General features: G+C 66.3%; 47 protein-coding genes (2 of these 47 running past the window's edge). 38 read left to right on the plus strand and 9 right to left on the minus strand.

Annotated elements, in window-relative coordinates:
- The 5 genes from LN450_RS21350 to LN450_RS21370 form a co-directional block, all read left to right on the plus strand.
- Positions 1 to 1,048 carry the 3' portion of a maltotransferase domain-containing protein gene (locus tag LN450_RS21350; RefSeq protein WP_011345881.1) on the plus strand. 2,069 nt of this gene lie to the left of the window's left edge, so 1,048 of the gene's 3,117 nt are visible here — the last part of the coding sequence; its start codon lies off the left edge, out of view; the stop codon is at positions 1,046 to 1,048.
- Positions 1,045 to 4,395, plus strand: a complete 3,351-nt coding sequence (gene treS / locus LN450_RS21355) for a maltose alpha-D-glucosyltransferase (RefSeq protein ID WP_011345882.1) — start codon at positions 1,045 to 1,047, stop codon at positions 4,393 to 4,395. The genes LN450_RS21350 and treS overlap by 4 nt, the downstream gene beginning before the upstream one ends.
- Before the next feature lie 11 nt (positions 4,396 to 4,406).
- Positions 4,407 to 6,590, plus strand: a complete 2,184-nt coding sequence (gene glgB / locus LN450_RS21360; RefSeq protein ID WP_046934882.1) for a 1,4-alpha-glucan branching protein GlgB — start codon at positions 4,407 to 4,409, stop codon at positions 6,588 to 6,590.
- Positions 6,591 to 6,782: 192 nt separating this feature from the next.
- Positions 6,783 to 7,277 (plus strand): metallophosphoesterase family protein, encoded by a 495-nt coding sequence (locus LN450_RS21365; RefSeq protein WP_011345884.1) that lies wholly within the window; start codon positions 6,783 to 6,785, stop codon positions 7,275 to 7,277.
- Between the two features lie 68 nt (positions 7,278 to 7,345).
- Complete coding sequence (locus LN450_RS21370; RefSeq protein ID WP_011345885.1) at positions 7,346 to 8,494, plus strand: aldo/keto reductase; 1,149 nt, start codon at positions 7,346 to 7,348, stop codon at positions 8,492 to 8,494.
- 45 nt (positions 8,495 to 8,539) lie between these two features.
- On the opposite strand, the gene LN450_RS21375 is transcribed toward LN450_RS21370, so the two are convergent.
- Positions 8,540 to 10,162, minus strand: a complete 1,623-nt coding sequence (locus LN450_RS21375) for a carboxylesterase/lipase family protein (protein WP_039417751.1) — start codon at positions 10,160 to 10,162, stop codon at positions 8,540 to 8,542.
- Positions 10,159 to 11,235 carry an alpha/beta hydrolase gene (locus LN450_RS21380; RefSeq protein ID WP_011345887.1) on the minus strand — a complete coding sequence of 359 codons (1,077 nt, stop codon included), beginning with the start codon at positions 11,233 to 11,235 and terminating at the stop codon, positions 10,159 to 10,161. The genes LN450_RS21375 and LN450_RS21380 overlap by 4 nt, the downstream gene beginning before the upstream one ends.
- 138 nt (positions 11,236 to 11,373) lie before the next feature.
- Between LN450_RS21380 and LN450_RS21385 the strand changes: the two genes are divergently transcribed.
- From LN450_RS21385 to LN450_RS21430, 10 genes are all read left to right on the plus strand, one after another.
- Positions 11,374 to 12,195 carry a 2-keto-4-pentenoate hydratase gene (locus LN450_RS21385; protein WP_008574478.1) on the plus strand — a complete coding sequence of 274 codons (822 nt, stop codon included), beginning with the start codon at positions 11,374 to 11,376 and terminating at the stop codon, positions 12,193 to 12,195.
- Between the two features lie 37 nt (positions 12,196 to 12,232).
- A complete protein-coding gene (locus LN450_RS21390) occupies positions 12,233 to 13,231 on the plus strand; it encodes a TRAP transporter substrate-binding protein (protein ID WP_008574481.1) in 999 nt (332 codons plus the stop codon).
- A 10-nt stretch (positions 13,232 to 13,241) separates the two neighbouring features.
- Complete coding sequence (locus tag LN450_RS21395) at positions 13,242 to 13,763, plus strand: TRAP transporter small permease (RefSeq protein ID WP_008574483.1); 522 nt, start codon at positions 13,242 to 13,244, stop codon at positions 13,761 to 13,763.
- The gene (locus LN450_RS21400; RefSeq protein WP_011345888.1) at positions 13,763 to 15,046 is read left to right on the plus strand and encodes a TRAP transporter large permease; all 1,284 of its coding nucleotides are present in this window, start codon (positions 13,763 to 13,765) and stop codon (positions 15,044 to 15,046) included. The genes LN450_RS21395 and LN450_RS21400 overlap by 1 nt, the downstream gene beginning before the upstream one ends.
- A gap of 193 nt (positions 15,047 to 15,239) precedes the next feature.
- Positions 15,240 to 16,823 (plus strand): family 43 glycosylhydrolase, encoded by a 1,584-nt coding sequence (locus LN450_RS21405; RefSeq protein WP_011345889.1) that lies wholly within the window; start codon positions 15,240 to 15,242, stop codon positions 16,821 to 16,823.
- 141 nt (positions 16,824 to 16,964) lie between these two features.
- The gene (locus LN450_RS21410; RefSeq protein WP_011345890.1) at positions 16,965 to 18,023 is read left to right on the plus strand and encodes a LacI family DNA-binding transcriptional regulator; all 1,059 of its coding nucleotides are present in this window, start codon (positions 16,965 to 16,967) and stop codon (positions 18,021 to 18,023) included.
- 421 nt (positions 18,024 to 18,444) lie between these two features.
- A complete protein-coding gene (gene kduI / locus LN450_RS21415) occupies positions 18,445 to 19,299 on the plus strand; it encodes a 5-dehydro-4-deoxy-D-glucuronate isomerase (RefSeq protein WP_011345891.1) in 855 nt (284 codons plus the stop codon).
- 182 nt (positions 19,300 to 19,481) lie between these two features.
- Entirely contained in the window at positions 19,482 to 20,237 is a 756-nt protein-coding gene (kduD, locus tag LN450_RS21420; protein WP_008575030.1) for a 2-dehydro-3-deoxy-D-gluconate 5-dehydrogenase KduD, read from the plus strand.
- Between the two features lie 233 nt (positions 20,238 to 20,470).
- Positions 20,471 to 21,133 (plus strand): RpiB/LacA/LacB family sugar-phosphate isomerase, encoded by a 663-nt coding sequence (locus LN450_RS21425; protein WP_008575029.1) that lies wholly within the window; start codon positions 20,471 to 20,473, stop codon positions 21,131 to 21,133.
- A gap of 222 nt (positions 21,134 to 21,355) precedes the next feature.
- Positions 21,356 to 22,468, plus strand: coding sequence for a GDSL-type esterase/lipase family protein (locus LN450_RS21430; RefSeq protein ID WP_011345892.1), 1,113 nt, complete (start codon positions 21,356 to 21,358; stop codon positions 22,466 to 22,468).
- A gap of 226 nt (positions 22,469 to 22,694) precedes the next feature.
- Here LN450_RS21430 and LN450_RS21435 read toward each other — a convergent pair whose 3' ends face one another.
- The gene (locus tag LN450_RS21435) at positions 22,695 to 23,339 is read right to left on the minus strand and encodes a DMP19 family protein (protein WP_008575027.1); all 645 of its coding nucleotides are present in this window, start codon (positions 23,337 to 23,339) and stop codon (positions 22,695 to 22,697) included.
- Between the two features lie 137 nt (positions 23,340 to 23,476).
- Positions 23,477 to 24,367, minus strand: a complete 891-nt coding sequence (phhA, locus tag LN450_RS21440; RefSeq protein WP_011345893.1) for a phenylalanine 4-monooxygenase — start codon at positions 24,365 to 24,367, stop codon at positions 23,477 to 23,479.
- Positions 24,368 to 24,495: 128 nt separating this feature from the next.
- On the opposite strand from phhA, the gene LN450_RS21445 reads away from it, so the two are divergent.
- Both LN450_RS21445 and LN450_RS21450 read left to right on the plus strand, forming a co-directional pair.
- Positions 24,496 to 24,978: an Lrp/AsnC family transcriptional regulator gene (locus tag LN450_RS21445; RefSeq protein ID WP_003490476.1), complete on the plus strand. Its 483-nt coding sequence runs from the start codon at positions 24,496 to 24,498 to the stop codon at positions 24,976 to 24,978.
- A gap of 293 nt (positions 24,979 to 25,271) precedes the next feature.
- On the plus strand, positions 25,272 to 27,470 hold the full coding sequence (locus tag LN450_RS21450; RefSeq protein ID WP_011345894.1) for a TonB-dependent siderophore receptor: 2,199 nt from the start codon (positions 25,272 to 25,274) through the stop codon (positions 27,468 to 27,470).
- A 545-nt stretch (positions 27,471 to 28,015) separates the two neighbouring features.
- On the opposite strand, the gene LN450_RS21455 is transcribed toward LN450_RS21450, so the two are convergent.
- Positions 28,016 to 29,059: a patatin-like phospholipase family protein gene (locus LN450_RS21455; protein ID WP_011345895.1), complete on the minus strand. Its 1,044-nt coding sequence runs from the start codon at positions 29,057 to 29,059 to the stop codon at positions 28,016 to 28,018.
- A 174-nt stretch (positions 29,060 to 29,233) separates the two neighbouring features.
- Here LN450_RS21455 and LN450_RS21460 point away from each other — a divergent pair, with 174 nt between their 5' ends.
- Positions 29,234 to 30,607, plus strand: a complete 1,374-nt coding sequence (locus tag LN450_RS21460; protein ID WP_011345896.1) for an amidohydrolase — start codon at positions 29,234 to 29,236, stop codon at positions 30,605 to 30,607.
- A gap of 28 nt (positions 30,608 to 30,635) precedes the next feature.
- Here the strand turns inward: LN450_RS21460 and LN450_RS21465 are convergent, their stop codons facing one another.
- Both LN450_RS21465 and LN450_RS21470 read right to left on the minus strand, forming a co-directional pair.
- Positions 30,636 to 31,643 (minus strand): TIGR00266 family protein, encoded by a 1,008-nt coding sequence (locus LN450_RS21465; RefSeq protein ID WP_008575022.1) that lies wholly within the window; start codon positions 31,641 to 31,643, stop codon positions 30,636 to 30,638.
- A 197-nt stretch (positions 31,644 to 31,840) separates the two neighbouring features.
- Complete coding sequence (locus tag LN450_RS21470; RefSeq protein WP_011345897.1) at positions 31,841 to 32,686, minus strand: ABC transporter ATP-binding protein; 846 nt, start codon at positions 32,684 to 32,686, stop codon at positions 31,841 to 31,843.
- A 147-nt stretch (positions 32,687 to 32,833) separates the two neighbouring features.
- On the opposite strand from LN450_RS21470, the gene LN450_RS21475 reads away from it, so the two are divergent.
- Genes LN450_RS21475 through LN450_RS21490 form a run of 4 tightly spaced genes read left to right on the plus strand, consistent with a single transcriptional unit; the run spans position 32,834 to position 36,679 of the window.
- On the plus strand, positions 32,834 to 34,039 hold the full coding sequence (locus LN450_RS21475; protein WP_011345898.1) for a DesA family fatty acid desaturase: 1,206 nt from the start codon (positions 32,834 to 32,836) through the stop codon (positions 34,037 to 34,039).
- Positions 34,029 to 34,424, plus strand: a complete 396-nt coding sequence (locus tag LN450_RS21480; protein ID WP_011345899.1) for an EF-hand domain-containing protein — start codon at positions 34,029 to 34,031, stop codon at positions 34,422 to 34,424. The genes LN450_RS21475 and LN450_RS21480 overlap by 11 nt, the downstream gene beginning before the upstream one ends.
- A 48-nt stretch (positions 34,425 to 34,472) precedes the next feature.
- Complete coding sequence (locus LN450_RS21485) at positions 34,473 to 35,210, plus strand: ATP-binding cassette domain-containing protein (protein WP_011345900.1); 738 nt, start codon at positions 34,473 to 34,475, stop codon at positions 35,208 to 35,210.
- Entirely contained in the window at positions 35,207 to 36,679 is a 1,473-nt protein-coding gene (locus LN450_RS21490; RefSeq protein ID WP_011345901.1) for an ABC transporter permease/substrate-binding protein, read from the plus strand. Before LN450_RS21485 ends, LN450_RS21490 begins: the two co-directional genes overlap by 4 nt.
- Positions 36,680 to 36,869: 190 nt before the next feature.
- Here the strand turns inward: LN450_RS21490 and LN450_RS21495 are convergent, their stop codons facing one another.
- A complete protein-coding gene (locus LN450_RS21495; RefSeq protein WP_011345902.1) occupies positions 36,870 to 38,051 on the minus strand; it encodes an aminotransferase class V-fold PLP-dependent enzyme in 1,182 nt (393 codons plus the stop codon).
- A 71-nt stretch (positions 38,052 to 38,122) separates the two neighbouring features.
- On the opposite strand from LN450_RS21495, the gene egtB reads away from it, so the two are divergent.
- From egtB to LN450_RS21510, 3 genes are read left to right on the plus strand one after another with little or no spacing between them, the layout of a single operon-like run.
- Complete coding sequence (gene egtB, locus LN450_RS21500; protein ID WP_039417759.1) at positions 38,123 to 39,406, plus strand: ergothioneine biosynthesis protein EgtB; 1,284 nt, start codon at positions 38,123 to 38,125, stop codon at positions 39,404 to 39,406.
- The gene (gene egtD / locus LN450_RS21505) at positions 39,403 to 40,389 is read left to right on the plus strand and encodes an L-histidine N(alpha)-methyltransferase (RefSeq protein ID WP_039417761.1); all 987 of its coding nucleotides are present in this window, start codon (positions 39,403 to 39,405) and stop codon (positions 40,387 to 40,389) included. Before egtB ends, egtD begins: the two co-directional genes overlap by 4 nt.
- A gap of 15 nt (positions 40,390 to 40,404) precedes the next feature.
- Positions 40,405 to 40,674, plus strand: a complete 270-nt coding sequence (locus LN450_RS21510) for a DUF3253 domain-containing protein (RefSeq protein ID WP_039417763.1) — start codon at positions 40,405 to 40,407, stop codon at positions 40,672 to 40,674.
- A 110-nt stretch (positions 40,675 to 40,784) separates the two neighbouring features.
- Here the strand turns inward: LN450_RS21510 and LN450_RS21515 are convergent, their stop codons facing one another.
- Positions 40,785 to 44,528, minus strand: a complete 3,744-nt coding sequence (locus LN450_RS21515; RefSeq protein ID WP_170808593.1) for an indolepyruvate ferredoxin oxidoreductase family protein — start codon at positions 44,526 to 44,528, stop codon at positions 40,785 to 40,787.
- 159 nt (positions 44,529 to 44,687) lie between these two features.
- Between LN450_RS21515 and LN450_RS21520 the strand changes: the two genes are divergently transcribed.
- From LN450_RS21520 to LN450_RS21580, 13 genes are all read left to right on the plus strand, one after another.
- Positions 44,688 to 45,323 carry a hypothetical protein gene (locus tag LN450_RS21520; protein ID WP_008571529.1) on the plus strand — a complete coding sequence of 212 codons (636 nt, stop codon included), beginning with the start codon at positions 44,688 to 44,690 and terminating at the stop codon, positions 45,321 to 45,323.
- Positions 45,324 to 46,157: 834 nt separating this feature from the next.
- Positions 46,158 to 47,075, plus strand: coding sequence for an AEC family transporter (locus LN450_RS21525; RefSeq protein WP_011345908.1), 918 nt, complete (start codon positions 46,158 to 46,160; stop codon positions 47,073 to 47,075).
- Between the two features lie 323 nt (positions 47,076 to 47,398).
- Entirely contained in the window at positions 47,399 to 48,031 is a 633-nt protein-coding gene (locus tag LN450_RS21530) for a ParA family protein (protein ID WP_011345909.1), read from the plus strand.
- A 15-nt stretch (positions 48,032 to 48,046) separates the two neighbouring features.
- The gene (locus LN450_RS21535) at positions 48,047 to 48,523 is read left to right on the plus strand and encodes a SixA phosphatase family protein (protein WP_003488452.1); all 477 of its coding nucleotides are present in this window, start codon (positions 48,047 to 48,049) and stop codon (positions 48,521 to 48,523) included.
- A gap of 3 nt (positions 48,524 to 48,526) precedes the next feature.
- Complete coding sequence (locus LN450_RS21540; protein WP_008571534.1) at positions 48,527 to 49,099, plus strand: YceI family protein; 573 nt, start codon at positions 48,527 to 48,529, stop codon at positions 49,097 to 49,099.
- On the plus strand, positions 49,096 to 51,114 hold the full coding sequence (locus LN450_RS21545; RefSeq protein WP_011345911.1) for a phospholipase D family protein: 2,019 nt from the start codon (positions 49,096 to 49,098) through the stop codon (positions 51,112 to 51,114). The genes LN450_RS21540 and LN450_RS21545 overlap by 4 nt, the downstream gene beginning before the upstream one ends.
- Positions 51,115 to 51,410: 296 nt before the next feature.
- Entirely contained in the window at positions 51,411 to 51,839 is a 429-nt protein-coding gene (locus LN450_RS21550; RefSeq protein ID WP_011345912.1) for a hotdog fold thioesterase, read from the plus strand.
- A 21-nt stretch (positions 51,840 to 51,860) separates the two neighbouring features.
- On the plus strand, positions 51,861 to 52,760 hold the full coding sequence (locus tag LN450_RS21555) for a lysophospholipid acyltransferase family protein (RefSeq protein ID WP_011345913.1): 900 nt from the start codon (positions 51,861 to 51,863) through the stop codon (positions 52,758 to 52,760).
- Positions 52,761 to 52,819: 59 nt separating this feature from the next.
- Positions 52,820 to 53,809, plus strand: a complete 990-nt coding sequence (locus tag LN450_RS21560) for a YheT family hydrolase (protein WP_011345914.1) — start codon at positions 52,820 to 52,822, stop codon at positions 53,807 to 53,809.
- Positions 53,810 to 53,829: 20 nt separating this feature from the next.
- Positions 53,830 to 54,063: a hypothetical protein gene (locus LN450_RS21565; protein ID WP_039417469.1), complete on the plus strand. Its 234-nt coding sequence runs from the start codon at positions 53,830 to 53,832 to the stop codon at positions 54,061 to 54,063.
- A gap of 149 nt (positions 54,064 to 54,212) precedes the next feature.
- On the plus strand, positions 54,213 to 56,285 hold the full coding sequence (locus tag LN450_RS21570) for a tetratricopeptide repeat protein (RefSeq protein ID WP_011345916.1): 2,073 nt from the start codon (positions 54,213 to 54,215) through the stop codon (positions 56,283 to 56,285).
- A 190-nt stretch (positions 56,286 to 56,475) separates the two neighbouring features.
- Entirely contained in the window at positions 56,476 to 57,087 is a 612-nt protein-coding gene (locus tag LN450_RS21575; RefSeq protein ID WP_011345917.1) for a YbhB/YbcL family Raf kinase inhibitor-like protein, read from the plus strand.
- A 79-nt stretch (positions 57,088 to 57,166) separates the two neighbouring features.
- Positions 57,167 to 57,671: the 5' end (the start) of a zinc-dependent alcohol dehydrogenase family protein gene (locus LN450_RS21580; RefSeq protein ID WP_039417472.1), read on the plus strand. It continues 506 nt past the right edge of the window; 505 of the gene's 1,011 nt are visible here — the first part of the coding sequence; it begins with the start codon at positions 57,167 to 57,169; the stop codon falls past the right edge of the window.

The raw sequence follows: 57,671 nt of genomic DNA on the forward strand, positions 1-57,671 counted from the left end.
CGCGCCGGATCACCCGTGGTTGAAGGAGCACAAGGACTGGTTCACCTGGCGCGCCGATGGCTCGATTCCGTACGCGGAGAACCCGCCCAAGAAATACCAGGACATCGTCAACGTCGATTTCTACGCCAGCGGCGCGGTGCCGGACCTGTGGAATACGCTGCGCGACGCGGTGCTGTTCTGGGTCAACGAAGGCGTCACGCTGTTCCGTGTCGACAACCCGCACACCAAGCCGTTCCCGTTCTGGGAATGGCTGATTGCCGATGTGCGTGGCCGGCGCCCGGATGTGGTGTTTCTCTCCGAAGCCTTCACGCGGCCAAAGATGATGTACCGCCTGGCCAAATGCGGTTTCTCGCAGTCCTACACCTACTTCACCTGGCGCAACCACAAGCACGAGCTGCAGGCCTATGTGGAAGAGTTGAACGAGGGCGTGCCGCGCGAATGCTTCCGCCCGCATTTCTTCGTCAATACGCCGGATATCAATCCGCTGTTCCTGCAGACCAGTGGGCGCAACGGCCATCTGATCCGCGCTGCGCTGGCCACCACGCTCTCAGGCTTATGGGGCATGTACCAAGGCTTCGAACTCTGCGAGGCCACACCGCTGGCGCCGGGCAAGGAAGAGTATCTGGACTCGGAAAAATTCCAGCTGCGCGCCTGGCCCGAACGTGCGCCCGGCGACATCGTCGAGGAGATCACCCGCTTCAACCAGCTGCGCCGCATGCATCCGGAACTGCAGTCGCACCTGGGCACGCGCTTCTATCAGGCGCATAACGACCAGGTGCTGTACTACGGCAAATTCCTGGATGCCGGCTACCTGTCGCGCAGCCGCAGCATGGTGCTGGTGGCGATCAATCTGGATCCGCACGCCGGGCAGGACGCCGATATCGAGATTCCGTTGTGGGAACTGGGCCTGCCCGATCACGCCAGCGTCGCCGTGGACGATCTGTGGGATGGCCATCGTTTCGCGTGGCACGGCAAATACCAACACATCCGTCTAGAGGCAACGCGACCGTTCGCGTTATGGCGCATCCGCGCAGGAGAGGTCGCATGAATGCAGTGGCATCGTTACAAGCCGACGCAGAGCAGTCCGCCGTGGTTGCCGACCAGCGTTGGTACAAGGACGCGATCATCTACCAGGTGCATGTCAAGTCGTTCTTCGACTCCAACGACGACGGCATCGGCGATTTTCCGGGGCTGATTTCCAAGCTGGACTACATCGCCGAACTCGGCGTGGACACCATCTGGCTGCTGCCGTTCTATCCCAGCCCGCGCCGCGACGATGGTTACGATATCGCCGAATACATGGCGGTGCATCCGGACTACGGCAGCATCGAGGATTTCGAGCAGCTGGTGGCGCAGGCGCATGCGCGCGGCATCCGTATCGTCACCGAGCTGGTGATCAACCACACCTCCGACCAGCACCCCTGGTTCCAGCGCGCGCGTAATGCGCCCGCTGGCTCGCCAGAGCGCGACTTCTACGTATGGTCGGACACCGACCAGGAATACGAAGGTACGCGGATCATCTTCTGCGATACCGAGAAATCCAACTGGACCTGGGATCCGGTGGCCGGGCAATACTTCTGGCATCGCTTCTACTCGCACCAGCCGGATCTGAACTTCGACAATCCGGCGGTGCTGGAAGCGGTGCTGGAAGTGATGCGTTTCTGGCTGGATCGCGGCGTGGATGGCCTGCGTCTGGATGCGGTGCCGTACCTGATCGAGCGCCCGGGCACCTCCAACGAAAACCTGCCCGAAACCCACGCGATCCTGCGCAAGATCCGCGCCACCCTGGACGCGGAATACCCGGACCGCATGCTGCTGGCAGAAGCCAACATGTGGCCGGAAGATACCCAGCAGTATTTCGGCCAGAATGCCGACGAATGCCATATGGCGTTCCACTTCCCGCTGATGCCGCGCATGTACATGGCCATCGCGCGCGAAGACCGCTTCCCTATCACCGACATCATGCGCCAGACCCCGGAGATTCCGGAAAGCTGCCAGTGGGCGATCTTCCTGCGCAACCACGATGAGTTGACGCTGGAAATGGTGACCGATTCGGAGCGCGATTATCTGTGGCAGACCTATGCCGCCGACCGCCGCGCCCGCATCAACCTGGGGATTCGCCGCCGCCTGGCGCCACTGCTGGAGCGCGACCGCCGCCGCATCGAATTGATGACCTCGTTGCTGCTGACCATGCCCGGCACGCCGGTGCTGTATTACGGCGACGAGATCGGCATGGGCGACAACATCCACCTGGGCGATCGCGACGGCGTGCGCACGCCGATGCAGTGGTCGATCGACCGCAACGGCGGCTTCTCGCGCGCCGACCCGGCGCAGCTGGTGCTGCCGCCGGTGATGGACCCGCTGTATGGCTTCCAGGCGGTGAATGTGGAAGCGCAGATGCGCGACCAGCATTCGCTGCTGACCTGGACCCGCCGCGTGCTCAGCGTGCGCAAGCGCTACCAGGCCTTCGGCCGCGGCAGCTTGCGCTTCCTGTACCCGGGCAACCGCCGCATGCTGGCGTACCTGCGCTGCTATCAGGATGAAACCGTGTTGTGCGTGGCCAACCTCTCGCATACGTTGCAGGCGGTGGAGCTGGATCTGTCCGAGTTCGAAGGCCGGGTGCCGGTGGACATCATCGGTGGCGGCAGCTTCCCGCCGATCGGCCGGTTGACCTATCTGCTGACGGTGCCGCCGTTCGGCTTCTACGCCTTCCAGCTGGTCAGCGAAGGCACATTGCCCGATTGGCATGTCCCCAGCCCGGTGCCGCTGCCGGATTACCGCACGCTGGTGCTGCGCAGCGATGCCGACGAAAGCGCCGCACTGCTGCCGCATCTGCCCACCCTGGAAGGCGAAATCCTGCCGGCGTGGCTATCGGCGCGACGCTGGTTCTCGGCCAAGGACCAGGCGCTGCGCAGCGTGCGCATCGCGCGCCGCACGCCGTTGCCGGGCGATGAGCCGATGACGCTGCTGGAACTGGAGGTAGAGCTGGAAGACGGCCGCCACGAGCGCTACATGCTGCCGGTGGGCATCGTGTGGGAGCGCGAGCAGCCGAGCACATTGGCCGAGCAGCTGGCGCTGGCGCGCGTGCGCCAGGGCCGCGAGGTGGGCTATCTCACCGATGCGTTTGCGCTCAAGCCCATGGTGCGCGGTGTGATCGATGCGCTGCGCAGCAATGCAGCGCTGGACTTCTGCGACGGCGACGATGCCTCGCAACAGGGGCAGGTCTGTTTCGAAGCCACCCCGGCACTGGCAACGCTGGATATCCCGCAAGATCCGGAGATTCGTTGGTTGTCGGCCGAACAGAGCAACAGCTCGCTGGTGGTCGCCGACAAGGCCGTGTTCAAGCTGCTGCGGCATGTGGCCGTAGGCGCGAACCCGGAGATCGAGATCGGCCGCCGCTTGACCGAGATGGGCTATGCCAATGCCGCGCCGCTGCTGGGCAGCGTCAGCCGCATCGACGCGCAGGGCACCGTCACCACCATCGCGTTGTTGCAGGGCTTCATCCGCAACCAGGGCGATGCCTGGCGCTGGACGCTGGACCATCTGGCGCGCAGCTTCGACGAATACGCCACCGCGCAGACCGACGAGGCGCGCGCCGAAGCGGTCGCCGGCTACGATGCCTTCGCCGCCGTGGTGGGCAAGCGCCTGGCCGAGTTGCACGAAGCGTTGTCGCGCGCCACCGACGATGCCGACTTCGCGCCGCAACGCATCGACCTGCCGACCGCCAACGATGTGGTGGCCGGCGTGGGACGCCAGGTCGAAGAGATGTGGGACACCGTCAACGCACGCCTGGCCGGCAGCGAAGACAGCGCCGAACGCGAGGCGCTGGAGGCGGTGCTCGCCGAGCGCCCGCAGCTGGATGCCTTGCTCGCCCAGGCGCCGAGCGTGCTGGCCGATTCCTTGCTCACGCGCGTGCATGGCGATTTCCACCTGGGCCAGATCCTGGTGGCCTTCGATGATGTGGTGCTGATCGACTTCGAAGGCGAGCCGGCCAAGCCGCTGGCCGAACGCCGCGCCAAGGCCAGCCCGCTGCGCGACGTGGCCGGCTTCCTGCGCTCGCTCGATTACGCCAGCGAAGTGTCGGCACGTGGCGAGGAAGGCACCGCGGCCCGCGCCGGTGTTGGCGTGGACACGCACCTGGACGAATTTCTGGTGCAATTCCGCCGCCGCTCCACACAAGCCTTCCTGGACGCTTACCATGCCGTGCTCGACGCCAGCGCCCATCCGTGGATTGCGCCGGCGGCGTTCAATGCAGCCACCTTGTTGTTCCTGGTGGAGAAGGCTTGCTACGAAGTGCGTTATGAAGCGGCCAATCGCCCTGGCTGGTTGATGGTGCCGATCGAAGGCTTGCGACGCATCCTGCAACGCGCACGCGCCGGTGCAGGAGACACATGATGAGTGGAGTAATGACAGCAGTGAGCAATCGATGGGATCCCGGCGCGGTACGCGCCCTGGCAGAGGCGCGCCATGGCGACGCGTTCGCGGTATTGGGCGCACACCCGTCCGACAACGGGCGCTTTTTGCGCACCTATCTACCCGGCGCCGACCGGGTCAGCGCGGTGCTCGACGATGGGCAGGTGGTGGCGCTGGACGCTGGCCCGGAGCCGGGCCTGTTCGCCGGCGAGTTGCCGGCGCACGGTGGGTATCGCCTGCGCATCGGCTGGCCCGGTGGCGAGCAGGAGACCGCCGACCCGTACGCGTTCGGCCCGCAGCTCAGTGACTTCGACCTGCACCTGATCAGCGAAGGCCACCACTTGCAATTGGCCGACGCGTTGGGCGCCAACGTGGTCGAAGTGGACGGCGTGCGCGGCACGCGCTTTGCCGTCTGGGCACCGAATGCCTCGCGCGTGGCGGTGGTGGGCGACTTCAACAGCTGGGACGCGCGCCGTCATCCGATGCGGCTGCGTCACCAGGCCGGCGTGTGGGAGTTGTTCGTGCCCGACGTCGGCCCCGGCGCACATTACAAGTACCAGCTGCGCGGTCCGCACGGGCACGAACTGCCGGCCAAGGCCGACCCGGTGGCACGCCGCGCGGAGCTTGCGCCGGGCACTGCGTCCATCGTGGCCGATCCCACGCCGCATCAGTGGAGCGACGACGGTTGGATGGCCACGCGTGCGCGCCGCCAGGCCCATGACGCGCCGATGAGCATCTACGAGATCCACGCCGGCTCGTGGTTGCGCGAAGCAGGCCTGGACCTTGATTGGGACGGGCTGGCCGATCGCCTGATTCCGTACGTGGCCGATATGGGCTTTACCCATGTCGAGTTGATGCCGGTGAGCGAGCATCCGTTCGGCGGCTCCTGGGGCTACCAGCCATTGGGTCTGTTCGCGCCGACCGCGCGTTTCGGGACACCCGATGGATTTGCGCGCTTTGTCGACCGCTGCCACCGCGAAGGCATCGGCGTAATCGTCGATTGGGTGCCGGCGCACTTTCCCACTGATGCGCACGGATTGGCGCATTTCGACGGCACCGCGCTGTACGAGCATGCCGACCCGCGCGAAGGCTTCCACCGTGACTGGAATACGCTGATCTACAACCACGGCCGCCGCGAGGTATCCGGGTTCCTGATTGCCAGTGCGATGGAATTCCTGCAGCGCTATCACGTCGATGGCCTGCGCGTGGATGCAGTGGCTTCGATGCTGTATCGCGATTACAGCCGCAACGCCGGCGAGTGGATACCCAACATCCACGGCGGGCGCGAGAACTACGAGACCATCGCGTTCCTGCGCCGGCTCAACGAGGTGGTGCGCGAGCACACGCCGGGCGCGGTGATGATTGCCGAGGAATCCACTGCGTTTCCCGGTGTCACCGCCGACGTGGCGCACGGCGGCCTGGGCTTTCACTACAAGTGGAACATGGGCTGGATGCACGACACCCTGCATTACGCCGGGCTGGATCCGATCTATCGCCGCTACCACCACGGTGAGCTGACTTTCAGCATGGTCTATGCGTATTCGGAGCGCTTCGTGCTGCCGATCTCGCACGACGAAGTGGTGCACGGCAAGGGTTCGTTGCTGGGCCGCATGCCGGGCGACGATTGGCAGCGCTTCGCGAATCTGCGTGCTTACCTGGGTTTCATGTTCACCCACCCGGGGCGCAAGTTGCTGTTCATGGGCTGCGAATTCGGTCAACCGACCGAGTGGAACCACGACGCCGGCCTTCCGTGGCATTTGCTCGACGACCCTCGCCATCGTGGTGTGCAGACGTTGGTGCGCGATTTGAACCGGCTGTATGTGCAATACCCGGCGCTGCATGCGCACGACGACGATCCGTCCGGATTCGCCTGGGTGGTGGGCGACGATGCCGGCAATAGCGTGGTGGCGTTCCTGCGCAAGGGCAAACGTGGCGACGCACCGGTGCTGGTGGTGATCAACTTCACTCCGGTCGTGCAGCACGGCTATCGCATCGGCGTGCCACAAGGCGGCCAGTGGCGCGAGGTGTTCAACAGCGACGCCGGCATCTACGGCGGCAGCAACCTGGGCAATGGCGGCAGCGTGACGGCCGAGCAGCAATCCATGCATGGGCACGCGCAATCGCTGCCGCTGCTGTTGCCACCGCTGGGCGCCATCGTGCTGACGCCGTATGGCTGATGCTTCCTGCGCCTACCACCGGGCACCTGGCCTGGTGGTAGGCGGCAGCTGCGTCATGCATCCAGCTTTCATCGACAGGGTGGGCCATGTGCTGGCATCGCTTGCATTGCTGCGCTCCCACTCGACTGCGATGGCATGGGTCTGTGCAGGCGGACGCTTGCGCAGCAAGTCATCCAGCAGCAGGTCATCCCGATGATCACGCGCAAACACGATGATGGCGAGACGGGCACCGGCACGCGCATCGGCGTGATCTCCGATACGCATGGCCTGCTTCGGCCCGAAGCGCTTGCCGCGCTTAAGGGCTGCTCGCAGATCATCCACGCCGGCGATGTGGGCAAGCCGCAGGTGCTTGAGGCGTTGCGGGCACTGGCACCGCTGCATGCCATCGCAGGCAATATCGACGACAAGCCGTGGGCGAACGGCTTACCGCAGACGCTGGATCTGCACATCGCTGGTGTGCGTATCCACGTGCTGCACGATCTGAAGACGCTGGCACCGCAGGTGCAGGCGGATGTGGTCATCAGCGGCCATTCGCACAAGCCGTCGGTGCGCATGCACGATGGGGTGCTGTACCTCAATCCGGGCAGCGCCGGGCCGCGTCGCTTCAGTCTGCCGATCAGCGTGGCCATGCTCTGGCTGGGCGATGGCGCGCCGCGCGCGCACGTGCAGCCATTGGCCCTTGGCTGAGTCCGCTGACTTGGCATGCACACCGGCGGGGCCATGCTCGTGGGCCACGTTGTTGCAAGGGATTCCCCATGAATACACGTCGCCAATTCCTTTCTGCTGCCGCGGCCGGTACTGCGGCATTGGCCGCTGCACCGTTGATGGCGCAATCATCGGCGCCCGGCAGCGTGATGCCCACGCGCGGGAAAACCGATGCGGGCGCATTGCCGACCAATCCGCGCGTCCAGGGCGAACGCTACCGGCCTCGCAGTCGTCTCGGCTTCGGTGGCGTGGCCATCGGCAATGGCTTTGCGCCTGCCACCGACGCCCAGAGCGAGCAAACGCTGGCAGCGGTATGGGAATCGGGCGTGCGGTATTTCGATACCTCGCCTTGGTACGGGCTGGGCTTGTCGGAGCGACGTACCGGCCATCATCTGCACAACCATCCGGCCGACGATTACGTGGTGTCGACCAAGGTCGGGCGCCTGCTCACCGCGACCGACACGCCGCCCAAGACGATGTGGCAGCAACCTTCGCCGTTCGACTATCGCTATGACTACAGCGCGTCCGGTGTGCGGCGCTCGATCGAAGACAGCCTGCAGCGTCTGGGGGTGTCGCAGATCGACATCGCATATATCCACGATCTCTCGCCGGAGAACGAAAAAGACCTGGGCATGCCATGGGAGCAGCGGTTCGCCGAGGCGGTGAAGGGCGCGATGCCGGAGCTGACCAAGATGCGCAAGGAGGGCTTGATCAAGGCCTGGGGCTTTGGCGTCAATCGTCCTGAGCCGGCCTTGCGCGCAATCGAAGAAGCCGACCCCGACATCTTCCTGCTCGCCTGCCAGTATTCGCTGCTCGACCATGCGCAGGCCTTGCATGACACCTTCCCGAAGATCGCAAAGCATGGCGCCTCGGTGGTGGTCGGTGCGCCATTGTTGGCTGGCTATCTGGCCGGGCGCGAGCGGTATCTCTACGACGGCACCATTCCGCCATGGGCGCCTGCCAAGCGGCAGAAAGCGCTGGCCATCTGCGACCGGCATGGCGTGGATCTACGCACCGTTGCGCTGCAATTTGCTGCAGCTCCGCAGGTGGTGTCGGCGGTGATTCCCGGTGCGCGCACGGCCGAGCAGGCCCGCGCCAATGCAACCTCGATGCAGGTGGCGATTCCGCCGGCACTGTGGGAAGCGCTCAAGCGCGAAGGCGTGATGGAGGCAGACGCGCCGGTGCCCGCGGCGCGTTGAGGGCCGGGCCCGCGCGCAGCGCATGGTGTTTGCGCTGCATGGCAATCAAAACGTCCCGCGTTGAATGAACGGCGCTTGTTGATACAACACGCGCTCGCCACCACGTGGATCCAGTTCCAACCGGCTTGGCGTATCGAACACCAGCGTTTCGCGCCGTTTCAAGGAGTAGGGCCGCCAGTGCGGCGCACCGCGGCGGTTGGGTTCGCCATGCCGGGCAAACGCAATCAGCGCTTCGCTCATTTGCTCGGCCATGCGCTGCGCATCGGCACCATCGCCGGTGCGCGAGCCCGGCTGGCGCACGTTGTCGAACACCAGCGGAATATCCAGGGTATGGAAGGCGCCGAACTTGCCGCCATCCAGCGGCGAACCCCAATCCAGTTGATAGACCCAGGTGGGCGCGCCCTGACGGGCACGCGCTTCGGCTTCTTCGACAGCGCCGCGCCACGAGCGGCCGGCGGTGGTGGCTGCGAAGAACACCTGCGACGGCGTGTACTGCGGATAGAGCCGCCGATATTCGGCAATGACCACCTGCGGCAACAGGTCCACGTATTGCTGCGCCTCCAGCCTGGCCGGCAGCTCGTCCCAGCTCAGCGCGAAATTCTTCGCATCGTTACCGAGAAAGCCGCGTGTTTCATCGCGCGTATTGCCGATCACCATCGGGATGCGGGCCGACTGCACCGGCGCAGTTGGCCAGAACGGATGCACCGGCACGTTGCGCGCGTCCAGCACCGGGCCGAAATACAGCGCGGTGTTTTCCACCCGCGACGGGTCGCGCACGTGCGCGGCGGCCAGCAGCTGGGCCACAGGTAGCGTGCGCATGCGCGCGATCTCGCCTGGCGCAATCTTTAACGCATCCAGCAACAATTGCGCGCGCTGGGTGGCCGCACGCGGCCCGGCCACGGTGACCTGTTGCCCGCTCATGGTCCAGGCGCGATGAAAGAGCCCGCGCGCGGCCGGCATCGCCATCAGCGTGGCGATCTTGGCGCCACCGCCCGATTGCCCAAACACCGTGACATTGTTGGCGTCGCCGCCGAATTCGGCCGCATGCTGGCGCACCCACTGCAGGGCCTGGATCAGGTCCAGCTGCCCGGCATTGCCGGAGTCGGCAAAACCGGCATCGCCCAGCTGCGCCAGCGACAGGTAGCCAAATAGATTGAGCCGGTGATTGACGGTGACCACCACCACATCGCCGCGCTTGCACAGGCGCACGCCGTCGTAGAGCGGGTCGCTGCCGGAGCCGGTGGTGTAGCCGCCGCCGTGGATATAGAACAACACCGGCCGCTTGCCGCCATCGCGCAGGCCAGGTGTCCACACATTGAGGAACAGGCAGTCCTCACTGGTGGGCTCGTTGGCCTTGAGCTGCGGCGCCGCTGCACCGAATCCGCTGGCATCGCGCACGTGGTGCCACGGCGTTTCCGGCAGCGGCGCCTGGAAGCGCCGCGGGGCAGTGTCGCCGCCATACGGAATGCCCTTGAACACGCAGACGCCCTGGTCGCGGTAGCCGCGCAGCGCGCCGCCACGCACGCGTGCCAGCGGCGCGCCATCGTCGCGTGGCGGCGCAAGTACGGCCGCGGCAGCGAAGCCGGGAAGCGTTGCTGCCGCAGTCGCGAGCAGGCCACCACGCAGCAGCGTGCGGCGTCGCGTGTCGGGGGTGGCTTGGGTCGTCATCGCCCCATCTCCTTCGCCGGTGAAGGTGGTGCAGGCTTGGCTACAGGCGGCTGCGGCTTGGTGACATGCGCGATCCAGGCTTGCGCCAGCTGCGGCCATGCGGACACGGTAAGACCGCTGCCGCTGGCAGCTCCGAAACCATGGCCGCCCTGCGGGAATACGTGCAGCTCGCTGGGCACCCCGGAGCGCAGCAGCGCAGCGTGCATCAGCAGGCTGTTGCGCACCGGCACCACGCTGTCGTCCTGCGCATGCAGCAAAAAAGTGGGTGGCGTGTGCGCGTCCACGTGCAGCTGCGGCGAATAGGCCTGCACCTGCGCCTGGCTCGGGGCGCTGCCGATCAGGCGTTCGCGCGAGCCTTTGTGTGCGTTGGCGCTATCCATGTCGATCACCGGGTAGATCAGCAACTGGAAGTCCGGTCGTGCGCTCAGTGCATCGGCTGCGTCGATGGGCGGATACATCTGCGCGGCGTAACGCGTGCCCAGGCTGGCGGCGACATGGCCGCCGGCCGAAAAGCCCATCACGCCCACGCGCTGCGCATCGATGCCATAGCGCGCCGCGTTGGCGCGGATCAGCCGCAAGGCACGTTGCGCATCGGCCAGCGGCACGTCGGCGCCGTTCGGGTGGCCTTCGCCCGGCAGCCGGTAGCGCAGCACGAACAGGGTGATGCCGGCGGTGTCGACGAAACCGGGCACCAGCGCGCTGCCCTCGTTGTCCAGCACGATGCGTTGATAGCCGCCGCCAGGCGTCACCAGCAGGGCGGTGCCATTGGGCTGTTTGGGCCGATAGACCACCAGGTACGGCGTACTGACCTGCTGGATGTAGCGATCCGGCTGCGCCGGGTCGCTGCTGCGCTCGACGATGCGCTGCGGTTGCGGCAGCGCCGTATCCCCCGGTGCCAGCGGCGTTGGCCACAGCGCGATCCGGCTGGCCTGTTCGGCGGCAGTGTCGGCGCTCGGTCGCTCGGCCGCCGGCGCGGGGCGCGCCAGCAGCACGCCCAGCACAACGAGCGCCAGGCCATGCCGCGTGGCGCGCGAAAGCGCGGTCAAAGCCCGCGTTTGGCGTGTCTGTTCCATTCACCCCTCCCAGGGCCACTTCGTCACCGCGACCACAATGCCGCAGTGCACATTGCCAATGACACCGGTTTACCATATACAGCACACCGTGCCGCTGTCGATTGGCAGTGCAACAAGACACCTATCGGGGAGACACCCTTGAGCAACGACGCCGCCACTCCGCCACCGTCCACATCCACGCTGTCCGCCATCGCCCAGCGCTTTGTGGAAGCACGCCGTGCAGGGGCATCGCTGCCTGACTTTCCCGGGCAAATCCCCGACGATCTGGTCACCGCCTACCAGGTGCAGGACATCGCCATCAGCCAATGGCACGACCATGTCGTGGGCTGGAAGGTGGGGTATATCGCCGCCGAGCGCCGCGATGCATCCGGCGACGAGCGCCTGCTTGGCCCGATCTTCTCGCAGAAGGTCTGGAATGCTACCGGTGGAACAACCGAGTTCCCGATCTTTGTCGGCGGCTTCGGCGCGGTGGAAGCCGAATATGTGCTCGTGCTCGGCGCCGATGCCCCGGCCGAGCAGACCCACTTTACCCCGGAGCAGGCCGCGCAGGTGCCGGCCACCTTGTTCATCGGGGTGGAAATCGCCAGCAGCCCGCTGGCCACCATCAACCAGTTGGGCCCGCGGGTGGTGATTTCGGACTTCGGCAACAACAACGGCCTGATTCTGGGCCCGGAAGTGACCGATTGGCTGGCGCGCGACGAGGCTGCGCTCACTGCGCAGACGCTGATCGACGACCAGGTGGTCGGCACCGGCGGCGCCACCACCTTGCCCGGCGGCCTGCGCGCGGCCTACGCATTCGCGCTCAGCCGTTCGGCACAGCGCGGGCGTCCGCTCAAGCGCGGTGATCTGATTGCCACCGGCAATGCCACCGGTATCCACGACATCGAAGTGGGGCAGCGTGCCCTGATTCGCTTCGCCGGCATCGGCGATATTTCCTGTACGGCTGTGTCCGCCAGTTGACGGCGGCCCCCGTGACCAGACGCTTGGGAGGGCGCCAATGATCACACGCAGACATTTTCTTGGTGCCGGGCTCGGCGCCGCGGCTGCCGCCCCCTGGTTGGGTGCCGGCGCCACCACGCCGATTCCCGGCGGGCAGTTGCTCACCGCCACCGATGTGCACGTCGGCGATTACCCCACCGTGGAAGCGGTGCGCTGGTTCGGCAAGCAGCTGGAAGAACGCACCCATGGCCGGCTCAAGCTGCGCCAGTACCACTCCGGCCAACTGGGCCGCGAGTCGGAGGCGATCGACATGGCGCGCTTTGGCGCCATCGACATCACCCGTGTGTATTCGGGCGCGTTGAACAACACCTTCCCGCTCACGCAGGCGCTATGCCTGCCGTATGTGTTCGATTCGGTACCGCATCTGCGCCGGGCCATCGACGGGCATGTCGGCGACAGCGTGCTGCGCAGCTTCGAGCAGCGCGATCTGGTCGGTCTTGCCATCTACGATTCGGGCGCGCGCTGCTTCTACAACACCAAGCATCCGCTGCATCGCCCGGAAGATCTCAAGGGCCTGAAATTGCGGGTGGCGTCGTCGGACATCTTCCTCAAGCTGATGCGCATGCTGGGCGCCAACCCCACGCCGATGTCGCTGGGCGAGACGTTCTCGGCGATGGAAACGCACATGATCGACGGTGCGGAAAACAACATGCGCAGCTTCCAGTCCAGCCGGCATTTCGAAGCCGCGCATTACTGGTCGCAGAGCGAACACTCCTACGCGCCGGACATCCTGGTGATGTCGCGCCAGAGTTTCCAATCGCTGAGCGCGGCCGACCGCGGCCTGGTGGTGGAACTGGCGCGTGCCTCGGTGCCGGTGATGCGCAACTTGTGGGATGCCTCCGAGACGGTGGCGCGCAAGCAGGTCATCGACTACGGCGTGAAGCTCAACCAGGTCGACATGCCGGCGTTCCGCGCCGCCGCTGCCCCGCTGCTGGCCGAATACCGCAAGCAGCCGGAGATCGAAGCGCTGTACCGCCGCATCCGCGATTTCGCATAGAGGTGACCCGATGACCGAACCCGAGACTGTTGCCGTCCCGGTCGCGCCGTTGCAGCGCGCGCTGGACCGCGTTTCCGATATCGCCGTGGGCGTGGCCTCCTTGGCGCTGCTGGGCCTGGTGGTCGTGCAGGGCTGGCAGGTGTTTACCCGCTACGTGCTCAACGACTCGCCCAGCTGGACCGAGCCGGTAACCCTGTTGCTGCTGAGCACCGCCCTGAGCCTGGGCGCGGCGGCCGGCGTGCATACCAACCGCCACTTCGGCTTCTACCTGCTGGGCGAACACGTGCCGCCGCTGGTGCGCAAGATGTTCGAAGTGATCCGCCCGCTGATGATCATGTCCATTGGCGCGGTGCTGGCGTGGTGGAGCGCGGCGCTGCTGTTGGACGGGCTGGATATCAAGATGGCCGGTGCGCAGATGCCGCAGAGCATCAACTACCTGCCGCTGTCGATCGGCGGTGCGCTGATGGTGCTGTTTGCCGTGTTCAAGTTGTGGCGTGTGCTGCGCCCGGTCCATGCTGGAGGAGTGCGCTGATGGGCATCGCCATGTTGTTGGGCACCTTCGTGGTGCTGCTGTTGATCGGCGTGCCGGTGGCCTACGCCCTGGGCGCGGCGGCACTGGCCACGCTGCTGTATCTGGACCTGCCCACGGTAGTGCTGGTGCAGCAGATTTCTGCCGGTAGCGGCTCGGCGTCGTTGATTGCGATCCCGCTGTTTATCTTCGCCGGCGAGTTGATGTTGCGCGGTGGCATTTCCGAACGCCTGATCGCCTTGGCCTCGTCGTTGGTCGGGCGTGTGCGCGGCGGTCTGGGCCAGGTCAGCGTGCTGTCGTCGCTGTTCTTCGGCGGCGTCTCCGGCTCGGCGATTGCCGATGTCTCGGCGGTGGGCGGCACCATGATTCCGCAGATGATCAAACGCGGTTACGACCGCGATTACGCGGTGAACGTGAGCATGACCGCTGCGCTGGTGGCCTTGCTGGTGCCGCCTTCGCATAACCTGATCCTGTTCTCGGCCGCAGCCGGCGGCGGCTTGTCGATTGCCGATCTGTTCGCGGCCGGCATCTTTCCGGCGTTGTTGATGACCGCCGCGATGATGGTGACCGGCTATGCAGTGGCGCGTCATCGCGGCTACGGCACCGAAGCCTTTCCCGGTTGGCGTGCGTTGGCCCTGCGCCTGATCGGTGCGCTGCCCGGCCTGGGGTTGGTCGGATTGATCTTCATCGGGATTCGCGCCGGCATCTTCACCGCGGTGGAAAGCGCCGCCATTGCCGTGGTGTACGCATTGATCGTCACCGCATTGCTGTATCGCCAATTGCGTTGGGCCGAGTTCTTCGCGGCGGTGACGCATGCGGCGCGCACCACCGGCGTGATCCTGTTCGTGATCGCCACCGCTGCGGTGTTCGGCTGGTTGCTGGCCTATTTGCAGGTGCCTGCGGCAGCGGTGAAGTTCCTGCAGGCCATTGCCGACAGCAAGAACATGGTGCTGTTGATGATCGTGGTGATGCTGCTGTTGCTGGGCATGTTCATGGACCTGGCGCCGAAGATCCTGATCTGCACGCCGATCTTCCTGCCGGTGGTGAAGGCCTACGGCATCGACCCGATCCACTTCGGCCTGGTGATGGTGCTGGCCGGCGGTATCGGCCTGATCACGCCGCCGATCGGCTCGGTGTTGTTCATCGGTACTTCCATCGGGCAGATCACCATCGCGCAAAGCATGCGCACCATCTGGCCGTTCTGGCTGGCGGCGTTGTGCGTGCTGTTGATCGTTGCCTTTTTCCCTGAGTTGTCGCTGTGGCTGCCGCGCGCCCTGCGCGCCTGAGCTGGGGCGATTGCGTGATTGCGTAACGGCAAACGGGCGGTCGGTACGGCTTGTTCGCGTGGTAACGAGCGCCTGCCATCCACATGCAGGCGCGTCAGGCGTCGCTGCCGGCGGGAGGCTCTGTCGCATCTGGTTAACCGGTGGCATTGCGCGCCATCGTGGTAAAGCCCGGCATCCGGGACTAGGAGAGAGCATGCGTGTGCGTCCCATTTCATCCCGATGGCGTTGGCCGATGGCCGGCGGCTTGCTGCTGTGCGCCGGCCTGAGCGCTGCGGCGGACTGGAAGCGCGGTATCGAGCACCAGCGCATCGCCGACCAGGGCGATGGCAGCTTTCTCAATCCGGTGCTGGCCGGCGACCATCCCGACCCGTCGGTGCTCAAGGATGGCGATGATTACTACCTCACGCTGTCTTCGTTCGATGCCTACCCGGGCCTGCCGATCTGGCACTCGCGCGATCTGGTCAACTGGCAGCCGCTGGGCCACGCCATCACCCAGAACGTGGGCGCGATCTGGGCACCGGACCTGATCAAGCACGGCAAGCGCTACTACATCTACTTCCCGGCGCGGCGCGGCGACCAGGGCGAGCGCAGCAATTTTGTGGTCTGGGCCGACGACATCAAAGGCCCGTGGAGCGCGCCGATCGACATCGGCCTGGGCAAATACATCGACCCCGGCCATGCAGTGGGCGAGGACGGCAAGCGTTACCTGTTCCTGAGCGGCGGCGATTACGTGCAGCTGTCCGATGACGGCCTGAAGGTGGTCGGCACCCCCAAGCACGTCTACGACGGCTGGAAATATCCGGAAAGCTGGGACGTGGAAGGCTACGCCCAGGAAGGCCCCAAGATCACCCGCCACAACGGCTGGTACTACATGACCACCGCCGTGGGCGGAACCGCCGGCCCGCCGACCGGGCACATGGTGATCACTGCGCGTTCGCGCTCGATCCACGGCCCCTGGCAGAACGCGCCCAACAACCCGATCACCCGCACCAGGAGCGCGCAGGAGCCGTGGTGGTCGCGCGGCCACGCCACCCTGGTGGAGGGCACCGACAAGCGCTGGTGGATGCTCTACCACGGCTACGAAAACGGCTACTGGACGCTAGGCCGGCAGGCGCTGCTGGACCCGATCGAATGGACGCCCGATGGCTGGTTCGTCGCCAAGGGTGGGGACCTGGGCACGCCGCTGAAAAAGCCCAGTGGGCAGGCCCTGCCGCACGGGTTGGCGTTGTCGGACGATTTCCGCGCCAGCACGCTCGGCCCGCAGTGGGCGTTCTTCAATCCGGCCGCCGACGAGGCCAAGCGCCTGCAGGTGGGCAATGGCGTGTTGCGGCTGCAGGGCAAGGGCAGCGCGCCGCGCGACGCTTCGCCGCTGACGGTGATCGCCACCGACCCGGCCTACCAGTTCGAAGTGCAGATGACCGTGTCACCGGGCGGACAGGGCGGGGCGTTGCTGTTCTACAGCGACAAGCTCTATGCCGGCGTCGGCAGCAATGGGCAACAGTTCGTCATGCATCGCTACGGCGAGGAACGCCCGGCCACGCTGGCGCCCAGCACCAACGGCGGCACGCTATGGCTGCGCGTCACCAACAACCGCCACATCGTCACCATTCACAGCAGCACCGATGGCAAGGCCTGGACCAAGTACCCGGTGCAGATGGAAGTGTCCGGTTACCACCACAACGTGGCCGGCAAGTTCCTGGCCCTGAAGCCGGCGCTGTATGCCGCAGGCCCCGGCCAGGTGGAATTCCGCAATTTCCGCTACCGCGCCCTGGACTGACCGTTCTGCATCGGCGGGCATGTCGTGGCGCTGCCTGCTGTGGCGGGCCCGTCACGGCGGACCCGGTGCAGCGGCAGGCTTCGCTCAGGTCTGCCGGCCGTCGGGCCGGTAGAATCCAATCAACTTTACTGGTTGACCGCTATGCCCGCCCGCAAGATGCCTGAAGAGGGAATGCCTGGCCTGCCGAAGGGTCGGGTCGCAACGATCAACGACATCGCGCGGATGTCGGGCGTGTCCAAGAAGACCGTCTCGCGGATCATCAACAATTCGCCGCTGGTGCGGCAGGACACGCGCGAGAAGGTCGAGGCGCTGATGCGCGAGGTCGGCTATGCGCCGGATCCGCTCGCGCGCGGGCTGGCGTTCCGCCGTTCGTTCCTGATCGGCATGGTCTACGACAACCCCACCGCGCAATACATCGTGGACATGCAGTACGGCGCGCTGGACGCGCTGCGCGGTTCCAGCTTCGAACTGGTGGTGCACCCCTGCGACAGCCGCAGTCCCGGCTATATCGAAGGCGTGCGCCGCTTTGCGCAGGCGCAGAAGCTGCACGGCGTGATCCTGGTGCCACGCGCCTCCGAAGACCAGGCGCTGGCCGACATGCTGGCCGAGATCGGTTGCCGCTACACCCGCATCGCCTCGATCGCGCTGGACACCACCTCGCAGACGGTGATCACCCACGACCGCGACGGGGCAGCGGAGGCGGCCGATTACCTGCTTTCGCTGGGCCACCGCGACATCGCCCTGGTCACCGGCCCCAGCGCCTACCGCTCCTCGATCGAGCGCACCTCCGGCTTTGCCGACGCGCTGACCCGGCGCGGCATCGAACTGCCGCCCGAGCGCATCGTCGAAGCCGGTTACACCTTCGAATCGGGCGTGGCGGCGGCCGAAAAGCTGCTGCTGGGCAAGAAGCGCCCCACCGCCATCTTCACCGGTAACGACGAAATGGCCGCCGGTATCTACAAGGTCGCCCTGCGCGCCGGCATCAGTATCCCGCGCCAGCTCTCGGTGATCGGCTACGACGACAGCTCGCTGGCCTCGCGGCTGTGGCCGCCGTTGACCTCGGTGCGCCGCCACACCCGCGACACCGGCCGCACCGCCGCGGCGATGCTGATCCAGCCCGACAACGCGCCGCAGCTGCCCACCGCCAGCGTGCGGCCGCACCTGATCGTGCGCGACTCCTGCCAGCCGCCGGAAGATTGAGCTACTTGGTCCTGGCGGAAGAGGAACAAAGCCCCTCTCCCGCCGGGGCGAGAAGGCACAGCTTGCGCGGCATCGCCGCGCGTGCCTTGGAGCGCCCGCGCCGCTGGCGCGGGCCGGGGCGCGGAGCGGGGGTTGGGGTGAGGGTAAGGCGGCAGGCAGCCAATTTAGAAAGCTCAGGCTTGCGCCGGAAGGCAATAGGCCACCACCCACAAAGCAAGCTGTGCTCTTCAACACAGCGCGCAGCCTCGTACCCTCATCCGCCCCTGCGGGGCACCTTCTCACGATGGGAGAAGGGAGTTGGTAGTCCGTGCGTCCACCGACACCGTCTTTCGTGCACTGCGCAATGACACCGGTTAACCAGAGTCGGTAGACTAGCCCCGTGCAAGCCCACGTTCCCCCTTGCTTGCCTTGGAGAAGTGCCATGTCCCTGTACTGCAAAACGCACTACGCCACCCATCCCGACGCCATCAAGGGCGCCAGCAACGACGCGCTGCGCGAGCTGTATCTGCTTGATGGGCTGTTCGTGGACGACGCGGTGACGCTCAAGTACACCCACTACGAGCGCTTCGTGCTCGGTGGCGCCGCGCCGCTGGGCAAGACGCTGGAACTGCCCAGGCAGACCGAGCCCGCCTCGGCCGCGGGGCATCCGTTCCTGGAGCGTCGCGAGCTGGGCGTTCTCAATGTCGGCGCAGGCACCGGCACGGTGACCGTGGACGGCACCGCCTACACGCTGGGGCCCAAGGACGGCCTGTACGTGGCGATGGGCAGCACCGATGTCAGTTTTGCCTCCGCAGACGCGGCCAACCCGGCCAAGTTCTATCTCGCCTCCACGCCGGCGCATGCGCGCTTTGAGACCAAGCAGCTCTCGATCAAGGATGCGGTGGCACTGGAGCGCGGTGCGCTGGAAACCAGCAACGAGCGCACCATCTACCAGTACATCGTGCCGGCCACCTGCCAGTCCTCGCAGCTGTTGCTCGGCCTGACCGTGCTCAAGCCCGGCAGCGTCTGGAACACCATGCCGCCGCATCTGCACGACCGCCGCAGCGAGGTGTATTTCTATTTCGACCTGGGCGCCAACGACCGCGTCTACCACTTCATGGGCGAACCCGATGCGCAGCGCCACATCGTGATCCAGAACAACGAAGCGGTGGTGTCGCCGCCGTGGTCCATCCACATGGGTGCCGGCACCAGCAATTACGCCTTCATCTGGGCAATGGGCGGCGAAAACCTGGATTACACCGACATGCACGTACTGGACATCTGCCAGCTCAAGTAAGGCCTGCATCGACGCGCCGGCACCCACCAGGCCAGACATGACGCCGCCTTGTGCGAGGCGAGCGCCAACAACGCTGGCGCGACCCAGTTGGGCGCCGGCGTTACAGCAGTTCGTACAACCCGGCCGCGCGCTGCGCGGCTTACTCATCACACCACGGCACATCCAGCAGGAGCGATAAGGTAATGAGCAATCCGTTCAGTCTCGAAGGCAAGGTCGCACTGGTCACCGGTGCCAATACCGGCCTGGGCCAGGGCATCGCATTGGCCTTGGCCGAGGCAGGTGCCGACATCGCTGCCGCCGGCATCCAGGCGCCCACCGAGACCGAAGCCAAGGTCAAGGCGTTGGGCCGCCGCTTCATCGCCATCGAAGCCAACCTGATCAGCATCGAGCCGGTGCAGCGCATCATCGAGGAGACCATCGCCGGCCTCGGCGGGCTGGATATTCTGGTCAACAACGCCGGCCTGATCCGTCGCACCGATGCGGTGGATTTCAGCGAGCAGGACTGGGACGACGTGCTCAACGTCAACCTGAAATCGGCCTTCTTCATGGCGCAGGCCGCAGGCCGTCACTTCATCGCGCAAGGCCGCGGCAAGATCATCAACATCGCCTCGATGCTGTCGTTCCAGGGCGGTATCCGCGTGCCGTCCTACACTGCCAGCAAGTCCGGCATCGCCGGCATCACCCGCCTGCTTGCCAACGAATGGGCCAGCAAGGGCGTGACCACCAATGCCATCGCACCGGGCTATATGGCCACCGACAACACCGCGCAGCTGCGTGCCGACGAAGACCGCAACAAGGCCATCCTGGACCGCATTCCGGCCGCGCGCTGGGGCGTGCCGGCCGACCTGGGCGGCACCGCGGTGTTCCTGGCCAGCAGCGCGTCGGACTACGTCAACGGCGCCATCATTCCGGTCGACGGTGGTTGGCTGGCGCGCTAAGCGCTCGCCTCTGTACGGCTCTCCTTCTCCCATTGGGAGAAGGTGCCCGAAGGGCGGATGAGGGTCGGGGTGCATGCACATGACCAGACGCGTCCCGCAGCTCCGACACGTTCTTCAGAACCTGATCGCTCACCGACAACGCACCTGAAAAGCGAATCAAGACCGCACCCAGGCGCGCACACCAACCGACTCCACAGTCGACACAACTTCCCCAAACCAATCGGAGCATCCCCATGAAAATCGCACTCATGAATGAGTTTAGCCAGGCCGCCAAGAACCCGGTGATCCTGCAGCAGCTCAACGAGGTCGCCAGCGAGCAGGGCCACAGCGTGTTCAACGTCGGCATGGACGGCGACAACGACCACCGCCTGACCTACATCCACCTGGGCATCGTCGCCAGCCTGCTGCTGAACTCCAAGGCGGTGGACTTCGTGGTTGCCGGTTGCGGCACCGGCCAGGGCGCGATGATGTCGCTCAACGCCCATCCGGGCGTGTTTTGCGGCTACTGCATCGAGCCGACCGACGCCTACCTGTTTGCCCAGGTCAACAACGGCAACGCGCTGTCGCTGGCGTTTGCCAAGGGCTACGGCTGGGGTGCGGAAATCAACGTGCGCTACATCTTCGAAAAGGCCTTCAGCGGCGAGCGTGGCATGGGTTACCCGGCCGAGCGTCGCGAATCGCAGCAGGCCAACGCCGGCATCCTGACCCAGCTCAAGCAGGCCACCGCCAAGTCGTACCTGGACGGCCTGCGCGCCATCGACCCGGAACTGATCAAGCAGGCCATCGGCGGCGAGCGCTTCCAGCAGTGCTTCTTCGACAACGCCCAGGATGCTGAAATCCGCAACTTCGTTGCCGGCCTGCTGGGCAAGACCGAAGCTGCTGCAGCAGCTGCGTAATTAGTCGGTGCGTTTTAGCCCCTCTCCCGCCGGGAGAGGGGTTGGGGTGAGGATAAGGCGGAAGACAGCTGGCTTGAACGGGGGAGGCTTGAAGGGCTTGAGAAGACAGGACGGCCGTCCTGCATTTCCTTGCCGCCGCATCCTCATCCGCCCTTCGGGCACCTTCTCCCGATGGGAGAAGGAAACAGCGTCGCGTCCTTAGCATTGTTCCCGGAGCCCATCATGCGTCTGCTGCTGTTCGCATTGCTGCTGCTCTTTGCATGCATCGCCCACGCCGCACCACAGCGCATTTTTATCGCTGGCGATTCCACTGCTGCCCAATACGGCGCCGAGCGCGCGCCGCAAGCCGGTTGGGGCCAGCTGCTGCAGGACTGGTTCGACCCGGCGCAATGGCAGGTGCGCAATCACGCCAAGGGCGGCCGCAGCACGCGCAGTTTCATCGCCGAAGGGCGGCTGGATGCCATCGCAAAAGAATTGCAGCGCGGCGATGTCTTGCTGATCCAGTTCGGCCATAACGATGCCAAACGCGAAGACCCCACGCGCTACACCGATCCCACGACCGACTACGTGCAGTTCCTGCGCCGCTATGTCGCCACTGCGCGCGACAAAGGCGCGACGCCCATCCTGATTACGCCGGCTGCCCGGCTGTTGTACGACTTCGGCGCGTTGCTCGACACCCACGGTCGCTACACCTTGGCGATGCAGCAACTCGCCGCGCAGGAACACGTTGGCCTGATCGATCTCAACGCCAGTTCCAGCGACTGGATCCGCGCACTCGGCGAGCAGGCGGCCAAACCGTATTTCCTGTTCGTGCCCGAACAGGGCAAGGCCGACGGTACCCACTTCAGCCGCGCCGGCGCGACCGCCATCGCCTGCCTGGTGGTGCACGGTTGGGTGCAGCTGCAACCAGCGCTTAAACCGCAACTGCGCCGCGATGCCGATTGCGGCGCAGCGCCCAACACCAGCGCGCAACGCGCCGCGCAGGCGCATCCCTCGCTGGTGGTGCACGAGCGCGATCTCGCCCGCGAACAGCCCGGCCCGCATGGCGGCGCCGGCCCGACCACGGCGTATCCGTTCTTCGCAGATGCACCGGCGCTGAAATTCGTGCTGCGCAAACGCGTGCTGCACAAGGGCGCCGGCATCGGCCTGCATCTGCACGACAAGGATGAGATTTATTACATCGTCAGTGGGCGCGGTTTATATGCGCTGGACGGCAAGCAATACGATGTCGCCGCTGGCGATGCGTTGTTGACGCGGCCGGGCAGCACGCACGCCTTGCAGCAAACCGGCGAAGAACCGCTGGTGCTGTTGCTGGCGTACACCGCATCCAAGTAGCCCTCGCGCCTCAGACAGCGCAGCTGCAACGAAGCGCTGCGTTTTTCAAATGGGCTGAGTTGTCGTCAGGCACGGCCAGCCTGCGAGTCGCCTGCTTCCACGTGCAGATGGCTGCAGTGGATCAGCGGCAGGAGCCAGCGACGGCAGACAGCCGATCACGCCGGCGCACAAACCATGTCAGGGGTGGTCGCGGCCGACATCCAGCGATGCAAGCCTTCCAGCACCGTCAGGCCTTATCCACCCCGTAGTGCGTCAGCCCCAGGCGCGCCAGTTCGGCCGAGCGGCGGTAGTAGACCTCTTCCCACCCATCCACGCGTTGGCGGTCGGTGTCGCTCATGGCATCGAGAATGTCTTCGATGCTGAGCAGATTCGGATCTTCTTCCAGGCGCTCGAACACCGCGCCCAGGCCCTCGATGGCTTGACGCGCTTGCGCCGCGCCCATGGCGGCCAGACCCCGCAAAGCATCGCTGCGGGTCGCCGCATCCCAGCGGTCGAAATAGCGGGCGTAGCCGCTCTCGTTCATGTCCGCATCCAGCCGCGCCAGCGCGATCAGTTCGCGTTCGCCCGGCGACAGCGCATCCATGCGCCCGCGCAACTGGGCGAGCTTGGCCTGGGCGCGGGCAGCGCGGCGGCGCCACAGCAACTCGGGCATGTTGAGCAGGCCCTCCGCGGTGGGAGGCGCCACCGCGGGCCAGTTCACCCCGAAGCCGTCCTCGGTGATCTGCCATTGCGCGCGTTGCGGCGGCGATGCCTTGAGCAGGAGCCGATGCGCCTGGATGGGCTCGTCGATGCGGATGCCGTTGGCCAGGGTGAACAGCAGGCGGGTGTCGTCCAGCTCCAAGCGCCGGATGCGCAGATGCGTCAGGTCCATTGAGCGAAGGCGATGTAGGGAGGTTTGACCTTAGTGCGCGTCGGCGGTGGTGTCGAGTCGATGCAGGTCACATCGCGGCATCGTGACCGCGCCGCACCGCCGCGCAGCGGTTGGTCGGCGTGACCTCGGCAGCGACCTCACACGTCGCCGTCGCGGCTCCAACCCTCACCGCTGCCGCGTTGGATCACCCGATCGCCCGGCAGCACGTCACCCGCCGGCACCTGCGGTTGCTGGGCAAGCTCGGCATAGATCGGGGTGAAGTCCGGCGCGGTGGCCTCCATCAGCTGCGCAAAGCTGTCGATGACGAAATAGGTCTTCTGGAAGCTGTCGATGCGGTAGCGCGTGCGCATGATGCGCTGCAGGTCGAACCCGATGCGGTTGGGTGCCGGCGAGTCCAGCGAATACAGCGATTCGCCCTTGGACGACACGATGCCGGCACCGTAGATGCGCAGGCCCTGTGGCGTGTCGATCAGACCGAATTCCACCGTGTACCAGTACAGCCGGGTGAGGTTCTGCTGCGCGTCCGGGCCGATGCCGTGCGCCTTGACCCCGCCGCGGCCATAGGCCTGCATGAAGTCGGCAAACAGCGGGTTCATCAACAACGGCACGTGGCCGAACAGGTCATGGAACAGATCGGGTTCGGCGATGTAATCGATCTGATCGGGCCGGCGGATCCACCACGTCACCGGAAAGCGTTTGTTGGCCAGATGTTCGAAAAAGTCCAGTTCCGGCAGCAGGCCCTGCACGCCGACCAGGGTCCAGCCGGTGGCCGCCTGCAGCACGCGATTGAGCGCATCGAAGCGCGGGATGTGCGTTTCGCCCATGCCCATCGCGTCCTGCGCCTGCAGGAACTCGTCGCAGGCGCGGCCCACCAGCAGCTCGCGCTGGCGCCGATACAAGGTGCCCCAGGTGGCGTGGTCGTCGGCGCTGTAGCTGTCCCACGGCTGCTCCACCACCGCGGTGGTGTAGACCGGCACATAGCCTTTGTCGGTGAGCTGGTTTTCGACGCGTTGCGGGGCGGTATTCATGCAGCGGCTCTTCCCGGTGATCAGCCGTCACCTTAGGCCGGATGTGCGCGCAACGGGATTGCGAATCTTGCGCGGTGCAAGCGGATTGGCGCAAGATTCGTGCGTCATCGTCTGCTGCTGCGCAACATATGGATCAACCCATCGCCCTGGACCGCACCGATTTGCGTCTGCTCGCCCTGCTGCAGACGCAGGGGCGCAGCAGTAATGCGGAGCTGGCCGTGCAGGTCAATCTGTCGGCGTCGGCGTGCCTGCGCCGCACCCAGCGGCTGGAGGCGGCCGGCATCATCGCCGGCTATGGCGCGCGCCTGGACGCGCGCGCGCTGGGGCTGGGCTTGCAGGCGTTCGTGCGCGTGCAGCTGGAGCAGCACGGGCAGGCCGACATCGAACATTTCGCCGAGGGCGTGCGCGGCTGGGACGAGGTGGTGGCGTGCTGGGCGCTGACCGGCGACATGGATTACCTGCTGCAGGTACAGGTCCGCGACCTGGAACACTTCTCGCGGTTTCTGCTCGATCGCCTGCTCAATGCCACCGGCGTGTCGGATGTGAATTCCAGCTTCGTGCTGCGCACGGTGAAGGCGCCGGAAGGTCTGCCGCTGTCGCATCTGGCCTGAGGTGCAAACCAGCCGCGTGCCGGTAGGGCAGGGCGCCGCCCGCATGCCGCAGCCGGCAAGACGCACCGGCGTCGCGCCGGTTTCCAGGCGGACGCAAGAAACGTGCTGCTTGCCACATAAACGATAACGATTTACATTTACCTCACATCCTGGCCGCGTCCGGCCATGTCGTTCGTGTCGCATCGCCAGCCCACGCAGGGTCAGCCAGCCGGTTCGAGTGGACGCCTGCGTGTGCCTGTGCCTTTCCCTGTTGCGTGACGCGCTGCGTCCGCAGCGATCGACGAGAACGCCCCATGTCTGCTGCCATCGCTCCCCTTGGCTTGTTGCCTGCCGCGCTGCTGTGCGCGCTGTCGACCTTGGCTCCCGCCGCCCATGCCGCCGAATCCGCCGACGCGACCAACGCCACGACGCTCGATCAGGTCAGCGTCAACGGCACGGTGAGCCGCGCGCAGCCGGCCACCACCACACGCCTGCCGCTGACCTTGCAGGAAACGCCGCAATCGGTGAGCGTGATCGGGCTGCAGCGCCTGGAAGAGCAATCGCTGTTCAGCATCGACGATGTGATGCGCAACGTCACCGGCGTCAACGTGTCGTTCTACGACACCCAGCGCCCGTTGTATTTCGCGCGCGGTTTCCAGATCACCGACTTCCAGGTCGATGGCCTGCCCACCTACAGCGGTGCGACCAACCAGGAATACGACACGGTCTTCTACGACCGCATCGAGGTGATCCGCGGTGCCAATGGCCTGCTCACCGGTGCGGGCATTCCCTCGGCCACGGTCAACCTGTTGCGCAAGCGCCCGGGCAAGGACTTCGATGCCGCGTTCGGGGTGAGTGCGGGCACCTGGGATTTCCGCCGCATGCAGGCCGACGTCAACGCGCCGCTGACCGAAGACGGACGCTTTCGCAGCCGCGTGGTGGCCGCCTGGCAGGATCGCGATTACTACTACGACCGCTACCACGACAGCAAGATGTCGGGCATGGCGGTGCTGGAAGGCGATTTGACCGACAGCAGCACGCTTACCGTGGGCTACCAGCGCCAGGACAACACCCCGGTCGGTTCGACCTGGGGCACGGTGCCGTTCTTCGCGGCCGACGGCTCCTTCGCCAACCTGTCGCGCTCGACCAACATGGCGCCGGAATGGACCCGCTGGCAGCGCGAAACCAGCACCGCGTTTGCCAACCTGGAACAACGCTTCGGGCAGGACTGGTTGCTGCGCGTCAACGCCGCCCACACCAAGGGCGCCGTGCAGAGCCTGCGCGTCTACGGCACCGGTTACCCGGCCGCCGATGGCAGCGGCGTGTTTCTGCGCGCCAACGCTGGCGAAACGCAGGACACGCGCGATAGCGTGGACGTGTATCTGTCCGGCGGATTCGCCCTGTTCGGCCGCCAGCACGATGTGGTGATCGGCGGCAGCTGGCAGGACCTGCAATCGACCACCTATACCCTGGCGCAGACCTATCCCGACGACTGGGCCACCTGCGGCAGCGAACGTTGCTATTTCATTCCCAACATCCGCCATTGGAATGGCGACGCTTCGGAAGTGACCTATACGCGCACCGGTGCGCGTCGCCAGGCACGCACCACCCAGCGCGGCGTGTATGCCTCCACGCGCTTGCGGCTGGCCGACCCGCTGTCGTTGATTGCCGGCGCGCGACTGAGTTCGTGGGAGACCCGCACCCAGGCGTTCAATGCCAGCGGCAGCTACACCGGCACCAGCGGCCGTTATGACGTCAGCGACGAAGTCACCCCGTACGTGGGTCTGGTCTACGACATCGTGCCGGATGTGTCGGTGTACGCCAGCTACACCGAAATCTTCAATCCGCAGAACTACCGCGACAAGGACAACAACCTGCTCGCACCGGTGGAAGGCTCCAACCTGGAAGCCGGCATCAAGGCGCAGTTGTTCGATGGTCATGCGATGGCCACTGCTGCCGTCTTCGAGGCCAAGCAGGACAACTACGCGGTGCGCGACATGACCCAGCCGGAAGCCTCGCTGCCGGATGGCAGCTCTGCGTACATCGGCGTGGACGGCACCAAGAGCCGCGGTTGGGAAGTGGACTTCAATGGCGAAGTGCTGCCCGGCTGGACCATCAACGCCGGCTATACCCACGTCAAGGTGACGCGCGCGCCGACCGATGCGATCTACGCCAACCTGCCCGAAGATTATCTGCAGCTCTCCACCCAGTGGCGCCTGCCGGGGACGTGGGACCGCTTGAGCATCGGCGGCGGCGTGAGCTGGCAGAGCGCGGTGCGCGGCTTCAATATCGCGCGCCCCACCGGCGACGGCACTGGCGCCACCACCCCGGTCACCGTGGTGCAGAACCCGTACGCGCTGGTGCATTTCAACGCCAACTACCGCATCAGCGACCAATGGACCGCCACGCTGGCGGTGCGCAATGCGTTCGACAAGACCTATTGGGCGAATCTGGATTATCAGAACTACGGCGAACCGCGCTTTGTCAGCGTGTCGCTGCGTTGGCGGTATTGAGGTCGTGGGCGATGCAGACGCCTGAGCGAGGCATGCGGCCGAGCGACGCGCATTACGCTGCGATGCGTGCGGTGTGGTGACCGGGACGGCATCGCGACCAGGTCGCTCCTACAAGCGCGGTGCAACGAGGCAGGTCGTCGTCGTCGAGCCCTCGGCCACGACGCCATCTCGATGACGTTTTGTCCTCAACTGCCACGACTCGGCCAAGCCCGCCGTCCGCACCAGCCACCACGTCGGGTGCAGGCCCCACATGGGGTGCATTCATTGCGACCAGGCACCCACCAGCACCTCCCTTGGCGCGCACGCATGCCGCAACACCGAGGGCTGCGGCGCAGGCCATTGTAGGAGCGGCCCTGGCCGCGATGCCGTGCCGATGACATCTGGCCCGAGCACCCACGACATCCAGCGGACCGACTGTGCAGGCGCATGCGAATGGCCGGCAGGCGCGCGCGACAGGCATCGCCGGCGGAGTCCTTGCGTGCATGTGCGCCCCGCCCACGGCCGCATACGGCCGCAATCCATTTCTCCAGCGCAGCGCAGCCGGCTCACGGCGCCACGCAGGCCTCATCCGTGCCACGCAATTTTTCCCAACGCGAGCGTTGTTCCAGGCAGCGCTCGTACGCCTGTTGCTTGGCCGCTTTGGCCTGGTCGGCGGCGGTCCGGACTGCGCTGCTGCGCGCGGCCTGCAGTTGCGCAATCTTGGCGCGAATCTGCGGCATCACCGCCATTGCGGCGCGCTCGCCTTCGAGGATCGCCGCACCACGTTGGTTGAAATCGGCCGAGCCGATCTCGTTGACCTTCGGGCGAATGACCACGTCGGCACGTTTGAGTTCGGCCTCGCCCAGGCGCTGGCCCATGATCGAGATCGACTGGTTCACCGTGCCCAGCAGGTCCCCCGGATTCTTGCCGCTGGCCTTGCTGGAGATATCCACCGCCACCACGAATTCGGCACCCAACTGGCGCGCCGCATCCACCGGCACCGGGCTGACCACGCCACCATCGACGAAGTGGTATTTGCCGATGGTCACCGGTTCGAATACACCCGGAATGCTGCTGGACGCGCGTACCGCCTGGCCGGCATTACCGCGCACGAACACGGTACGCTCGCCATCTTCCAGCCGCGTGGCGACCGCCGCGAACGGCTTGCGCAGTTTTTCGATCGGCTTGCCGCCGAGCTGCTCGTTGACGTAGTCCTGCAGCTTCTGGCCCTGCACCAGCCCACCGGAAAACAGCCGCACATCGCGGATGCTGGTCTGGTCGAGCGCGACGGCCTTTTCCTGCATTTGGAACGCATCCATGCCGCTGGCATACAACGCGCCCACCACGCTGCCGGCGCTGGTGCCAGACACCACCACCGGTGCGAAGCCGTTGGCCTCGAGCATCTTGATCACCCCGATATGCGCAAAGCCCTTGGCCGCACCACCACCGAGCGCGACGCCGATCTTGATGGGCTTGGGGGCTGCGGCCGAAGGTGCCTGCACCACCGGCGCCGGTGTCGCCGGGCGTGGCTCGCCCCCGCAGGCGCTGAGCAGCCCGGCCAGTGACAGGGACAGGGACAACAGGAGGCACTTGCTAGGAAAGGCGGTCATGGCGAGCGTGCACAGGGCGCGATGTGGACAGCGGCGCAGCATACACGCCGCAGCCCTGGCCGCCGGTCTGCATTGGCGGCGGGCGGCAGGGCGTCATGCGCAGATATTGCGCGCTGCGCGCACACCTCGCCTGCCCTGATGGTATCGGGCGTCCTTGCGTTGGTACCGTAGGGCATGGACTCGGCCAAACGCACAGTCTGCAGCAGCAGCATCTTCGATCACGCGTCTGCGCGGTGTCCGCTGCGTGGACTGGCACTGTCACTGCTGCTAGCCGCATCGCCCTGTCATGCGCTGGACGCGGTAGCGGTCAAGCGGCAGGTCGATGGCATTCTGGATCGGGACTATCCACGTTGGGAGGCGCTATACCGGACCGTGCACCAGCACCCCGAACTGGGCTTCGAGGAAACCGCGACTGCGCAACGGCTGGCCAAGGAAATGCGCGCGCTGGGGTTTCATGTCAGCGCGGGTATTGGCCGGACTGGGCTGGTGGCGATGTATCACAATGGCCCCGGCCCCACGATCATGGTGCGCACTGAACTAGATGCGTTGCCGATGCGGGAAACCACGGGGCTGGCGTACGCCAGCGACGTCCATCTGCAGTCCAGTGACCGCGATACCTATGTGGCGCATACCTGCGGTCACGACATTCACATGGCGGCCTGGGTCGGCACGGCCGCAACCTTGGTGCAGCTGCGCGCCCAATGGCGCGGCACGCTGATGTTCATCGCCCAACCAGCGGAGGAAAAGGGTCGCGGTGCGCAGGCGATGCTTGACGATGGCCTGTTTGCCCGGTTCGGCAAGCCGGACTACGGCTTTGCCCTGCATGTCGGTCCGGATGCCTACGGCCATGTGTTCTACAAGGCCGGGGCGGTGACCTCCAACTCCGATGCGCTGGAGGTGGTGTTCCAAGGCAAGGGCGGGCATGGGGCGATGCCCGCCGCGACGATCGATCCGATCCTGATCGCGGCGCGCTTCGTTGTCGATGTGCAGAGCGTGATCAGTCGCGAAAAAGACCCGGCTGCGTTTGGCGTGGTCAGCATTGGAGCGTTCAACGCCGGCACGGCTGGCAACGTCATCCCCGACCGCGCGCAGCTGCGCGGCACCATCCGCAGCCACGACCCTCAGGTGCGCGACAAGCTGCTCGACGGCGTGCGACGTACCGCGCTGGCCAGTGCGCAGATGGCCGGCGCGCCGGTACCGCAGATCGCCCTGGGCGAGCGCGGGTCCAGGGCGGTGATCAACGATGCAGCGCTGGCCGAGCGTACCGGGGCGGTTTTTGCGCAGGCGTTCGGGGTCGATGCCGAGCGCCAGCGCGAACCGAGTGCCGCCAGCGAAGACTATTCGGCCTTCGTCGCTGCCGGCGTGCCGTCGTTCTACTTCGGCATCGGTGGACTCGATCCGCAGTGGCTGCAGCAGGCCCGGCAAACGGGCGAGCGGATTCCGGTGAACCATTCGCCGGACTTCGCGCCGGTGCCGCAGCCAAGCATCCGGACCGGCGTGGAAGCGATGACGCTGGCGGTGATGAACGTGATGCCGCCCCCCTCCTGAGATGGGCGCGGCCGCGCCGGGATGTTGGTCAGAAGCGGTTATCGCCATCCAGCAACCGCCCCAGGCCGCCCAGCACCGAGCCTTCGCCGCGCTGTTGGCCGCCGGCTTGCGGGGCGGCCTGCAGCATGCGGCCGGCCATGCGCGAGAACGGCAGCGATTGCAGCCAGACCTTGCCCGGGCCGGTGAGGGTGGCCAGGAACACGCCTTCGCCGCCGAAGAACATGCTCTTCAGGCCCGCAACGCGGCGCACGTCCATGTCCACGCCGGCGTGGTAGGCCACCACGCAGCCGGTGTCCACGTCGATACGCTCGCCCGGGCCCAGCTCGCGTTCGACGACCGTGCCGCCGGCATGTACGAACACCCAGCCGTCGCCTTCGAGCTTCTGCATGATGAAGCCCTCGCCGCCGAACAGGCCGGTGAGGATCTTGCGCTGGAAGGCGATGCCCAGCGACACCCCGCGCGCGCCGGCCAAAAAGCTGTCCTTCTGGCAGATCAGCTGGCCGCCATGCTCGGACAGGCGCAGCGCCAGCACCGTGCCCGGGTAGGGCGCGGCGAAAGCGACCTTGGCCTTGCCGCTGCCGGCGTGGGTGAACACGGTGGTGAACATGCTTTCGCCGGTGACCACGCGTTTGCCGGCCGACAGCAGCTTGCCCATCAGCCCGCCGCCACTTTGACCGGCATGCGAGCCGTCGCCGAACACGGTGTCCATCTGCACCGCCGCGTCCTTGTACATCAGCGCACCGGCCTCGGCGATGGCGCTTTCGCCGGGGTCCAGCTCGACTTCGACGAACTGCATGTCGTTGCCGACGATGCGGTAGTCGATCTCATCTGCGCGCCCGCTCATGCCGGTCAACGGCGGCGGCGCGCTACCGCTGCCCTGCAGCTCGGCCAGCTGGCGGGCCGGCGTCCAGCCATCGAGCCCGTCGCGCCAGGCCAGCGCATCGGGTTGGCGCTGCGCATGCGCGCGGGCGCTGGCATCGTCGAGCGGGCCGAGACGGTCGGCCTGTCCGGGGTTATGGAAATACCACTGGGCCATCGGGACGACTCCTGTCTGTGTGTGCGGCGAGTCTAAGCGCAAGCGCCGCGGCGGCGTCCCGTGTCCAAGGTCATGTCTGCAGAGCGTGGTTGTGACGCGGTTGTGCGCCCGTCCGGAGCGCTTCGCCATCGCAATGCGGAGCATCGCCGGCAGCTCGTGCAAGGACACGGCCTGCGCGAGCTGCGGGTGGGTGGCCCTTACTCGCCCACCGTTGCCCAACAGCGCGCGCCATTGCGCTGCACCCGCACCGGGCCATCGAACACGGCCGACAGGCTGGCATCGGTGAGCAGCGCCTCACGCGTGCCGTCGGCCACCACCTTGCCGGCGCGCAGCAGGATCACCCGTTCGATCTCCGGCACGATTTCTTCGATGTGATGGGTCACCAGCACCAGCGTGATGCCTTGCCGGGCGAGGTGCCGCATCGTCTCGAGCAGGTGCTGGCGTGCCACCAGATCCAGCCCGGTGGACGGCTCGTCCAGCAGCAACGCCTGCGGGCGATTGACCAGCGCACGCGCAATCAGCACACGGCGCGTTTCGCCGGCCGACAATTGCGCAAATTGCCGGTCCACCAACGGCAATGCGCGCGCCAGCGCCAGCGCTTCGCGCGCGCGTGCACGCATGTCGTCGCTGATCTCGCGATGCGGCGGCACCACGTAGCTGGCGAAGAATCCGGAGAGCACCGCGCTTTCCACATCCAGCCCGGGCATGTCGGCCAGATTGACGCTCAGATCGCTGGTGACGATGCCCAATTGCGAGCGCAGGCGATCCACCTGCCAGCGCGTTTGTCCCATCACCTTCACTGCGGGCAGACCGTCGGCGCGCGCCAGCGGGTACAACTCGCGCGTGATCAATTTGATGAAGGACGATTTGCCGCAGCCATTGGGCCCCAGGATCGCGGTGTGCTGCCCCAGCGCGATGCGCAGGCTCAGCGCATGCAGGACCCGGACCTGGCCGCGCATCACGCTGGCCTGGTCGAGTTCGATCAGCTGGGCGGCGTTAGTAACGACAGTGGAATCGGCAGCATGTTCGGTGGCAACAGTCATACGGGTGACAGCAGACGGAAGTGGGGAAGGGGGGTCTGAACCGCTTTAGAAATGTAGGTGCAACCCTACGCATCCGAAGGGTGAAGTTTGCCGCGATCGCCCCCATCATGTCTGCATCAAATGGAGAGCGCTGCTGTGGAGATGCCGATGTTGTCCGATCCGATCATCGACGTTCTGACTTCCGGCGTGGCAGGGCTGGGCGTGTGGGGCATGCTGGCGGTGCTGCTAGTCTTCACCCAGCTCACCATCTTTGCAGTGACCTTGTACCTGCATCGCAGCCAGGCGCATCGCGGTGTAGATTTCCATCCGGCCATCGCGCATTTCTTCCGCTTCTGGACCTGGTTGACCACCTCGATGATCACCCGCGAATGGGTGGCGATCCATCGCAAGCATCACGCCAAGGTCGAGACCGAGGAAGACCCGCACAGCCCGCAGACCAAGGGCATCGGCCAGGTTTTCTGGCGCGGTGTGGAGCTGTATCGGCAGGCGCGTGCCGAGCGTGCCGACATCGAGCAATACGGCAAGGGCGCGCCCAGCGACTGGATCGAACGGCATCTGTACACGCCGCATGCCAACGCCGGCCCGATGGCGTTGCTGGTGATCAACTCGGTGTTGTTCGGATTGCCGGGAATTGCGTTGTGGGCAATCCAGATGGCGTGGATTCCGTTCTGGGCCGCCGGTGTGGTCAACGGCCTGGGCCACTGGTGGGGCTATCGCAATTTCGAATCGGCCGACACCTCCACCAACCTCACGCCCTGGGCGCTGTGGATCGGTGGCGAAGAATTGCATAACAACCATCATGCCTTCCCGAGCTCGGCGCGGTTTTCGATGCGGCGTTGGGAGCTGGATATCGGTTGGGTCGCCATTCGCGGCTTGCAGGCACTGGGCCTTGCCAAGGTGTTGCGGGTGGCGCCGTCGCTGGATATCCGCCCCAATATCGCCGTGCCCGATGCCGACACGCTCAAGGCGCTGCTCTCGCACCGGTTCCAGGCCATGACCGACTACCAGCGCAATGTGCTCAAGCCGGCGTTGCGCGAAGAGGCGGCCGTCACCGGCGCCAAGCTGCGCGAGTTGCTGCCGCGTCGCCTGCGCAAGGGCCTGGTCGACGACGGGCGCTGGCTCAAGCCGGACGCGCGTGCACAGTTGCAGGCATGGGTGGCGCAGCGTCCGCGCATGCGCACGCTGGTCGAGTACCGTGCGCGGCTGACCGCGGTACTGGAAGCGCGCAGCCACGATGCGTCCGAACGGCTCCGGCAATTGCAGCAGTGGTGCCATGAGGCCGAGGCCAGCGGCAATGCCGCGTTGCAGGCGTATGCGGCGCGGCTCAAGGGGTATGCGCTGAGTGGTGCGTAACCCGGGCGGCAGGCGCGCTGTGGTGCGTGTACACCGGGCGCGTGGCGTGATCGTGCGTGCCTTGCTGGTTGTGTGGTGTGCCTGTGTGCCGGCGATTGCCGCGCAGGCCCAGGTCCAGGACAGCCAGCAATATCTGCAGCGCATGGATACCGATGGCGATGGGCGGGTGAGCCTGGACGAATATCTGGCCTGGATGAGCTACGCCTTCGATCAACGCGATACCGATCACGATGGCGTGCTGCAAGGCGATGAACTGCCGGGCCGTCGCGGCAAGCCGATCACCCGTGCGGCGCATCGTGCCACCTTGATCGCGCGCTTCGCGCGGCAGGATGCCGATGGCGACGGCTACCTGAGTGCACGCGAACTGCTGGCGCCGCCCCGCTGATGCGCACCTTCGCGCGTGGCTGACGCTGCCTTCGGCAAGCTCGGCCGCATGTTCACTCTCGACCGGGTCAGCCGCCGCTACGGCCAGGCCATCGCACTCGATGCTGTCTCGCTGACGTTTGCCAGCGGCATCACGACCGCATTGATCGGCCCGAGCGGCGCCGGCAAATCCACCGTGCTGCGCATGCTGGTCGGGCTGGAGTGGCCGGACAGCGGCACGGTCGCTTTCGACGGCACCCCGTTGCAGCGCGCCAACCTGCAGGCGCAACGGCAACGCATCGGCTACGTCATCCAGGAAGGCGGCCTGTTTCCGCATCTGGATGCACGCAGCAACGTGACCTTGCTGGCACAGACGCTGGGCTGGACGCGGGAACGCATCGAGGCGCGTCTGGATGTCTTGTGCGCCCTGTGCCAATTGCCAACGCAGTTGCTGGCGCGCTACCCGGCCGAACTCTCCGGTGGTCAACGCCAGCGCGTGGGGCTGATTCGTGCACTGATGCTGGACCCGCCGGCCTTGTTGCTGGACGAACCACTCGGCGCGCTCGATCCCATCGTGCGCTACGACCTGCAGGCGCAAATGCGCGAACTGTTCGCGCAGCTGGGCAAGACCGTGGTGCTGGTGACGCATGACGTGGCCGAAGCCGCCTATCTGGCCGACAACCTGGTGCTGATGCGCGCCGGCCGCATCGTGCAGCAAGGCCGTGCGCGCGATCTGCTGGAGCAGCCGGCCGATGCGTTCGTGCAGCGCTTTCTCACCGCCCAGCGCAGCATTGGCGATGCCGCATGATGGCGCGTGCGCTCATCGCCGTGGTGTGGCTGATCTGCAGTGTTAGCGCGCAGGCCGCGCAGGTCACCATTGGGTCGAAGAACTTCACCGAAGCGGTGATTCTTGGCGAAATCGCCACCGCCGCCGGCAAACGTGATGGTGTAGACGTGCAGCACCGCGCACAACTCGGTGGCACGCGCATCCTGTGGCGGGCGCTGGAGACCGGGCAGATCGACGCGTATGCCGAATACACCGGCACGCTGGCACAGGAGCTGCTGCAACTGCCCAACGCCAGCCAGGCCGAGCTGCGTGCCGCACTCGACGCACGCGGGCTGGCGATGACCGATTCGCTGGGTTTCCAGAACACCTATGCCTTCGGTATGAAGCGCGAACGTGCGCAGGCATTGGGCATCGCCTCGTTGTCGGATCTTGCACGGCATCCCAGCCTCAAGATCGGTCTGAGCAATGAGTTCATGCAGCGCGCCGATGGCTGGCCGGGCGTGCGCGCGGCGTACGCGCTGCCGCAGGCCGCGACCGGGCTGGATCACGACCTGGCCTATCGCGCGTTGCAGAGCGGCGCCATCGAGGTCACCGATCTGTACAGCACCGATGCGGAAATTCCGTATTACCAGCTGCAGGTGCTACGCGACGACCGCCATTATTTCCCGGACTACCAGGCGATTTTTGTGTATCGCAAGGACCTGGCGCACCGCTCGCCGGCGATGCTGCAGGCCTTGCGGGGGCTGCAAGGACGTATCGATGAAGCGACCATGCAACGGCTCAATGCACAGGTCAAACTGGAGCGGCAGTCCGAAGCGGCGGTTGCCGCGCGTTGGCTGGGCGTCACGCCGGCCTCTGAAACGGACTCGCGGTTGACGCGGCTGCTGCGGCATACGCGCGAGCATCTGGCGTTGGTGGGTATTTCTTTGGGTCTGGCGTTGCTGCTTGCGCTGCCGTTGGGCGTGCTGGCGGCGCGGCGTCCACGTCTGGGGCAGGTGGTGTTGTCGTTGACCGGTGTGCTGCAGACGCTGCCGTCGTTGGCGGTATTCGTCTTCATGATTCCGCTGTTCGGCATCGGCGCCAAGCCGGCGATTGCCGCGCTGTTCTTGTATAGCCTGCTGCCGATCGTGCGCAACACCCATGCCGGGCTGACCTCGATCCCACGCGAACTGCGCCAGACTGCGCACGCCATCGGATTGCCCGCGTGGACACGCCTGTGGCGGGTGGAACTGCCGCTGGCCCGCCGCACGATCGTGGCCGGCATCCAGACCGCGGCGGTGATCAATGTGGGCACCGCCACGCTGGGTGCGCTGATCGGTGCGGGCGGCTATGGCCAACCGATTCTCACCGGCATCCGTCTGGACGATATCGGCCTGATTTTGGAAGGCGCCATTCCCGCTGCCGTGCTTGCGCTGCTGGTGCAGGCGGTGTTCGAAGGCGCGGAGCGATGGGTCACGCCGCGTGGGTTGCGGATCAGCCAGCGGCAGTGACGCGGGTTCAATCGCTGAAAATCGCGCGCGCCGCTTCGCTGCCGCTGATCCTTACGCCAATTGTCGTTCGTAGAGCGCGCTGGCCTGCGATGGAGCCTTGCCGATGCTGCCTGATGACGCGCTGGCCTGCGTACATGTGTTGCAACCAGTACCGCTGCAGATGCCTGGCCCGCGATGCCTGCGCGCCGCCTCACCCATCCGGCAGCGCTGCAATGACCTGTGACAACGCGTGGTCGGTGACGCTCAAATGTGGCGCGATGCGCAGACGTCCATGCCGACGCGTGCAGATCACGCCACTCGCGCCGAGCGCCGTTGCCACCGCATCCAATGCCGCTGCCGGCGGCTGCAGTGCGGTGAGATGCGGCGCATGTCCGGGCGTGCACCAGCTGCCCACGCCGCGCGCCTGCAGGGCGGCGTCCCAATGCGCAGTCAACTCGCCCAACGCCGCTGCGATGCGCGCCGGCTGCCACGCGGTGAGTTGTTGCAGGGCCACCGTGGCCGTTGCGACCCGCAACGGGTCGGCAACCCCGCCCGCATCGAATCGGCGTGCACCGCTGCGATACCGCGGCGCGCTGGCCACCGGAAATTCCCAACTGCTGCCCGCATCGCGGCCGATCCAGTGTTCTTCGATCGGCAGCCCGTCCGTGCGCCACTGCGGCGCGACCCACAGCCATGCCAATCCCATCGGCCCGAGCAACCATTTGTGCCCGACGCTGACCACGAAATCCGGTTGCCAGCGCGGCAGATCCGGTGGCAACACCCCAAGGCTCTGGCTCAAGTCCAGCACCAGGGCAGCGCCGCGTGCCTGCATGGCGGCACTGATGCGGTCCAGATCCAGCATTCGCCCGTCCAGCCAGTACGCATGCGGCAAGCTGGCAATCCGCAGCGCAGGCGTGTCGGCAATGGTCTGCAGCACTGCATCGGTCAAGCTGCCGCCAGCGGTGGCGGGCACCGCCACCAGATGCGCGCCGGTCTCTGCGCAGCGGCGCTGCCAGATCAACAGATTGGACGGAAATTGCCCTTCCAGCACCAGCACTGCGTCGCCGGCTTGCACAGGCAGATTGCGCGCGGCCGTGGCCAGGCCGTGCGCGGCCGACGGCACCATGGCCACCGCATCGGCATCGCCGTCCAATAGCGCGGCCGCAAGTCCGCGCACCTGCTCGATCTGCTGTAACCAGGTATCGAACGGCAACCGCCATGGTGTGGCCATTGCATCGACCGCCTGGTGCGCAACGGTCTGCATGGCGCGCAACAACGGACCACGCGACGCCGCATCCAGATGGATGACCCCGGAAGGCAGCGCGAACGCCTGCTGACGCTGGGCCCACGCGAGGGGCGCAGCAAGCGTACTGGACAGAGATGGCGATGACATGCCCACAGCTTACCGCTGGCTGCCACGCTGCCCACACGGCACGTTCACGGGCGCTCCCCAAGCATAGGGCGATGTCTGCACTCTCACCTCTGCTGGGCCACCTCCAGCAACAGCAGTTGATGCTGCTGGAACGCTACGCGCAGACCCGCGCGCTGAGCGACCGTCTCGCCGCACCCTTGAGCGCCGAAGACGCGATGGTGCAGAGCATGCCGGACGCGAGCCCGAGCAAATGGCATCTGGCGCACACCACCTGGTTTTTCGAACGCTTCGTGCTGCAGGCCGATCCGGCGTACCGCGTGTTCGACCCGGCCTGGGACTTCCTGTTCAACAGCTACTACCAGAGCGTGGGGCCGATGCATGCGCGGGCCCGCCGCGGCGTGCTTTCGCGCCCCTCGTTGCAGCAGGTACGCGACTACCGTGCTGCGGTCGATAGGCAGATGCAACAGCGCTTGCGCGAGGGCCTGCTCGATGCACAGGCCTGCACCGTCGTGCAGCTCGGCATCCAGCACGAGCAGCAACACCAGGAGTTGCTGCTGACCGATATCAAGCATGCGCTGTGGAGCAACCCGTTGCAGCCGGCCTACCGTGACCTGCCCACACCGCCTGCGGCCGTTGCCAGCCCGCTGCGCTGGCATGCGCGCGACGAGCAGATCGTCCAGATCGGCGCCGCTGCATGGCCACAGGCCGACATCTTCGCCTACGACAACGAATCGCCGCGCCATCGCGTGCTGGTCGGTGCGCATGCGCTGGCCAGCCGTGTGGTCACCAACGCCGAGTTCCAGCAATTCATCGATGACGGCGGCTACCGCAGTGCCGGTGCCTGGCTCAGCGATGGCTGGGCGATGGTGCAGGCGCAGGGTTGGCAACATCCCTTGTATTGGGATGCCGATGGCCGCGAGTTCACGCTGGACGGCTGGCGCACGCGCGATCCACACGCGCCGGTCTGTCATCTGAGCCTGTTCGAAGCCGATGCGTTCGCGCGCTGGGCCGGTGCGCGCCTTCCCACCGAAGCCGAGTGGGAGCAGGCCGCGACCGGCGTGCCGGTACAGGGCAATTTCGTCGACACCGATGCGTTGCATCCGCGTGGCGCAGAAGCAGTGGACACCGGTATCCAGCAGCTGTTCGGCGATGTCTGGGAGTGGACCGGTAGTGCGTACCTGCCGTATCCAGGCTTTACCCCGTGGCCCGGGTCGCTGGGCGAATACAACGGCAAATTCATGAATGCGCAATGGGTCTTGCGTGGTGGCAGTTGCGCCAGCCCGGCCAGCCATCTGCGTGCCAGTTACCGCAACTTTTTCCCCTCCGATGCGCGTTGGCAGTTTGCCGGCGTGCGCCTTGCCAAGGATCTGCCTTGAACGCCGCCGCCCATGCCCTGCAACGCGCGCACGCCGCGCTGACCGACCTGCGCCCGCAGCCGGACGACATCACCGCCGATGCACTGGCGGGGTTGTCGCAAACGCCCAAGACGCTGCCGTCGAAATATTTCTACGATGCGCGCGGCTCGCAACTGTTCGAAGCCATTACGCAGCAGCCGGAGTATTACCTCACCAGCACCGAGCTGAGTTTGCTGGAAGCCAGCATGGGCTCGATCGCTCAGGCGATCGGCGCTGGCGTGCATGTGGTCGAATACGGCAGCGGCAGCGGCCGCAAGACCGAGTTGCTGCTGCAGGGCCTGCGCGATGTGGTGGCCTACACGCCGCTGGAAATCTCCCGTACCGCGCTGCTGGAAAGCACCGCGCGGCTGGCCCAGCAATTTCCGCAGATCCAGATGTTGCCGGTGTGCACCGACTTCACCAAGCCGCTGCGCCTGCCCGATGCGCAGCGCCCGGCGCGGCGGCACGTGGTGTTCTTCCCCGGCTCCACGCTCGGCAATTTCGCCGATGCGGCCGCGATCGAATTGCTGGATGCGATGCGCCAGACCATGGGCAGCGATGGTTGCGCCCTGATCGGTATCGATCTGGACAAGGACGCCGGGCTGATCGAGGCGGCCTACAACGATGCAGCCGGCGTCACCGCCGAGTTCACCCTCAACCTGCTGGCGCGGCTCAATCGCGAGATCGGGAGCGATTTCGATCTGGACGGTTTCCGTCACCACGCGGTGTATGTCCGTGAGCGCGGCCGCATCGAAACCTTCCTGGTCAGCCAACGCGCGCAGCAGGTGCGGGTCGGCGGCAAGGACATCGCGTTTGCCGAAGGCGAAGCGATGCAGGTCGAATACAGCTGCAAATACACCGACGCGCGTTTTGCCGAACTGGCTGCCGCAGCCGGGCTCAAGGTCACCCACGGCTGGAACGATGCCAAGGATTGGTTCGGCCTGCGCCTGCTGCGCCCATTGTGATCCTGCGGGGCAGGCGTGCAGTCGCCCGATGATGCGCAGGTTGCCGCGTTGATCCGGCACCTGCTTGCGCAACGTCGGCCCGAGCAATCGATCTGTCCCTCGGAAGTCGCGCGTGCTTTGAGCGATGACGCGGCGGTGTGGCGAAGCCTGATGCCCCAGGTGCGTACGGTGGCCGCAGCTGCCGCAGGCAGAGGCCTGGTACGGATCACCCAGCAGGGTCGAACTGTGGACCCTGCCACCGCACGCGGACCGATTCGACTGATGCGTGGGCCGCATTTCGACTGAAGCCCCATTGAGTGGATGCGCCAGCTTCCGTATGTTGCGGGATTAAGTAGCGGGATTAAACCGAATGTCGCCGAGCGACTACATCAAAAGGATGTAATCGTTCGGTGACATCAGGCCGCCTGCACCACATGCAACGCCTTGGGATTACGCCACTGCGCCAGCAGCGCGGCTTCGCGCGCCCTGGCTTCCTGCAGATGCGCGTGCTTGACGTGGCCATAGCCGCGAATGTGTTCCGGAATGCTGGCGATCTGCGCGGCCAAGCCCACGTTATCGGCATCCAGCCGTTCCAGCAGCATGTCCACGGTTGCGCTGTAATCGGCAATCAGCCGACGCTCGCCACGCCGTTCTTCGCTGTAGCCGAAGACGTCGAACTTGCCGCCACGCAGGAACTTCAATCGCGCCAGCAGCTTGAAGGCGGTGAACATCCACGGCCCGTACTCGCGTTTGATCAGGTTGCCGTGTGCGTCTTTCTTTGCCAGCAACGGCGGCGCCAGATGGAAGCGCAGGGTGTAGTCGCCCTCGAACTGTTGTTGCAACCGACGCTGGAAATCGCCACGCGTATACAGCCGCGCCACCTCGTATTCATCCTTGTAGGCCATCAGCTTGAAGGCGTACCGGGCCACCGCCTCGGTCAGTGCGCTGCTGCCGGGCACGCGCTGCAGCTCGTGCGTGCGTACGCGCTCGACCAGGCTGCGATAACGCTGCGCGTAGGCCGCATCCTGGTAGTCGGTCAGGAACGCGACGCGACGCGCGATGGCCTCGTCCAGCGAATGCGCCAACTGCTCGTCGTCGAGCGGCGCGGCCGGTGCAGCGACCTCGCCATGCAACGTGCTGCCGTCGGTCTGTGCCAGCGCACGCGGTGCGCTCTGGCCGCTGAGATCGTGCTCTTCCCAGCTGCCTGGTCCGCGTGCATGCGGTGTATCGCCATGCAGATGTGCAGGCGCGTCGGCACTGGCCAGACCCGCAGCGCGTTGCACCGCCGGCAGATCGATCGCCGCCAGGCGCCCCCAGGCGAACGCCTGCTGATTCATCGCAACGGCTGCACCATTGAGTTCGATCGCGCGCATCAGCGCCGCATGCGATAGCGGCACCAACCCGTGCTGCCACGCGTAGCCGAGCACGAACAGATTGCTGGCGATGGCGTCGCCCAGCAACGCCGTTGCCAGCTGCGTGGCATCCAGCAACAACGGCTCCTGGCCACCGAGCGCAGTGCGCACACCGGCGATGATCTCGGCAGCGGGAAACTGCAGGTCCGGTTGCGTGGTGAACGTGCCCGGCATTGCTTCGTAGGTGTTGAGCACCACCTGGGTGCGGCCATCGCGCACTTTGGAGAGCGCCCAATAATCGTTGACCACCACCATGTCGCAGCCCAGCACCAGGTCTGCTTCGCCGGCGGCGATGCGCACGGCGTGGATGTCGGCGGGCTGGCGTGCGATGCGGATATGCGTGGTCACCGCGCCGCCTTTCTGCGCCAGGCCGGTCTGGTCCAGCACCGTGGCGCCCTTGCCTTCCAGGTGCCCGGCCATGCCGAGCAGCGCGCCGATGGTCACCACGCCGGTGCCGCCGACGCCGGTGATCAGGATGTTCCAGGGCCGTTCCAGCGCGGTGCGCTTGGGCGGTGAGGGAAGCGTGTCCAGCAGCGTGCTGGCGTCGCGCCGCTTGCCCTTGCGCGGGGCACCGCCATGCACGGTGACAAAGCTCGGGCAAAAGCCCGCGACGCAGGAATAATCCTTGTTGCAGTTGGACTGGTCGATCTGGCGCTTGCGCCCGAATTCGGTTTCCTTCGGCAACACCGACACGCAAAAGCTTTTCTCGCCGCAATCGCCGCAGCCTTCGCACACCAGCGAATTGATCATCACCCGCTTGGGCGGATCGACCAGCTTGCCGCGCTTGCGACGGCGGCGTTTCTCGGTGGCGCAGGTCTGGTCGAAGATCAGGATCGACACGCCCTTGACGGTGCGCAGGTGCTGCTGCACCGCATCCAGTTCGCCACGATCGTGAAACGCGACCTCAGGCGGAAACAGCTCGCGCCGCCGCGTCCACTTGCCGATGTCGTCGCTGACCACCGCAATCTCATGGATGCCTTCGGCGCGCAGCTGGTGGGCGATGTCCGGCACGGTAAGCGTGCCGTCCACCGGCTGCCCGCCGGTCATCGCCACCGCATCGTTGTAGAGAATCTTGTAGGTGATGTTGACGCCGGTGGCGACCGACTGCCGGATCGCCAGCGAGCCGCTATGGAAATACGTGCCATCGCCCAGGTTCTGGAACACGTGCGGGGTGTCGGTAAACGGCGCCTGCCCGGACCACGTGACGCCTTCGCCGCCCATGTGGGTGAAGGTGTCGGTGGCACGGTTCATCCAGGTCACCATGTAGTGGCAACCGATACCGCCCAGCGCGCGCGAGCCTTCCGGCACGGCGGTGGAGGTGTTGTGCGGGCAGCCGGAGCAGTAATGCGGCACGCGCGGGAATTGCGCGCGCGGCAAAGCCATTTCCGCTTCCTTGGCGTCCATCCAGCGCAGCCGCTGCTGGATCGAATCGGTATTGATCGTGCTCGATTGCAGCAGGCGCAGGATGCGCCTGCCGATCACCGCCGCGATGGTGGCCGGCGTCAGTTCGCCGGTGGACGGCAGGATCCACGCGCCCTGCTCATCGTACTTGCCGACAATGCTCGGCCGCGCGCCGGCGCTGGCCGGCCAGTTGTAGAACAGTTCCTTCATCTGGCGCTCGATGAAGGCCTTTTTCTCTTCCACCACCACGATGTCTTCAAGCCCCTGCGCAAACGCGCTGATCCCTGCCGGCTCCAGCGGCCAGGTCATGCCGACCTTGTAGACGCGGATGCCGATCTGCGCGCAGGCCTGCGCGTCCAGACCCAGGTATTCCAGCGCCTGCAGCACGTCCAGGTAGCTCTTGCCGGTGGTGACGATGCCCAGTCGCGCATTTGGTGAATCCAACACCACCTTGTCGATGTGGTTTGCGCGCGCAAAGGCTTGCGCGGCGGCGATCGCATACCGGTGCAGGCGCATCTCCTGGTCCACTGGCGGGTCCGGCCAGCGGATGCTCAAGCCGCCCGGCGGCAGTGCGAAATCCTCCGGCAGCACGATGGTGCGCGCGAACGGGTCCACGTCCACCGAGGCGGACGATTCCACCGTTTCGGCAATCGTCTTGAAGCCGATCCAGCGCCCGGTGTAGCGGCTCATCGCCCAGCCGAGCAGGCCCATGTCCAGGATGTCCTGTACCCCGGCCGGATTGAGGATGGGCATCATCGCGCTGACGAATTCGTCTTCGGACCCGTGCGGCAGGGTCGAGCTGCGGCAGGCATGGTCGTCGGCGGCCAGCGCCAGCACGCCGCCAAACGGCGAGGTGCCGGCGGCATTGCCGTGCTTGAAGACGTCGCCGCTGCGGTCCACGCCCGGCCCTTTGCCGTACCACATGCCGTAGACGCCCTGCACGTTCGCGCCGGGGAACAGGTTGGTCTGCTGGGTGCCCCACACCATGGTGGCGGCAAGGTCCTCGTTCAGACCTGGAGTGAAGGTGACCTTGGCCGCGTCCAGGTGTTTGCGCGCCCGCCACAGTTCCAGGTCCAGCCCGCCCAGCGGGCTGCCGCGGTAGCCGCTGATGAAGCCGGCGGTCTCCAGCCCGGCGGCGTCATCGCGCAGGCGCTGCAGCAGCGGCAGCCGCACCAGCGCCTGCACACCGGACAGGTAGATGCGCCCATCGGTGCGCGTGTACTTGTGGTCCAGCGTGTAGTCCGCATCCACCCGGCCGAGCTCCGGCGTGTTGGCAGAGTCGGGAGAAGAAAGCGCAGCGGTACTGGTCATGGCGTGCCCGGAAAGGGTGGCTGGGCCCCGGTGCATGTCATCTGAAACTATCTGACGCACCCGACGGATTCCAAAACGGCGGCGCAAAGTGTAACAGTCAGCTTTTCCGCACCTATCCCTGTGCGGATGCGCAGCCGACGCGCTGCGGGTAGGATGGGGATGGGAAGGGGTCGTTTGCTGTCAGGGGAAAACACAGTGAAAAGGAAATACGCGTGGGCCGCTCTGGCCCTGCTCGGAGGGGTGTGGTCGTTGGCGCAGGCGCAGAGCTTGCCCAAGCCCAAGGAGTTCTATTTCGACGAAGACCGCGGTACCACCAAGGCCGTTGTGGCCGTACAGGGCCAGGGCGATGCAGTCGTCGACCGGCTGGCGGCGATGGTGCAACGCGACGCCCGTGCGGCCGATCCGCGCGCGCAGTTGGCGGCGCTGGCTTATGCGGGCGGGCGCACCCAGTTGGGCGATGAGTTGTATCAGGGCGCGCTGGCGCTGGTCTCCAACGGCAGCCAGCAGTACCGGGCCATCACCTGGAACTATGGATGGGACCTGCTGCGTGCCGACCAGCCCGACAAGGCGCTGCAGCAATGGGCCAACCTGGCCAATGGCCGTCCGGCCACGCCGGAATGGCTGCCGACCACGGCTGCACTGGCGCTCTGGCGCGCCGGACGCAAGCAGGAGGCGGTCGAGTGGTATGCCGCAGCCGTGCGCACCTGGCCGGACCGTTGGAGCAGTACCGCCAACTACGCCAGCCTGTTGCCGGAATGGCGCGAGGCAGAGCGCGCCAGCCTGGCCGAGGTCTTTGCGGCCTGGCAGGCCAACCCGCCGGCGTTTCCGTAAGCGCCTCGCCGCGCTGCGGGAGTTCCTGCAGCGCGGCGTGTGCAGTGAATCGACCGGTTGCCGCCATTTGCCGATACGCCAGGCGCCATCTGGCGCGTCGGCCTGCCGCCTACTTGAAACGAAGACGTCTAATCGTTGATTCCGCTAGCTCAGTGAAAGGCTGAGCAGGTCTGCGCCTGATCGCAGTCACGACTCAAAACTTTGGCGTGCCGACGTTGCGAAGTCGATGCGGGAGAGCAACGCGTTGGTCTGTGGCGTGGCTGCGGGGTCCTTGTCCGCCCACCATCGCAGGACACGCTGCAAGTACGTTTTTGTAAGCGCTTGCGCGGCAGCCGTGCCGCGTAAGGTCCCGCGACGGCGGGCGCAAGGACCAGTTGAGATGGTCGATGCGCAGAGCTAAGACAGCAGCAGGTCGCCTGGCTGGCGCGGCGTCCTCGCTCCTTCAATCGAGTCACCAACGAACTGTCTGATGCGCTGTGCTTGCCGATCGCGGGACCGTTGGCGGCATGGATCCCGCCATCGAGCCTCCACGGACGGGTTCACGGCGTGTCGCGCACTCGGCGCTGCAAGCTTGCTCCACGGCCTGGTCCGCCCACCATCGCGGAACACGGTGCAAGGACGTGTTTGACCAACGCATTGTCCGGAGCGGCGAGGGCGCCGCGTGTTCGATACGCTGGCTTCCGCATAGGGAAACGATGCGGTCGTGGCAGCTCCGCGGTGACCGGAGCTCGGGTGGCGTGCACCTTGCACCCCAGCCAGGCCAACGCATCCACCGATGCGCGCACCGCGCGCTATGCGATCCTGTGCATCGCTTTCCAACGGACACGATCGCGCATGGCGGTAGATGCATTTGCCTTGATTCTGGCCATGTTGGGGCTGGGCCTGCTGTTCGCCCGCCTGCGGGTGTTGCCGGACAACAGCGCCGATGTGCTCAACCGCATCGTGCTGTACATCTGCCTGCCGGCGTCGGTGCTGACCTATGTCCCGCGCCTGCATCTGGATGCTTCGCTCGGTGGGGTGATTGCCACGCCATGGCTGCTGACCGCCATCATCGTGCCGTTGCTGTGGGGTTGCAGCCGCCTGTTGCGCTTGGGCCGCGCCGAATACGCCGCGCTGCTGATGTGTGTGGTGTTTACCAATTCAAGCTTCATCGGCTTTCCGATGGTGCGCGCGCTGATCGGCGATCACGCGCTGCCGTATGCAGTGGTCTACGACCAGTTCGGCACCTTCGTGTTGCTGTCCACGTTCGGGCTGTATGTGCTGGCCCGGTACAGCGGCGACACCCCGCCGACCGCACGGCTGATCGCGATGCGCGTGCTGCAGTTCCCGCCGTTGTGGGCGCTGCTGTTCGCCTTGACCCTGATGCCCGAGCAACCGCCGGCCTGGATTGGCTTGGGCCTGAAGAACCTGGCCGATGCGATGTTGCCGCTGGTGATGCTGTCGGTGGGCTTTTCGCTGCAGCTGCGCCTGCCTGCCGACGAACTCAAGCCCTTGGCGGTGGGCCTGGTGTTCAAGCTGCTGCTGATGCCGGTCCTGGCCTTGCCGTTGTCCTGGGGGCTGGGCCTGCATGGGCAGATGCTGCAGACCAACGTGCTCGAATCGGCCATGCCCACCATGATCACCGCCGCCGCGCTGGCCATTTCGCACCGGCTGGCCCCGCGCCTGGCTGCAGCGATGGTCGGCTACAGCATCCTGCTGTCGTTGCTGACGCTGCCTGCGTGGGCCTGGCTGCTGGCGCGGCTGGTGGCGTGAAACCGTAACGCTCGCAGCAGCCAGAGCGCGCTGGCGCCGCAGGCACACGCTTGCGCTTGTTCGGGCTGTGGTACGCCAACACCTGCAACATCGGCGCCATGCTGCATTGCGACGCCGCGGCTGAGCGATACGCGTGGACGATCTTGCGCCGTGCCAGGCTTCCATCGTTGCCACGCACAGCTGCGGCGCAAGGCCTTGCGCGCATCGGCTGAAGGTCTGCGCTGTCGTTGCCTGTCCCGCAGCAGTGCGTTTAACGCGTTTCGACTACTTCCTCACCTTGCCGCGGTGTACGCTGCCGGCTTGCTCCCGGAAGCGAGGCGTGCATGAAGACAGTCCTGGTGGCCGCCTCCAAAGGCGGCGTCGGCAAGACCACGATCGCCACCAATCTGGCCGCACATGCGGCGTTGCAAGGCCAGCGCACCGTGCTGGCAGATGCCGATCCGCAAGGCTCGTCCACCCGCTGGGCAGAGCGCCGCGCCAGCCTGGAAAGTGCGGTCTTGCCGATCGACGCCACCAAGCGCCGCAGCTGGCAGAGCGCCGTGCCGGACGGCACCGATGCCCTGATCGTCGATGCGCCGGCCGGTGCCATGGCCGACGACCTGAGCGGATTTCTCGACCACGTCGATGCCATCGTGGTACCGGTGTTGTCCTCGGCGCTGGATATCGAAGCGGTGGTCGGCTTTCTCAACACGCTGGCCAAGGTGCCGCGCGTGCATCAGCGCAAACTGCCGGTGGGCCTGGTGCTCAATCGTGCCCGTCCCTGGACCCAGACCTCGCAACAGGCCGCCGACATGATCGGCAACTGGCCGTATCCGCTGGTGACCCAACTGCGCGACACCCAGGCCTATGTGGTGATGGCCGGGCTGGGACGCAGCTTGTTCGACTACCGCTCGGCGCAGGTGCGCGACCATCAACAGGACTGGGAGCCGCTGTTCAAGTGGCTCAAGAAGTCCTAGAACCGGAAAGTTCCTATGCGCGAATTGATCTTGTTGCGACATGCCCACGCCGAACCGGCCGATACCGGCCAGGCCGATTTCGATCGCCCGCTGTCGCCGCACGGCATCGCCGAGGCCGAGGCGGCCGGGCGTTGGCTGCGCGAGCAGCGGCTGGTGCCCGACCGGGTGCTGTGCTCCCCGGCCCGCCGCGCCCGCGAAACCCTGGAGGCGGTGCTCGAGCTCACCGGCTACATCGAACAACGGCTGGACGAACGCATCTATGAGGCCACGCCCGGCACCCTGGCCAGCCTGGTGGACGAACATCGCGAGGCCGAGCGCCTGCTGCTGGTGGGCCACAACCCTGGCCTGGAACGGCTGGCAGCGCTGATGCACAGCGGCCAGACCGGCGATTACCGCGGCATGCCCACCGCCTCGATCGCGTTGCTGGCCTTGCCGCTGGACGCCACCATCGAGCCGGGCATCGCCCGCCTGACCGCCTTCTGGTGGCCCTGATCCGTGTCATCGTCGCTGCGCTGGTACGCCTGGCTCGCGCTCTGGGTCGTGTTCCCCTGCATGGCGCAGCAGAAGGTGCAGTCCATCGACCCGGCGCAATCGCGCTTCGGGTTCGAGATCAAGACGCGCTTCGGAATGAAGATCGAGGGGTTTTTCCCGCGTTTTCGCGGTGATGTGGTGACCTTGGCCGATGGGCGTCAGCAGGTGCGCTTCCGGCTGGACGCCACTCAGGTGGAGATCCCCGGCAAGGACCGCTACACCAGCTGGATGCGCGGGGAAGATTTCTTCGACGTTGCGCAGTACCCGGTCGTCGAATTCGAGTCGCTGCCGTATGTCGACGAAGTGGTGAAGCAGGGTGGCGACATCGTCGGCAACCTGACCATCCGCGGAATCACCCATCTGGAAACGCTGCATGTGGTGCCGGCCGAATGCACGCGGCCGGGCTATGATTGCGACGTGATCAGTCGAGGGACGGTCCTGCGTGGACGTTACGGAATGAATGCGTGGCAGATGGCCCTGGGCGACAGGGTGACGTTCATTCTGCGTGGGCGCCTGCAGGAGGCGCGGCGCCCGTGAAGTGCCTGTTGAGGGTGTGCGTGCTGGCAACGTTGTTGCTCGGCACCGGATGCGCCAGCCTGTCACAAACCGAACGCAACCGTGCCGCCGGTGTCGCTGCCGCGGCACGCAGCACTGTAGTCAATTGCAGCCAGGCCGATCGCTGTGCGCAACCCTCGCCATTGCGCGCGCTGGGCGGGGAGGCGATGACCGCCTCCACACCGGCGGCACCGCGGCATTACGCCACCATCGTCGACCACGGCGAAGAATCGCTGGTGGCCCGGCTCAACCTGATCCGCAGCGCCACCCGCAGCATCGATCTGCAGACCTACATCTTCGACAAGGACGACAGCGCGCGCATGGTGCTGGACGCACTGGTGGACGCCGCCCAACGCGGGGTCAAGGTGCGCATCCTGATCGATCAGTTGTCGGCGATCGCCGATCTGCAGATTCTCGGTGCGCTGGCCAGCAGTCATGAAAACCTGCAGCTGCGCATCTACAACCCCACCTTCGGCAAGGTCAAACTCAATTACTTCGACTATGCCGGCAGCGTGCTGTGTTGCTTCCGCCGCTTCAACCAGCGCATGCACAACAAGCTGCTGGTGGTGGACGACGTGCTGGGCGTGGTCGGTGGGCGCAATTACCAGGACGACTATTACGACTGGGACAGCGAGTACAACTTCCGCGACCGCGACGTGATTCTGGCCGGGCCGGAAGTGCGCGCCATGGCCGCCAATTTCGATGCGTTCTGGCGCGCCCGGCGCAGCGTCCCGGCCGAGCGTCTGAACGATGTCGGGCGCCTGCTGCTGGAGCAGGGCGTGCCGACGATGCCGCCGGCCGAGTTCCGCCGGCCCGACCGGGTGGCGCGGGTGGACCGCGAAGTGCGCGACCCGCAATTCGTGCGCGACGCTTTCGTGACCCCGGCCATGCCGGTGCAGCGTGTGCTGTACGTGGCCGATCTGCCGCAAAAGCACCGCCGGGAACATGCGGCCAAGGCGGTGTCCACGGCGCCGGAACTGGATGGCCTGATTGCCGGCGCGCAGCAGGAAGTGCTGCTGCAGACCCCGTACCTGGTGTTGTCCGACCAGGCGCAGGCGATCTTCCGCACGTTGCGCAAACACCCGCAGCCGCCGCGCATCGTGGTGTCGACCAATAGCCTGGCCGCCACCGACAACCCCATCGTGTATGCGCTCTCGTACAAGTTCAAACGCCGCAACATGCGCGAGCTGGGCTTCAATGTGTACGAGTTCAAGCCGTTTCCGCTCGACGCCCCGGTGGATTACGCCAACCTGGTGCCGGACCCGCTCAACCCCGCTTCCGAGGTCAATCGGGACAGCCGCAACAATCGCCTGATCGGCGGCAGCGCAGCGGGCAATGCGATGCGCGGCAGCAGCGGCCCGGAAGGCAACGCCAGCGCGAGCGCCGGCAGCGTGCTGCGCGGCAGTGGCGGCGGCCGTGCGCCGGGCGGGAGCGAGGTCGATCGGCGCGTGTTGCGTACCGAAACGCGGCCCTCGTTCCTGGGCACGCGCGCGGTCAACAAGCCGCTGCCGGTGACCCGCGCCGGTGCGCGCATGGGCTTGCACGCCAAGTCGTTGGTGGTGGATCGCCGCATCGGCGTGATCGGTACGCACAACTTCGACCCGCGCAGCGAGAACTACAACACCGAAGCGGCCGTGGTGATCGACGATGCGCGCTTTGCGCAGGCGTTGGCTGCCAGCATCGAACGCGACGTCGCCCCGGAAAATGCCTGGACGGTGGCGCCGCGCGAAAAGCCGCCGGTGCTGAGCGGGTTGAACTACAGCGTGGGCAAGGTCTCCGAAGCCTTGCCGGTGCTGGACTTCTGGCCATGGCGCTACGCCACCAACTACGAGTTCCAGCCCGGCCCGGATTGCCCGTTCCCGCTCAAGCGGCAGGACCCGCAGTTCCGCCAGTGCTATGTGGCGGTGGGCGATTTTCCGGAGGTCAATGTCGGCCCGAAGTGGCTGCTGGTGCGCATGCTGACCGCCTTCGGCGCCGGGCTGGTACCGATTCTCTGATCGGCTGGCGTGCCGCGCGGGTCGCAGCAGCCGGTGCCCGCGGCGCAGCGCGTTGTGGTTGGATGCACGCAGTTGGCTGCGAATCGGCCCCTGGACGCCGGAAATCGCCGAAGCGGCTGCAGTTGTCACGGGCGAAGGTCGCGTAGTGCATCGGCGCCCCAACAAATGCTGTCTGCCATCGGCAGCACTGCCCAGTTGCATCGCGCCCCAGGCGCCGGGATGCTCTTGCGCTCCCCATTCCCCATTCCCCATTCCCCATTCCCCATTCCCCATTCCCCATTCCCCATTCCCAGCCCATGACCTTCCGCGAACCCGTCGATTTAGCCGCCCTCAATGCCGCCAGCCGCGATACCTTGATCGAGCATCTGGGCATCGTCTTTACCGAAGCCGGTGACGATTGGCTGCGCGCCACCATGCCGGTGGATGCGCGCACCAGGCAGCCCTACGGCCTGCTGCACGGTGGCGCCTCGGTGGTGCTGGCCGAAACGCTGGGCAGCAGCGCCGGCAACCTGTGCGTGGATATGTCGACCCAGATCTGCGTGGGGCTGGAGATCAATGCCAATCACCTGCGCGCCGCCACCCAGGGGCTGGTGACCGGCACTGCACGGGCGGTACATGTGGGGCGTAGCACGCATGTCTGGGACATCACCATCGAAAACCCGGCCGGCAAACGCGTCTGTGTGTCGCGATTGACCCTGGCGGTGGTCGCGCGCAGCAATGGCTGAGCTCGCCCGGCAGCGGCATGCATGGAACAGCGTCATCCGCTGCCGGCACTGCGCGGCGGCCACGCTGCTGTCACAATGGTTGCGCTTCCTTCCCCCGTTACCGGTTCCGTTCGTCGAATGAGCGAGTCATCCCTGGACGCCACGCGCGACGCTGGCGGCGCGTTGCGTTGGTTCCGGTACCTCTACCGGGTGCCACTGTTGTTGCTGCATCTGTGTCTCGGCCTGCCGGTCACCATGCTGTGCGTGGTGGTGCCGGCGCTGGCGCAGATCCGGATCGGGCACGACGACACCCTGGAGGAGCGGATGATCCGCTGGTGGCAGGGCACCTTGATGCGGGTGTTCGGCTTCCGGCTGCGCCGCTTCGGGACGCCGCTACCGGGCGCGACCCTGTTCGTGGCCAACCACCTCAGCTGGGTGGATATCTCCATCCTGCACAGCCAGCGCGTGATGGGGTTTGTGGCCAAGCGCGAAATCGCCGGCTGGCCGCTGGTGGGCTGGCTGGCAACCAAGGGCCAGACCATCTTCCACCAGCGCGGCAATACCGAATCGCTGGGCGGGGTGCTGCAGGAAATGCTGCTGCGCCTGCAAAGCGGCAAGCCGGTGGGGGTGTTCCCGGAAGGACGTACCCGTGGCGGTACCGAAGTGGGCCCGTTCCATGCGCGCATCTTCCAGGCGGCGGTGGAAGCCGGGGTGCCGGTACAGCCGGTGGCGCTGCGGTACGGGCTGCGCGGCAACGCGCAGGCGGTGGTGGCCTTCGGTGAGCGCGAGAGTTTCTTCGCCAATATCGTGCGCCTGTTGGGCGAGCCGTCGCGGCTGGCCGAAGTGCATTTTCTCGAGCCGATTCGCGCGCTGGACATCGAAGGCCGCCGTCGCATGGCCGAGACCTCGCGCCAACGGATCGTCGCAGCGATGGAATCCTAGCCGACGATGCGCACGCGCCTCTCCCCTGCGGCCAGCCGCAACGCCGGTGCGATGCGCGCATGAACGCCTCCGATTACTTGCCGCCGCGCTGGCTGCGCAATCCTCACGTGCAATCGGTGCTGGGCAGCAGCGCCTTGCGGCGCATCCGTAGCCGCCAGTTGCTGGCCGCCAGCGGTGCGGTCACCAGCGAACATATCCTCGATGGCGGCGACGGTGTGCGCCTGCAGGGTTGGATGAGCATCCCGCCCGGCGATGCGCCACCGCGCGGCACCGTGCTGTTGCTGCATGGCTGGGAGGGCAGCGCCGATTCCAACTACATGCGCCTGACCGCCGCGCGCCTGCTCGGTCTGGGCTACCAGGTGTTCCGGCTGAACTTCCGCGACCACGGCGGTACCCACCATCTCAATGTAGACCTGTTCCACTCCGACCGCATCGAAGAAGTGGTCAATGCCGCAGGCGATCTGTGGCGGCGTTTTCCTGCGCCGCAGTTGCTGGCTGCAGGGTATTCGCTGGGCGGGAATTTCGCGCTGCGGCTGGCGCTGCGTGCGCCCGCCGCCGGCCTGCCGCTGGCGCGCGTGGCGGCGGTGTGCCCGTTGCTGGACCCGGCCGCCACCATGACCCAGCTGGAGAAGGGCCCGCAGTTCTACGACTGGTACTTCCGCCGTAAATGGCGCGAATCGCTGCTGCGCAAGCGCAAGCTGTTCCCCGAGCAGCACGGGTACGACGACGCCACCCTGGCGCTGGACATGCGCGGGCTGATGGCCTGGCTGGCGGTGAAGCACACCGGACACGGCTCGCTGGAAGCGTATTTCGACAGCTACTCGATTGCCGGCCAACGCCTGGCCAACCTGCAGGTGCCGGTCGACATCCTGATGGCCGAAGACGACCCGGTGATTCCGTTCGCCGATTTCGCCGCCTGGCAGTTGCCGGCGCATGCAAAGCTGGAAATCGCACGCTGGGGCGGGCATTGCGGCTTTCTGGAAAACGCCCGCGGCGACGGCTTTGCCGAACGCTGGGTGGCCGAGCGGCTGACCACCGCGCGCGAATGACGCTGAGACGACATCCGTCCATGGATGCAGTGATCGCCGTTTTGCCAGTGATCGTCGGTTGCGTGAGGGTCTACTTCAGCGCTATCAGCCTCTACACCCGGCCGCAGACCGGGCAGATCCTGTTCCGCTCCCGCGCAGGATCGGTTTCCGTCGGCGCCCATGCTGCGCTCTGGCATCTGGGCCAGTTGATGTTTGGGGCGCTCTGCGTGGCCTGCGGCGCGAGCGTGCTGCGTCGGACGTCGGCAAGCGTTTGAACCTCTGGCCGGCGCGAACGATCGATGTGGGTTCGCACCGCCGATAACGCCCACCCTGCACACGGCGGCAGGCAGCAGCGTGCGTCGCCCATGCAAGCCGCCGCAGCGCGCATCGTTACAATAGCGGTTTGTCCGGGACCGCCACCGCCATGCAAGACGCCATCCTTCAAGCCCTGCGCCGCAATGCGGCCGACGATGCGGTGGCGCTGGCCCGCGAGTGGGTCACCAACGCGCCCGATCACGCCGGTGCCCACCGCTGGCTGGCGCTTGCGCTGCAGCAGCAAGGGCAGCCGGTGCTGGCACTGGACAGCATCGATACCGCGCTGACGCTGACGCCCGAAGATGCCGACCTGCACCTGCTGCGCGCCGGCGCATTGCTGGCCACGCGCGATCTGTCCGCCGCCGATGCCGCGCTGTCGCGCAGTACCGCGCTGGATCCCAACCAGTTCAATGCCTACGTGATGCAGGCGCATCTGGCGGTGGCACGCGGCGATCTGGACGAGGCCGAGCGGCTGAGCCGCACCGCTGCGCGCCTGGCGCCGGAACACCCGCAATTGCTGGCGGTCGATGGCGTGGTGGAAATGCGCCGCGGCCACAGCGACCGCGCGCTGGCGCTGTTGACCCGCGCTGCCGAGCAGCTGCCCGACGATGCCCGCGTGCTGTTTTCGCTGGGTTTTGCGTATCTGCAGAAGGAGCATTTTGCGTTCGCCGAGCGCGCCTTCGAGCGCGTGATCGAGCTCAATCCGCCGGGCACCGCACTGCGCGCCTTCATTGCGCAACTGGCCCAACGCCAGGGCCGCCTGGACGATGCACTGGCGGCGATGCAGGGCGTGCTCGAGCAGCCCGGCGGCGATCTGCCGGCCATGCGCCGGCTGGCCGGCGAGATGGAGCTGCAGGCCGGTCGTCCCGATCAGGCCGCCGCGCACCTGCGCCTGGCACTGGCGCACTGGCCGGCCGATCGCCGCACGTTGCACGCGCTGCTCACCGCCTGGGAGCGGCTGGGCGCGGTGGACGATGCGCGCGACACCCTGGATGCGGCACTGGCCACCTCGGCCACGGCACACGACCTGTGGCTGGCGCGCCTGGCAGTGGAGCCGGTCGGTGGGCCGCAGGCGCAGGCGGTGATCGAGCGCTGGCTGCTGGCCATGCCCGAACACCTGCCGGCGCTGGAAGCGCTGATGCGCGTGCACGACATGCAGGGCCAGGCCGACGAGGCGGAAATGGTGGCGCGCCAGATCGTGGCGGTGGAGCCGGGCCGCATCAGCGGCGAGCAGCGCATCGTCGAAGCCTTGCTGCGACGCGACCCGCCGGCGGCGATCGCCTGCGTCGAATCGTTGATCGAGTCGCTGCCTGCACCGCAGCAGACCGTGCTGCGGCCATGGCTGGGCAATGTGCAGGACCGCGCCGGCCAGCCCGATGCCGCCGTGGGTACCTGGATGCAGTTCCACCGCGAACAGGCCCAGCATCGGTTGCCGCTGCCGCCGCAGGCAGCCAGGCAGCCGACGCAGTGGCCTGCGCTGGGCAGCATTCCCGACACGGTCACCGCACGCCCGCTGTTCGTGTGGGGCACGCCCGGCTCGCATGTCGAACGCCTGGTCGCGGTGATGGGCGCGGCCACCCCACTGGTGCGTGGCGACCGCTATGGCACCACGCCGCCATCGGATGCGCTGCAGAGCTACCGCACCCTCGAACAGTTGGCCTCTGGCGAATTGGCACCGACGGCGCTGGTGGAAGGCTGGAAGGCGCAACTGCCGCGCCGCGGCATCGACGATGGCAATGTCATCGACTGGTTGCTGTGGTGGGACAACACCTTGCTGACCGCGCTGCGCCCGCATCTGCCCGAGGGCCGGCTGGCGATCGCGTTGCGCGACCCGCGCGACATGTTGCTGGACTGGCTCTCGGCCGGGGCGTCGGCGCCGCTGGCACTGCAATCGCCGCAGCAGGCCACCGACTGGTTGCTGATCGCGCTGGAACAGCTGGCCACGCTGCGCGAGCGCGACCTGTACCCCCACCGCATCATCCGGCTGGACGGGATCGAAAACGACCCGCAGGGTATTTCGACGGCCCTGGAGCAGGCGTTCGGGCTGAGCTTCCCGCTGGTCGAACCGCGTGGCCCGGCACGGTTGGCCTCCGGCCGCTGGCGCGATTACCGCGGCGTGCTCGGCGCGCAGTTCGATCTGCTCACCCTGATCGCGGTGCGCTTCGGCTACCCGCAGGACTGAGGCGCCATCAACGCGGTCGCGCCCACGGCAGTTGGGCGTGGCCGCAGTCGCTTCGTCGCATCGTGTGCAGGCGCGGTACGTACGCGGCGGTAAACCCGGCCGAGCGCATCAGAAGGTTCCATCGCGACGTCTTCCGCTGTGGCGCGGACCCAGGCACCCTGATCCGTATCGCTTCCCTCGGAGACCCGCCATGCGTCTGACCAGCAACAGCATCGAAAACGGCAACCCCATCGCGGTGGAATTTGCCGCCGGCACGCCGGAGGGCTTTGCGCCCAACCGCAATCCGCACCTGGCCTGGAGCGAGGTGCCGGCCGGTACACAGTCGTTTGCGCTGCTGTGCCTGGACCCGGACGTGCCGACCGTGCCCGACACCGTCGGCCGTGACGACCTGCGGATTCCCGTCGAGCAGCCACGCACCGATTTCGTGCATTGGGCCATGGCCGATATCCCCGCCGATGTGCATGAGATTGCGGCGGGCAGCTGCAGCGACGGCTTCGTGGTCAAGGGCAAGCAGCAGCCAGCCGGCCCGGCCGGTGCCCGGCAGGGCCTGAATTCCTACACCCAGTGGTTCGCCGGCAATGCCGACATGGCCGGCCACTACCGTGGCTACGACGGCCCGTACCCGCCGTTCAACGACCTGCGCGTGCACCGGTATTTCTTCCGCGTGTTCGCGCTGGACGTGGCCAAACTCAGCCTGCCCGACAGCTTTACCGCCGCCGATGTGCTGTCGGCGATGCAGGGGCATGTGCTGGCCGAAGCGGCGTTGCACGGCACCTACACGTTGAACCCGTCGCTGCGCTGAGTGATCGCGCCGATGGCGTCGATCGCCCATCCCCTGACGCCAGCCACGTCCGGCCGGCGTCGCAGCACAGGTAATCCCCTTGAAAGCATTCCAGATTGGCAATCAAACCGGCCTTGACAGCCTGGTCGCGGTCCAGATGCCTGAGCCGGTCGCAGGGCCAGGTGAGGTCATCGTCGCTCCGCGGCTGGTCGGCCTGATCAACCGCGACCTGCAGATCCTGAAAGGCACCTACGGCGGCAAGCTTGCGCCCACGCGCGTTCCGGTTGCCGAGGGCGTGGGCATCGTGACCTCCGTCGGTGCCGGTGTCGGCCAGGTCGCGCCAGGCGACCGTGTCGTCAGCGGGCACTTTCCCACCTGGCTGGAGGGCAGGTTCGATGCCGAGATGTTCGCCCACGACCTGGGCGTGACCCACGACGGCTGGCTGGCCGAAAAGGTGTCGCTGCCTGCCAGTGCCCTGATCAAGGTGCCTGCGTCGCTGGAGGACGAGGATGTCGCGGCGCTGGCATCGGCCGCGGTGACCGCCTGGAACGCCCTGGTGGACGTGGCCAGGATCAAGGCCGGCGACCTGGTGCTGTGTCTGGGAA

The organism is Xanthomonas euvesicatoria pv. euvesicatoria (assembly GCF_020880415.1).
In the GTDB taxonomy this organism is placed as follows: Bacteria; Pseudomonadota; Gammaproteobacteria; order Xanthomonadales; family Xanthomonadaceae; genus Xanthomonas; species Xanthomonas euvesicatoria.

Bases quoted from the DNA above. Each gene is read 5' to 3' on its own strand.
- treS (WP_011345882.1), top strand. From the start codon at position 1,045: ATGAATGCAGTGGCATCGTTACAAGCCGACGCAGAGCAGTCCGCCGTG.
- glgB (WP_046934882.1), top strand. From the start codon at position 4,407: ATGACAGCAGTGAGCAATCGATGGGATCCCGGCGCGGTACGCGCCCTG.
- LN450_RS21365 (WP_011345884.1), top strand. From the start codon at position 6,783: ATGATCACGCGCAAACACGATGATGGCGAGACGGGCACCGGCACGCGC.
- LN450_RS21370 (WP_011345885.1), top strand. From the start codon at position 7,346: ATGAATACACGTCGCCAATTCCTTTCTGCTGCCGCGGCCGGTACTGCG.
- LN450_RS21375 (WP_039417751.1), bottom strand. From the start codon at position 10,162: ATGACGACCCAAGCCACCCCCGACACGCGACGCCGCACGCTGCTGCGT.
- LN450_RS21380 (WP_011345887.1), bottom strand. From the start codon at position 11,235: ATGGAACAGACACGCCAAACGCGGGCTTTGACCGCGCTTTCGCGCGCC.
- LN450_RS21390 (WP_008574481.1), top strand. From the start codon at position 12,233: ATGATCACACGCAGACATTTTCTTGGTGCCGGGCTCGGCGCCGCGGCT.
- LN450_RS21395 (WP_008574483.1), top strand. From the start codon at position 13,242: ATGACCGAACCCGAGACTGTTGCCGTCCCGGTCGCGCCGTTGCAGCGC.
- LN450_RS21400 (WP_011345888.1), top strand. From the start codon at position 13,763: ATGGGCATCGCCATGTTGTTGGGCACCTTCGTGGTGCTGCTGTTGATC.
- LN450_RS21405 (WP_011345889.1), top strand. From the start codon at position 15,240: ATGCGTGTGCGTCCCATTTCATCCCGATGGCGTTGGCCGATGGCCGGC.
- LN450_RS21410 (WP_011345890.1), top strand. From the start codon at position 16,965: ATGCCCGCCCGCAAGATGCCTGAAGAGGGAATGCCTGGCCTGCCGAAG.
- kduI (WP_011345891.1), top strand. From the start codon at position 18,445: ATGTCCCTGTACTGCAAAACGCACTACGCCACCCATCCCGACGCCATC.
- kduD (WP_008575030.1), top strand. From the start codon at position 19,482: ATGAGCAATCCGTTCAGTCTCGAAGGCAAGGTCGCACTGGTCACCGGT.
- LN450_RS21425 (WP_008575029.1), top strand. From the start codon at position 20,471: ATGAAAATCGCACTCATGAATGAGTTTAGCCAGGCCGCCAAGAACCCG.
- LN450_RS21430 (WP_011345892.1), top strand. From the start codon at position 21,356: ATGCGTCTGCTGCTGTTCGCATTGCTGCTGCTCTTTGCATGCATCGCC.
- LN450_RS21435 (WP_008575027.1), bottom strand. From the start codon at position 23,339: ATGGACCTGACGCATCTGCGCATCCGGCGCTTGGAGCTGGACGACACC.
- phhA (WP_011345893.1), bottom strand. From the start codon at position 24,367: ATGAATACCGCCCCGCAACGCGTCGAAAACCAGCTCACCGACAAAGGC.
- LN450_RS21445 (WP_003490476.1), top strand. From the start codon at position 24,496: ATGGATCAACCCATCGCCCTGGACCGCACCGATTTGCGTCTGCTCGCC.
- LN450_RS21450 (WP_011345894.1), top strand. From the start codon at position 25,272: ATGTCTGCTGCCATCGCTCCCCTTGGCTTGTTGCCTGCCGCGCTGCTG.
- LN450_RS21455 (WP_011345895.1), bottom strand. From the start codon at position 29,059: ATGACCGCCTTTCCTAGCAAGTGCCTCCTGTTGTCCCTGTCCCTGTCA.
- LN450_RS21460 (WP_011345896.1), top strand. From the start codon at position 29,234: ATGGACTCGGCCAAACGCACAGTCTGCAGCAGCAGCATCTTCGATCAC.
- LN450_RS21465 (WP_008575022.1), bottom strand. From the start codon at position 31,643: ATGGCCCAGTGGTATTTCCATAACCCCGGACAGGCCGACCGTCTCGGC.
- LN450_RS21470 (WP_011345897.1), bottom strand. From the start codon at position 32,686: ATGACTGTTGCCACCGAACATGCTGCCGATTCCACTGTCGTTACTAAC.
- LN450_RS21475 (WP_011345898.1), top strand. From the start codon at position 32,834: ATGTTGTCCGATCCGATCATCGACGTTCTGACTTCCGGCGTGGCAGGG.
- LN450_RS21485 (WP_011345900.1), top strand. From the start codon at position 34,473: ATGTTCACTCTCGACCGGGTCAGCCGCCGCTACGGCCAGGCCATCGCA.
- LN450_RS21490 (WP_011345901.1), top strand. From the start codon at position 35,207: ATGATGGCGCGTGCGCTCATCGCCGTGGTGTGGCTGATCTGCAGTGTT.
- LN450_RS21495 (WP_011345902.1), bottom strand. From the start codon at position 38,051: ATGTCATCGCCATCTCTGTCCAGTACGCTTGCTGCGCCCCTCGCGTGG.
- egtB (WP_039417759.1), top strand. From the start codon at position 38,123: ATGTCTGCACTCTCACCTCTGCTGGGCCACCTCCAGCAACAGCAGTTG.
- LN450_RS21515 (WP_170808593.1), bottom strand. From the start codon at position 44,528: ATGCACCGGGGCCCAGCCACCCTTTCCGGGCACGCCATGACCAGTACC.
- LN450_RS21525 (WP_011345908.1), top strand. From the start codon at position 46,158: ATGGCGGTAGATGCATTTGCCTTGATTCTGGCCATGTTGGGGCTGGGC.
- LN450_RS21530 (WP_011345909.1), top strand. From the start codon at position 47,399: ATGAAGACAGTCCTGGTGGCCGCCTCCAAAGGCGGCGTCGGCAAGACC.
- LN450_RS21535 (WP_003488452.1), top strand. From the start codon at position 48,047: ATGCGCGAATTGATCTTGTTGCGACATGCCCACGCCGAACCGGCCGAT.
- LN450_RS21550 (WP_011345912.1), top strand. From the start codon at position 51,411: ATGACCTTCCGCGAACCCGTCGATTTAGCCGCCCTCAATGCCGCCAGC.
- LN450_RS21555 (WP_011345913.1), top strand. From the start codon at position 51,861: ATGGAACAGCGTCATCCGCTGCCGGCACTGCGCGGCGGCCACGCTGCT.
- LN450_RS21560 (WP_011345914.1), top strand. From the start codon at position 52,820: ATGAACGCCTCCGATTACTTGCCGCCGCGCTGGCTGCGCAATCCTCAC.
- LN450_RS21565 (WP_039417469.1), top strand. From the start codon at position 53,830: ATGGATGCAGTGATCGCCGTTTTGCCAGTGATCGTCGGTTGCGTGAGG.
- LN450_RS21570 (WP_011345916.1), top strand. From the start codon at position 54,213: ATGCAAGACGCCATCCTTCAAGCCCTGCGCCGCAATGCGGCCGACGAT.
- LN450_RS21575 (WP_011345917.1), top strand. From the start codon at position 56,476: ATGCGTCTGACCAGCAACAGCATCGAAAACGGCAACCCCATCGCGGTG.